41 protein-coding genes and 1 tRNA gene (1 of these 42 running past the window's edge) are annotated in these 57,671 nt (G+C 72.1%); 17 read left to right on the plus strand and 25 right to left on the minus strand.

Translation table 11 applies throughout. The annotated features are described in order from the left end of the window. The first annotated feature begins 180 nt into the window (after positions 1-180). The gene (locus L6E10_RS26710) at positions 181-672 is read left to right on the plus strand and encodes a metallophosphoesterase family protein (protein WP_236222543.1); all 492 of its coding nucleotides are present in this window, start codon (positions 181-183) and stop codon (positions 670-672) included. Here the strand turns inward: L6E10_RS26710 and L6E10_RS26715 are convergent. The 5 genes from L6E10_RS26715 to L6E10_RS26735 form a co-directional block, all read right to left on the minus strand. Further along, complete coding sequence (locus L6E10_RS26715; RefSeq protein ID WP_308102886.1) at positions 594-1,337, minus strand: alpha/beta fold hydrolase; 744 nt, start codon at positions 1,335-1,337, stop codon at positions 594-596. The genes L6E10_RS26710 and L6E10_RS26715 overlap by 79 nt on opposite strands. Before the next feature lie 84 nt (positions 1,338-1,421). Next, positions 1,422-2,738: a DUF2185 domain-containing protein gene (locus L6E10_RS26720; protein WP_236222547.1), complete on the minus strand. Its 1,317-nt coding sequence runs from the start codon at positions 2,736-2,738 to the stop codon at positions 1,422-1,424. Between the two features lie 4 nt (positions 2,739-2,742). Next, positions 2,743-5,625, minus strand: a complete 2,883-nt coding sequence (locus L6E10_RS26725) for a discoidin domain-containing protein (RefSeq protein WP_236222549.1) — start codon at positions 5,623-5,625, stop codon at positions 2,743-2,745. Further along, positions 5,619-8,171 carry a glycoside hydrolase family 97 catalytic domain-containing protein gene (locus L6E10_RS26730; protein ID WP_236222551.1) on the minus strand — a complete coding sequence of 851 codons (2,553 nt, stop codon included), beginning with the start codon at positions 8,169-8,171 and terminating at the stop codon, positions 5,619-5,621. The genes L6E10_RS26725 and L6E10_RS26730 overlap by 7 nt, the downstream gene beginning before the upstream one ends. A gap of 99 nt (positions 8,172-8,270) precedes the next feature. Then, positions 8,271-8,885: a hypothetical protein gene (locus L6E10_RS26735; RefSeq protein ID WP_236222553.1), complete on the minus strand. Its 615-nt coding sequence runs from the start codon at positions 8,883-8,885 to the stop codon at positions 8,271-8,273. Between the two features lie 19 nt (positions 8,886-8,904). On the opposite strand from L6E10_RS26735, the gene L6E10_RS26740 reads away from it, so the two are divergent. Next, positions 8,905-9,063, plus strand: a complete 159-nt coding sequence (locus L6E10_RS26740) for a hypothetical protein (RefSeq protein ID WP_176959810.1) — start codon at positions 8,905-8,907, stop codon at positions 9,061-9,063. Here L6E10_RS26740 and L6E10_RS41275 read toward each other — a convergent pair. Together L6E10_RS41275 and L6E10_RS26750 are read right to left on the minus strand one after the other, a co-directional pair. After that, complete coding sequence (locus L6E10_RS41275; RefSeq protein ID WP_374237563.1) at positions 8,997-9,782, minus strand: MFS transporter; 786 nt, start codon at positions 9,780-9,782, stop codon at positions 8,997-8,999. The two genes, L6E10_RS26740 and L6E10_RS41275, sit on opposite strands and share 67 nt — an antisense overlap. A gap of 28 nt (positions 9,783-9,810) precedes the next feature. Further along, positions 9,811-10,254, minus strand: coding sequence for an MFS transporter (locus L6E10_RS26750; protein ID WP_236222557.1), 444 nt, complete (start codon positions 10,252-10,254; stop codon positions 9,811-9,813). 125 nt (positions 10,255-10,379) lie between these two features. Here L6E10_RS26750 and L6E10_RS26755 point away from each other — a divergent pair, with 125 nt between their 5' ends. The 3 genes from L6E10_RS26755 to L6E10_RS26765 all read left to right on the plus strand — a co-directional run bounded on the left by L6E10_RS26755 (position 10,380) and on the right by L6E10_RS26765 (position 13,195). Next, entirely contained in the window at positions 10,380-10,895 is a 516-nt protein-coding gene (locus L6E10_RS26755) for a TetR/AcrR family transcriptional regulator (RefSeq protein ID WP_236222559.1), read from the plus strand. A 96-nt stretch (positions 10,896-10,991) separates the two neighbouring features. Next, positions 10,992-11,909, plus strand: coding sequence for a helix-turn-helix transcriptional regulator (locus tag L6E10_RS26760; RefSeq protein ID WP_236222561.1), 918 nt, complete (start codon positions 10,992-10,994; stop codon positions 11,907-11,909). 14 nt (positions 11,910-11,923) lie between these two features. Next, entirely contained in the window at positions 11,924-13,195 is a 1,272-nt protein-coding gene (locus tag L6E10_RS26765; protein WP_236222562.1) for a tetratricopeptide repeat protein, read from the plus strand. A gap of 10 nt (positions 13,196-13,205) precedes the next feature. Here L6E10_RS26765 and L6E10_RS26770 read toward each other — a convergent pair whose 3' ends face one another. The 8 genes from L6E10_RS26770 to L6E10_RS26805 form a co-directional block, all read right to left on the minus strand. After that, complete coding sequence (locus L6E10_RS26770) at positions 13,206-15,011, minus strand: hypothetical protein (protein ID WP_236222564.1); 1,806 nt, start codon at positions 15,009-15,011, stop codon at positions 13,206-13,208. Continuing rightward, the gene (locus tag L6E10_RS26775) at positions 15,008-16,111 is read right to left on the minus strand and encodes a VWA domain-containing protein (RefSeq protein ID WP_236222566.1); all 1,104 of its coding nucleotides are present in this window, start codon (positions 16,109-16,111) and stop codon (positions 15,008-15,010) included. The genes L6E10_RS26770 and L6E10_RS26775 overlap by 4 nt, the downstream gene beginning before the upstream one ends. Next, positions 16,108-18,309 carry a DUF5682 family protein gene (locus L6E10_RS26780; RefSeq protein WP_236222567.1) on the minus strand — a complete coding sequence of 734 codons (2,202 nt, stop codon included), beginning with the start codon at positions 18,307-18,309 and terminating at the stop codon, positions 16,108-16,110. The genes L6E10_RS26775 and L6E10_RS26780 overlap by 4 nt, the downstream gene beginning before the upstream one ends. After that, positions 18,309-19,379, minus strand: a complete 1,071-nt coding sequence (locus tag L6E10_RS26785; protein WP_236222569.1) for an AAA family ATPase — start codon at positions 19,377-19,379, stop codon at positions 18,309-18,311. The genes L6E10_RS26780 and L6E10_RS26785 overlap by 1 nt, the downstream gene beginning before the upstream one ends. Further along, the gene (locus L6E10_RS26790; RefSeq protein WP_236222571.1) at positions 19,376-23,317 is read right to left on the minus strand and encodes a WGR and DUF4132 domain-containing protein; all 3,942 of its coding nucleotides are present in this window, start codon (positions 23,315-23,317) and stop codon (positions 19,376-19,378) included. Before L6E10_RS26790 ends, L6E10_RS26785 begins: the two co-directional genes overlap by 4 nt. A 120-nt stretch (positions 23,318-23,437) precedes the next feature. Next, positions 23,438-27,163: a DUF4132 domain-containing protein gene (locus L6E10_RS26795; protein WP_236222573.1), complete on the minus strand. Its 3,726-nt coding sequence runs from the start codon at positions 27,161-27,163 to the stop codon at positions 23,438-23,440. Between the two features lie 80 nt (positions 27,164-27,243). Then, positions 27,244-30,702, minus strand: coding sequence for a DUF4132 domain-containing protein (locus L6E10_RS26800; protein WP_236222575.1), 3,459 nt, complete (start codon positions 30,700-30,702; stop codon positions 27,244-27,246). Positions 30,703-30,793: 91 nt separating this feature from the next. Continuing rightward, positions 30,794-32,335 (minus strand): glycoside hydrolase family 13 protein, encoded by a 1,542-nt coding sequence (locus tag L6E10_RS26805; protein WP_236222709.1) that lies wholly within the window; start codon positions 32,333-32,335, stop codon positions 30,794-30,796. A gap of 296 nt (positions 32,336-32,631) precedes the next feature. Here L6E10_RS26805 and L6E10_RS26810 point away from each other — a divergent pair. Beyond that, positions 32,632-32,704: transfer RNA gene (locus L6E10_RS26810), tRNA-Gln, on the plus strand. A gap of 108 nt (positions 32,705-32,812) precedes the next feature. On the opposite strand, the gene L6E10_RS26815 is transcribed toward L6E10_RS26810, so the two are convergent. Then, positions 32,813-33,553: an inositol monophosphatase family protein gene (locus tag L6E10_RS26815; RefSeq protein WP_236222576.1), complete on the minus strand. Its 741-nt coding sequence runs from the start codon at positions 33,551-33,553 to the stop codon at positions 32,813-32,815. Positions 33,554-33,611: 58 nt separating this feature from the next. Between L6E10_RS26815 and L6E10_RS26820 the strand changes: the two genes are divergently transcribed. Together L6E10_RS26820 and L6E10_RS26825 are read left to right on the plus strand one after the other, a co-directional pair. Further along, positions 33,612-34,583, plus strand: coding sequence for a DUF5937 family protein (locus L6E10_RS26820; RefSeq protein WP_236222577.1), 972 nt, complete (start codon positions 33,612-33,614; stop codon positions 34,581-34,583). Continuing rightward, positions 34,580-35,320 carry a DUF1684 domain-containing protein gene (locus L6E10_RS26825; protein ID WP_236222579.1) on the plus strand — a complete coding sequence of 247 codons (741 nt, stop codon included), beginning with the start codon at positions 34,580-34,582 and terminating at the stop codon, positions 35,318-35,320. Before L6E10_RS26820 ends, L6E10_RS26825 begins: the two co-directional genes overlap by 4 nt. 126 nt (positions 35,321-35,446) lie before the next feature. Here L6E10_RS26825 and L6E10_RS26830 read toward each other — a convergent pair whose 3' ends face one another. Together L6E10_RS26830 and L6E10_RS26835 are read right to left on the minus strand one after the other, a co-directional pair. After that, a complete protein-coding gene (locus L6E10_RS26830) occupies positions 35,447-36,346 on the minus strand; it encodes a hypothetical protein (protein WP_236222581.1) in 900 nt (299 codons plus the stop codon). A 158-nt stretch (positions 36,347-36,504) separates the two neighbouring features. Then, entirely contained in the window at positions 36,505-37,521 is a 1,017-nt protein-coding gene (locus tag L6E10_RS26835; protein WP_236222582.1) for a LacI family DNA-binding transcriptional regulator, read from the minus strand. 156 nt (positions 37,522-37,677) lie between these two features. Here L6E10_RS26835 and L6E10_RS26840 point away from each other — a divergent pair, with 156 nt between their 5' ends. Then, on the plus strand, positions 37,678-40,395 hold the full coding sequence (locus L6E10_RS26840) for a BTAD domain-containing putative transcriptional regulator (RefSeq protein ID WP_308102888.1): 2,718 nt from the start codon (positions 37,678-37,680) through the stop codon (positions 40,393-40,395). Between the two features lie 171 nt (positions 40,396-40,566). Here L6E10_RS26840 and L6E10_RS26845 read toward each other — a convergent pair whose 3' ends face one another. Then, the gene (locus L6E10_RS26845) at positions 40,567-40,986 is read right to left on the minus strand and encodes a MerR family transcriptional regulator (RefSeq protein WP_236222584.1); all 420 of its coding nucleotides are present in this window, start codon (positions 40,984-40,986) and stop codon (positions 40,567-40,569) included. A 71-nt stretch (positions 40,987-41,057) separates the two neighbouring features. Here L6E10_RS26845 and L6E10_RS26850 point away from each other — a divergent pair, with 71 nt between their 5' ends. Next, positions 41,058-41,786, plus strand: coding sequence for an SDR family oxidoreductase (locus L6E10_RS26850; RefSeq protein WP_236222586.1), 729 nt, complete (start codon positions 41,058-41,060; stop codon positions 41,784-41,786). A 166-nt stretch (positions 41,787-41,952) separates the two neighbouring features. On the opposite strand, the gene L6E10_RS26855 is transcribed toward L6E10_RS26850, so the two are convergent. From L6E10_RS26855 to L6E10_RS26870, 4 genes are all read right to left on the minus strand, one after another. Beyond that, entirely contained in the window at positions 41,953-42,129 is a 177-nt protein-coding gene (locus L6E10_RS26855; RefSeq protein WP_236222588.1) for a hypothetical protein, read from the minus strand. 52 nt (positions 42,130-42,181) lie between these two features. Next, positions 42,182-43,660: a sigma-70 family RNA polymerase sigma factor gene (locus L6E10_RS26860; protein WP_236222590.1), complete on the minus strand. Its 1,479-nt coding sequence runs from the start codon at positions 43,658-43,660 to the stop codon at positions 42,182-42,184. A 323-nt stretch (positions 43,661-43,983) separates the two neighbouring features. After that, entirely contained in the window at positions 43,984-45,198 is a 1,215-nt protein-coding gene (locus L6E10_RS26865; RefSeq protein ID WP_236222592.1) for a sensor histidine kinase KdpD, read from the minus strand. Then, the gene (locus L6E10_RS26870) at positions 45,195-45,881 is read right to left on the minus strand and encodes a response regulator transcription factor (protein WP_236222594.1); all 687 of its coding nucleotides are present in this window, start codon (positions 45,879-45,881) and stop codon (positions 45,195-45,197) included. The genes L6E10_RS26865 and L6E10_RS26870 overlap by 4 nt, the downstream gene beginning before the upstream one ends. A 134-nt stretch (positions 45,882-46,015) precedes the next feature. On the opposite strand from L6E10_RS26870, the gene L6E10_RS26875 reads away from it, so the two are divergent. From L6E10_RS26875 to L6E10_RS26890, 4 genes are read left to right on the plus strand one after another with little or no spacing between them, the layout of a single operon-like run. Then, positions 46,016-47,206, plus strand: coding sequence for an ABC transporter ATP-binding protein (locus L6E10_RS26875; protein ID WP_236222596.1), 1,191 nt, complete (start codon positions 46,016-46,018; stop codon positions 47,204-47,206). Positions 47,207-47,218: 12 nt separating this feature from the next. Continuing rightward, entirely contained in the window at positions 47,219-48,493 is a 1,275-nt protein-coding gene (locus L6E10_RS26880) for an ABC transporter substrate-binding protein (protein WP_236222597.1), read from the plus strand. A gap of 8 nt (positions 48,494-48,501) precedes the next feature. Then, positions 48,502-49,785, plus strand: a complete 1,284-nt coding sequence (locus L6E10_RS26885) for an ABC transporter permease subunit (RefSeq protein ID WP_236222599.1) — start codon at positions 48,502-48,504, stop codon at positions 49,783-49,785. Continuing rightward, a complete protein-coding gene (locus L6E10_RS26890; protein ID WP_236222601.1) occupies positions 49,782-50,687 on the plus strand; it encodes a carbohydrate ABC transporter permease in 906 nt (301 codons plus the stop codon). Before L6E10_RS26885 ends, L6E10_RS26890 begins: the two co-directional genes overlap by 4 nt. An 81-nt stretch (positions 50,688-50,768) precedes the next feature. Here the strand turns inward: L6E10_RS26890 and L6E10_RS26895 are convergent, their stop codons facing one another. Next, positions 50,769-53,105, minus strand: a complete 2,337-nt coding sequence (locus L6E10_RS26895; RefSeq protein WP_236222603.1) for a tetratricopeptide repeat protein — start codon at positions 53,103-53,105, stop codon at positions 50,769-50,771. A gap of 212 nt (positions 53,106-53,317) precedes the next feature. Here L6E10_RS26895 and L6E10_RS26900 point away from each other — a divergent pair, with 212 nt between their 5' ends. Genes L6E10_RS26900 through L6E10_RS26910 form a run of 3 tightly spaced genes read left to right on the plus strand, consistent with a single transcriptional unit; the run spans position 53,318 to position 56,859 of the window. Then, on the plus strand, positions 53,318-54,391 hold the full coding sequence (locus L6E10_RS26900; RefSeq protein WP_236222605.1) for a glycosyltransferase 87 family protein: 1,074 nt from the start codon (positions 53,318-53,320) through the stop codon (positions 54,389-54,391). Then, positions 54,384-55,610, plus strand: coding sequence for a mannosyltransferase (locus tag L6E10_RS26905; RefSeq protein ID WP_275677107.1), 1,227 nt, complete (start codon positions 54,384-54,386; stop codon positions 55,608-55,610). Before L6E10_RS26900 ends, L6E10_RS26905 begins: the two co-directional genes overlap by 8 nt. Then, positions 55,600-56,859 carry a glycosyltransferase 87 family protein gene (locus tag L6E10_RS26910; RefSeq protein WP_236222607.1) on the plus strand — a complete coding sequence of 420 codons (1,260 nt, stop codon included), beginning with the start codon at positions 55,600-55,602 and terminating at the stop codon, positions 56,857-56,859. Before L6E10_RS26905 ends, L6E10_RS26910 begins: the two co-directional genes overlap by 11 nt. 14 nt (positions 56,860-56,873) lie before the next feature. On the opposite strand, the gene mrf is transcribed toward L6E10_RS26910, so the two are convergent. Continuing rightward, positions 56,874-57,671, minus strand: the 3' portion of a protein-coding gene (gene mrf / locus L6E10_RS26915; RefSeq protein ID WP_236222608.1) for a ribosome hibernation factor-recruiting GTPase MRF. The gene runs 291 nt beyond the window's last position; the window shows 798 of its 1,089 coding nt (coding positions 292-1,089); its start codon lies beyond the right edge, outside the window; its stop codon occupies positions 56,874-56,876.

Here is a 57,671-nt window from a genome sequence, read left to right on the forward strand (position 1 = left end):
GCTCGGCCGATCCGGGCAACGGTAGCATCTCGCACCCGAAGTCAAGCCCCGATCGCCGTCGTGGTTGCGTCATCACCGCTGCTCAGAGCCGTACAGTTCGGACAGTTCGGCTCGCTTCACCGCTACGCGCGGATGCTGCCTTGTCCGGTGAGCGCGCAGCCTGGTTGTTACGGTCGCGGAGTGAGAGTCGTTGTGCTGTCGGACACCCACGCGCCCCGGTTCTGGAAGCGGTGCCCACCTGCCGTGGCGCGGCACCTGCGCTCGGCTGAGCTGATCCTGCACGCCGGGGACGTCTGCGTTGCGCCGGTGCTGGAGGAGTTGGCGCAGTACGCGCCGGTGGTTGCCGTGTGCGGCAACAACGACGGGCCCGACGTGGTGGCCTGGGGTGCGCCCGAGACCGTCGAGGGTGAGATCGCGGGGTTGCCGTTCGCGATGGTCCACGACAGCGGGCAGAAGGCCGGGCGGATGGCGCGGATGCGGCGCAGGTTTCCCGGGGCGCGGCTGGTCGTGTTCGGACACTCGCACATCCCGTGGGACGAGGAGGAGGACGGCGTGCGGGTGTTCAACCCCGGGTCGCCGACCGACAAGCGCCGTCAGCCGCAGGGCACGCTCGGGCTGCTCGACGTCGAGGACGGGGTGGTGCTCGACGCGCGGATCGTGCCCGTCTCCTGAGCCCAGGAGGCGAGGACCGGGCCCAGCACCTCGTACACGGCCGGGTCGAAGCCCATACCGGTGTGCGTGCTGTACACCTCGACGCAGTCCGCGCACGGGTCCTGGCACAGCTGCCACGGCACCACGCCGTCCCTGCGCGAGAAGATCGAGATCGCGGGCACCCGCAGGGGGTCGGTGAGGTCCTTGATGTGCTCGTCGAAGCAGGGACCGCTCAGGCAGTCGTCGTCCAGCAGGCCGGGCACGCCCGCCGAGGCCAGGCGGGTCAGGAACCGGGCGACGCGCATGACGCTCGGGTGCGCGCCCATCGGGTCCAGGACCGGGCTGCCCATCATCACCAGTCCGCAGACGAGGTCTGGCCGCCGGGCGGCGGCCAGGCGCGCGATGCCGCCGCCGCGGCTCTGGCCGAGCAGCACCACCGGACGACCGGTGCGCTCGGCGTGCTCTTCGGTGCTGTGCAGGAGTTTCGCCAGCAGGTCGGCGGTGCAGCCCACGGTGAGGCCCACGCCCGCGTTCGTCGGTGTGTAGCCGCGGGCGCGCAGCCACGATGCGGCCGGCAGCAGGCTCGTGGCGCCTGCCCCGAAGCCGGGGACGAGCACCACGCCCAGGCCGCCACCCTGGTCGGGATCGGCCTCGCGCCACACGGGGTGCCGCATCAGCCGCGGCACGTCCCAGAGTGAACGAAGGACGCTTTCCCGTGCAGTGGAACGCAATCCGTCGAACATGCCTCTGGTTTGCCAGACGGCCGGCGGCTAAACACGCCTCACCGGGACGAAACCGGTCTCCGCCCGTTCGAAGGCGGCGCCGTGCGGTTCGTCGAACAAGGGCTCCAGTTCGCCGTCGAGCCGGAGCAGCTCGCGCAACGGCATGAGCTCGGCGTTGCGCGAGTCGTCCGCGTACTCCTGCGACTCGTCGCCCGCGAACACCCGCCAGCCGCTGTCCTGCTCGCGCTCGGCGTGCTCCCGGTACAGCCACCGCACCGGTTCGCCGTCCTGCGCCACCCGCGCCGAGACGATCGCCATCTTCGCGAGGTCGCCGAACCAGAGCCGTTCGAACCGGCGCTGCCGCACGACGATCTCCGGCGCGCCGAGCTCCACCCTGACCCGCAGCAGCGTGCCGTCCGCGGCGAGGTCGCGGTACACGGGGAACGCCCCGTCGCCCCAGGTGGTGAACCAGCCGGTCATCGGCGCGCCGCCCACCTCGACCGTGCCCGACCCGGCCGGGCTGGACCGCATCCGGCGCAGCACCGGGAAGTGGTCGTCGTGCGGCCGGAGGTCGAGCGCGAACTCCAGACCGCCGTCCCGGAGCGCCTCGAGCTCCTCGTGGCGGGCCCGCACCTCCTCGGAGGAGAGGTCGGTCCAGTGGCGCTCGTCGTCCGCTGTGGACGGTGGCACCGGGACGCGGGCCGCCACCTCGTCGGCGTCACGGCCCCAGAACGCGAGGTCGAAGAGCCCGTCGGCGGGGTCGTCGGTGCGCCAGGCCGTCAACGCCGCGGCGTCGGCGAAGAGCAGGCGGGCCTCGTCGACCAGCACGTAGCCGCACTCGACCGACTCGGCCACGACGCCGTCCGCGCACCCCACCCACACCGAGTGCCACCTGCCCCGGTCCGGGCCGTCCGGATCCATCCGCTCGCCCAGCACCCGCAGCGGTCCTCCCGGCACGCCGCGCACCGCCACCGCCCACGCGCCGTGGAACGGCACCTCGGCGCCGGGCTGGTCGTCGAGCAGGGCCCGCACGCGGGTCAGGTGCGGCATGCGCCCGACCCGGCGGACCGACGCGTCGAACCCGGTGCGGGCCACGGCCGAGGCCAGGAGCTCGCCGTCGGCGGGAAGGTCGAAGCCGTAGCGGCCCTTGACCGCCGCCAGGTCCACCGCCCGCGCGGCCTCGGCGGCCTGGGGACCGACGACCTCGAAGTCCGCGGCGGCGTTCGCCCACTCGACGACGTGCCGCGGCGCGTGGCCTTCCTCCACCAGCGGCGGCCGGTCACCCGACCAGGTCCTGAGCAGCCCGAAGTCGATCAGCAGCAGGTCGCCCGACGGGAAGGACGCGGTCCCCAGCAGTTCCGGCACGCCGTCATCGTCGCACCGAGACGCTCCTCAGCGACGCGTGCCCCGGCCGCCACCCGGTCGAGACGGCCACGTACCGGGCGGTCCCGCCGGTCCCGTAGGACCTGCCGTCGAGGCTGTAGGTGACGGTGTGCGGCGGCGGCGTGCCGTCCGTCCACTTCAGACTCACGCTGCCGATCGGCTGGACGGACCCGAGATCGACGACCATGCGGCCGTCACGGCCGGGGTTCCACGCCGTGTCCTGCTCACCGTCGACCGCGTTCGCCGGATCGCTCATCCCCGGCGGCAGCACGGAGTGGGGGAACGTGACGCGCCCGAGCGCGAGGTCGTCGAACGGGAACGGCTTCGCCCGCGGGACGGTCACCGTGCGTTCGGAGGGGCCGAGGACGACCGGCAGGCGGAACCCGTCCCGGTGGACCAGCGTGAACCTCGCCGGGCCACCGCTGAACGTGACGCGCCTGCCGTCGTGCACGACGGCCTTGACGCCGGGCGGCATGTCCTGCGCGGTGAACCACGGGGTCTCGACCCTCGCCGTGGCGGCGGGCAGGGTGAGGGCGTAGTCCGTGCCCGTCCGCGTCGTGGTCTGGGTGCCCCGGTACAGCCGGGAGCCGTGCAGGCGGACGGATCCGGTGACGTCCGCGTCCGAGAGGTTGAACAGGCAGAGGAACCCGTCGGCGGTGCTCGCCCGGACGTTCGCGGGGCACACCGGGGCGGGTTCCGCCGCGATCGCGCGGAGGTCGGCCTCCACGTACCCCTCGACGATCCCGGACGGCACGGTGATCGAGTCGCCCTGGACCGTGAACGGGTCGGCCGAGCGCGCCACGAACCCGGCCCTGCCGTCCACGTCGAGCCAGCCGGTGGTGCTGAGGTCCGGCCTCGGGTACTCGGCCACCGTCGTCCACGAGGCACCGTCCGGGGACGTCTGGACGCGGTAGGCGACCGCGGCCGCCGTCTCCCACCGCAGGCGCACCCGCTGCACGGTCCTGGCGGTACCGAGGTCGACGGAGAGCCAGCTGCCGGCGCGGCCGCGTTCGGCACGGGCGACGGCCCAGCGCGTGCCCGGATCGCCGTCCACCGCCTTGGAGGGCTCGTAGCCGGGGTCCGCGGACGACGCCGTCGCCGTGCCCCCGGCCTGGTCCACCTCGAACTCGAAGAGGGAGTAGCCGTAGGTGGCGTGGGGCGTCACGCCGAGCATCCGGACGTGACGTGCCGTCGTCGCGGGGAACGACAGCTCGTCGACGCGGAACCCTTCACGCGCCTTCACGGTCACGCGGCCGGCGGCCCCGGTGTACGTCCGCGAGCCGGTGAGTCCGGGCATCCCCGCCATGGCGAGGTTGTGCACGTCCACGCGGCCGGGCCGGGGCAACGCGCACACGACCGTGCCGGTCGGGAGCGTGGCGGTGCCCGCGAACCCGCCGGCGAACCGCAGCAGGCTCGCCGTGGCGTCGAAACCGTCGCGCACCCGTTGGTAGGCAACGGTGTTGCGTCCCGTCACGGTCTCCCGGGGAAGCAGCATCGGGGTGGAGCCGCTGATCTTGAACAGCCAGTCGTCGTGCGCGGGCTGCCAGGCGAGCTTCGTGAACCCGGGCTTCGTCACCGTGCCCGCCCACGCGGCCGCCGACTGGTGGGTCAGCAGACCGGGGTCGGAGCCGTGGTCGATCGTGATCGACGCGCGGGCGAAGAAGTCCTCCTCGGACACGGGTTCCGCGGGCGGCCGCAGTTCGTGCAGCAGGTAGCTGATGGCGAGTTCGGCGCGTGCCTCCGGTTCGTACTTCGCCTCACCGGAGAACTTCGCGAGCCGGTGGACCGGCGGGTGGGCCTGGTAGGCGAGCAGCCGCGACGCGAGCGCGGCCTCGGCGCGGGCGGCCATCGGGTCGGCCAGCACGGTGGAGCGGAAGGCGAGCGGGATGACGTCACGGCCGTAGAGGTGCTCCCGGTCGTTGACCATCGGCATCAACGGCTCGCCGGCGTCGCTCATCGTGGCGAGGATGGTGCGCCACAACAGCTCCCCGTTCGGCTGCTTCGTCAGCACCTCGGGCAGCGGCCTGCCCGCCAGCAGGAAGTGCACGGCGTTGCGGCCGGAGGTGCGCCAGAGCTCCTCCTGGTAGTGCGGGCCGAACGAGCCGTGGTTCTCGACGATGAACGTGTCGTGCAGGTTCGTGGCGGTGTTGGCCGAGATCGCCCCACCGTCCACTGTGGAAGGATTGGCGAGGTCGGCGGCGGGCAGCCCCGCCTCGTTGCGGCTCCACCGGCCGAACGCCTCCCGCCAGCCGGGGCCGTCGCCGTGCCAGGCCAGTCCGGGCGCGAGGGCCTGGGCGTAGACGCCCATCTCCTCCAGCTTGGTGTCGCCGCGGTGGCCGCCGACGAGGCCGTTGGGCGTCCAGCTGCCCGAGCGCGGGTCGTCGGCCGTGCCGAGCGACGTCGTGTAGTCGGCCTGGCCGCGTGCGATGGCCTCGACGTTCGCCCGGGTCGCCGCGTCGAGGTCGGGCCACAGCAGCCGGGCCGCGAGCACGAAGTAGGACTGGAAGGTGGTGTCCCAGAACAGGGTCTTGCCCCACTCGGCGCCACCGGCGAGCACGTTGCTCGCCGCGAAGTGCTTGATCGTGGCGAGGGTGTGCTCGCGCAGCACTTCCTTCCCGATGCCCGCGAGCGCGGCGTCGTAGGCGCCCCGCGTCAGCAGCACGGCGTTGCCCAGCACGACGGCGAACCCGAAGTCCGTGCGCCGGTAGCGCTTCGCCGTGCTGTCGTACTGGGTCTCCGCCCACCTCGTGTGCCGGAGCAGCACCTCGTGGTAGGTGTCCTTGATCTGCGCGGCTCGAGCGAGCGCGATGCCCGGTGTGAGCGTCAGCAGTCCCGAGGCGGCCAGGAACGTTCTGCGGTTGATCAGCATGTCAGGGCGGCCTCCACCCAGTCGGCGTGGTCGAAGTTGCGGCCGTCGCCGCCGTCGGTGACGCGCAGGCCGAGCATCCGCACGCCGGTGACGTCCACGTCGACCGGCAGCGCGGCACCCTTCCCGCGCACGATCCCGCTGTCGTACAGCGGCTTCCCGTCGTCGCCCGTGAGCTGGAAGACGACCGAACCCGGTTCGGTGGTCTCGTCGTCGAGGCCGATCTTCGCGGTGAAGCGCTCGCAGGCACGGCCGAGGTAGACCGAGACCTCGGACGGCGCGTGCACCCCGATGCCCTTGGCGTAGGTGACCCCGCCGACGGACAACGGGCCGCCGTCACCGCCGGAGTTCTCGCCGTTGGACCTGTCGCGTTCGACCGGGCCCCAGCCGTTGGTCTCGCTCGTGAACGGCAGGTCGCTGACCTGCGCGCCGTTGCGGGGTGGCGGCGGCGGGACGAACGCCTTGACAGCCTGCTCGACGTGGACCTCCCCGAACGTCGCGACGACCGGCAGGTCGACCGCGCCGGTCCGCGTGCCGGCCCGCAGCTGCCACCGGCCGCTGATCGACTCACCCGGTGCCATCCGGGCGCGCCGCACGACCGGGCCGGTGACGGACCACCCCTCGGGCGCGGTGGCGGCCAGCCGGACGTCGCGGATCTCCTGGTCGCCGTTGGTGAACGTGCCCGACACCTCGATCGACGAGCCGGGCGGGGTGTCGGTGGTGCCGGCGGGGGAGACGGTGAGCGTGGTCCTCGGGACCTGGCGGATCGGCTGGTCGCACGTCCGCAGGCCGGGCCGGTAGCGGCAGAGGACGGCCGCGAAGCCGCCGTGGCGCCGCGCCGGGACGGACAGGGTGTCGCCGCCGCGCAGGACCTGCGTGTCGCGGACGACGTCGGCCCTGGTGGCGGGGTCGCGGACGGTCTCGACGAGCCACTGGCCGCCACCGAGGAAGCCGAGCGGTGCCTGGAGGGTGCGGTCCTCGGCGGTGATGCCGCCGACGAACCAGCGGTCGCCGTGGCGGCGGGCGACGACGGCGTGCGTGTCGGGGTCGCCGTCGAGCAGGTGGGTCTCGTCCCAGGTGGTCGGGACCTGGTTGAGGTAGCGCAACGCCTGCGGGTGCCGTTCGTAGGCCTCGGGCTTGTCCGCGAAGTGCGTCCAGCCCGACTCGTAGACGACCGGCAGCGCGACCTCGTGCGCGATCGACGCCTCCTTCGTGCCGACCTCCAGCGACACGGGCGTGTAGTCCATGGAGCCGACAACGTTGCGGGTGAAGAACTGCACGGGGTTGTTGGCGGCGGGCGGGTGGTTCTCGGCGCCGCGCACGGCCTCCATCGTGAGCACGTGCGGCCAGGTGCGGGCGAGGCCGTGCGGGATGGTGGAGCCGTGGAAGTTGACCATCAGCTCCAGGTCGGCCGTCTTCTGCAGCACCGCGTCGTACCAGCGGTAGCGGTCCTGCGAGTCGGACTCCATGAAGTCGAGCTTCACGCCCTTGGCGCCCCACTGCTTGATCCTGGGCAGCACGGTGTCGCGTTCCTGCGGCGTGTCGAGGTCGCTCCAGCGCAGCCACAGCAGGATCTCGACGCCCCGGGCGCGGGCGTGGCGGATCAGCTCCGGCACCCACTCGGAGCTCCAGCCCTCGTCGACCAGCGCGTACTCCCAGCCGTTGCGGGCGGCGAAGTCGACGTACTGCTTCTGCCGCGCGAAGTCGCTCGGGCTGGCGTGCTCGCTCAGCCACGACCACGCGACCTTGCCCGGCTCGATCCACGTCTGGTCGGCGAGCTTCGACGGGGTGGCGAGGTCGTCGACGAGCGTGGAGGTGCTGACGGTCTTCAGGTCGCCGACGATCGCGGTGCGCCACGGCGTCGTGCCGGTCGAGTCGACCCGGTCGTCGGCGAGCACGACCTGGAAGCCGTCGCCCTGCTTGCGCAGCCTGCTGCCCGCGTACCTGCCGTCCACATCGGACTCGGTGAGCAGCGCGAAGTCCTGGCCGTTCTGGAACAGCGACGGGTAGCCGAAGTCGCCGGTGGCCTCGCCCGCCGTGGTGCGCACGCGGTTGGCCTCGTACCAGGCGTTGTAGGGCAGTAGCCACGCCTTCGACCCGGCCGGCGGCGAGAAGCTCGACGCCTCCCCGGTGACGGTCGCGGCGGCCGGCAGCACGTACCGGTAGGCGACGCCGTCCGGTGCGGCGCGGACGACGAGGTCGAAACCGCCGGAGGCGGCGCGGAAGCCGAGGCGCGTCTCGGTCATCCTGGTCGCGCGCTGCGCCCGCTTGCCGTGCGGCATCGAGTAGCGCTCGATGACAACGCGGTCAGCGCGGCCGGTGAACGTCAGCCCGGAGGTGAGGTCGGCTGTCGTCGTCGTGAGCCCCACGCGGGCGGGCTGGAGCACCGTCCGGCCCTGCCTGCGCACTGCGAGTGTCAGATTTCCACTGTTCAGGGCTACTTCTGCGGTGACCTGGCCCGGTCCGGTGACGGTCCAGGAGGTCGGTGCGGCGTGGGCGGGGACGGCGGGCAACAGCAGGGCGAGCACGAGGACGAGCAGTCGTGACATCGTTGTCAGCTCCCAGGGTGAGACCGCTGCCATGGTGTGGCGGTCCCACTTTCCCGGTCAAGGGGCTGATGATTATCAGTCCTGGAGCGGACAGGGTTTTCACAGCACGACGATCTCGATCTCCTTGCCGAGCTTCGCGCCGTCGAGCAGGTCGAGGTCGTCGCCGCTCCAGAAGCGGCCCGGGTCGTACCAGTTGGGCCTGCGCCGGGGCAGCAACCCCATCTCCTCGTAGGTCACGGCCACGATCTCCGCGCAGAACGCGCTCTCGATGCTCGCGTCGTTCCCGGGCCGCAACGGAACCCGCCCGCGCAGCCAGCGCGACGCGAGCCTGGCGGTCGACGGGAACGGCGTGCCGTCCAGGCGCGCGACCGTCCGCAGCGCCGCGTCCTCCATCTCCCGCGTCACCTCGTGGTCGAGCTGCCGCAACCATGCCCGCTGCCCGTACTTGTCGTGCCACGTCACCACGGCGTCGCGCAGGTCGTGCAGCTGCGCCCCGCGCTGGTGCGTGCCGCTCCACATGTCCTCGAGCGACTTGCCGAGCTCGGCGTGCCACAGCAACGGCGGCAGGTCGTCCAGCACGATCGCCATGCCGACGTGGTTCACCGGGCTGTTCGTCATCGCCTGGATCGCGCGGTCAGCCGCACTGCGCCCGCGGAACACCCACACGTCCCCGGTGCGGGTCATCTCCACGGCTTGGTCCAGTGTTGTCGCCATGGCCCAGTAGCCTAGGCACATGAAGCTGTGGAAGGTGATCGGTCTGGCCGCGTTCGCGGGTGTCGCGGCCAGCGGCGTGGTCGCGGCCCGCAACCAGCGCCGCCGCGCCGCCTACACCCCGGAGCAGATCAGGGAGCGCCTGCACCAACGGCTGGCCGAGGCGAACCGCCCGGAATGATCCGGTGGGCCACAAAGGACGCCACGGCCGCCACCAGTGAGGTTCCCCGCACCGCCTCGGTGAGGGTGCCGGCGCGCGCCCACGCCGACAGCACGGTCCCGAGCACGGCGATGCCCAGTGCCGCACCGAATTCGTAGGTGGTCTCCGACACCGCCGACGCCGCGCCGGCCTTGTCCGCGGGCACGGGCGGACACCACGGCGTCGGTGGTGAGCGTGAGCCCCACGCCGGTGCCGAGGAGCACGAGCGCCACCGCGATCGGGCCGTAGCTCGACCAGAAGCCGGCGATCGTCAGCCCTCCCGTGCCGACCGGCAGACCGAGGGCGATCGCCCGGCCACGTCCGAGCAGCCGTACCACCGGCCCGATCGCCGCGACGACGAGCACCCCGGCGAGACCGGGCGGCAGTTCCCGCAACCCCGCCTCGAGCGGCGAGTAGCCCAACACGTTCTGGAAGTGCTGCGACAGGAAGAACACCAGCCCGGTCAGCGCGAAGATCGCGATCACGCCGGCGCCCACGGCACCGCTGAACGCGGGCTGGGACCGGCCGGCGCGACCTCCTTCACCGCGTACACCAGTGGCGCCACGCCGACCGCGGACAGCGTCGCGGACACGAGGTCGAAGGGGCCGGGGCCGGGGTCCCGCGACTCGGGCAGCCACCACGCGCCGAACACGATCAGCGCCGCCATCACCGGCAGGGTGAGGATGAACACCGAGCCCCACCGGAAGTGCTCCAGCAGCGCCCTGCCGATCAAGTGGCGGAGCGCGGCACCGGCCGTCGCGGTCGCCGCCCGGACCGCCACCGCCTTCGCGCGCTCGGCGGGTCGGTGAACAGGTTGCGGATGATCGACAGCGTCGACGGCATGATCGTCGCGCCGGCGACGCCGAGCAGGGCGCGGGCCACGACCAGCCACTCCGCGGACGGGGCGAACGCCGTCGGCAGCGACGTGAGCTCGAAGCCGAACGCGCCCGTGAGCAGCAGCTTCTTGCGGCCGATCCGGTCGCCGAGCGTGCCCATCGCGTTGAGCAGGTCGCCCAGCGCGAACGAGTGGACGTCGCCGATCCACAGCGCCTGCGCGTCCGTCGGCGCCAGGTCCTGGCGCAGAGCGGGCAGTGCGGGAGCCGGCACCGTGCCGTCCACGGCGATCAACAGCAACGCGAGTGCGAGCACACCCAGCGCGGCCCGCCTCCGCATGACAGCCCCCTTTAGCCGACCACTCGGTCTGCAAATCGACGTACCGTCTGGACGGTTGGTTCGGCGAACGTTAGGTTGATCGGATGCCCGGAGAGCAGCGCAACGCACCCCGCACCCGTCGTGAGGTGCTCGCGGCCGCCGCGCGCGCGTTGATCGCGCAAGGCCCGAACGTCAGCCTTGACGCCGTGGCGAAGGAGGCGGGCGTCTCCAAGGGCGGCCTGCTGCACCACTTCCGGTCCAAGCAGGCGTTGATCGTCGGCCTGATCGAGGAGTGGTTCGACCACTACGACGCGACGGTGGAGAGCCTGCTCGAACCGGAGGACGTGCCGGGCCGGTGGACCCGCGCGCACATCAGGGCGACCTTCGCGCCGCACGACGACCTCTGGTCGCACCCGTCCGTCGTGACGGCCTTGCTGGGCGTTCCGGAACTGCAGCAGCGGCTCGACGTCGCGGCGGACCGCTGGCGCCGGCAAACCGATTCAGACGGCCTGCACCCGCACCGCGCGGACATCATTTCCCGTGCACTCGACGGGGTGACTTTGGCTGATCTTCTGTGGCGTGGCCAGGAGACGGGCGAAAAACGCGAACACACCCGTGACCTGCTGCTCAAGCTCACGGAACAGACTGGACCGCTCGTCTGAGTTTGTCCGCTGAACGTTGTCAACCCCGGAAAACCCCGACACCGGACAACGATTTCTGCGTACCGTCGGAAGTGGTTGCACTCCGGGGGGAAGCAAATGCCGATCATGCTGTCCGAAACCGCGGCGAAGGGCCGCGGTCTGACGATTCTGTTCGAGTTGGAAGACCTGGCACGCACCAGGTTCGCGCCGGCCCCGCTGCCGATGTACGAGCTCGTCTTCACGGTCCACGGCGGTGACTGGGACCGCCTGCTGCTGCCGAGGATCCGCCCGCTCGTCGAACTGGTCAGGCCCGGCCGGTTCATCCCCGACTTCCTGGGCTCCGCGCGTCCCGACTTCGACGAGGCCGTGCGGCAGGTGCTCGGCGCGCCCTGCGCGAGGGTCCGCGACCAGGTCGCGAGCGTGGGCACGACCTCGCCGTGGCTCAGATCGCTCGCGTCCGGCACGCAGACCTCCCGCCGCGACCTGTGCTCGGCGCTGACCACCGGCTTCCACGACCTGCTCGGGCCGCACTGGTCGCAGACGCGCCAGGCGTTCGACGCCGAGGTGCGCCTGAGGTCGTCGCAGGCGGTGTCGCGCGGACTCGGAGACCTGCTCGGCCACCTGCACCCGTCGATCTCGTGGACCTCACCCGCCCTGCACGTCGAGCTCGGCTGGGACACCGAGATCTCCCTGCGCGGCACCGGAATACTGATCGTTCCGGTGCTGAACGGGCTGACCCGCCCGGCGGTGTCGATGTTCACCGAACCCCAGCCGCTGCTCTTCTACCCGGTCACCGCACCGCAGCCGAGCGGCGCCAGCCTCGAACCGGCCCTCGGCCGCACCCGCACCCTCGTGCTGCGGGCGCTCACGTCCGAACGCACCACCACCGAGCTGGCGAGGCACGTGGGCATCAGCCTGCCCACGGCGTCGCAACACGCCACCGCCCTGCGCACCGCCGGCTTCGTCTCGACCCACCGCAACGGCAGGTCGGTCCGCCACCGCCTGACCCGGCGCGGCTGGGAACTGCTGAACTGACCAGGGAGGCCAGCATGACCGCGATGCCGCGGTACCGCACCGACCCGAGCCCGCCCGCACTGGCCACCCGCCTGCGCGCCCTGCGCACCGCCGGGGTTCCCGTGGCCTGCCGCGTCTACGGGGGCCTGTCCGCTCCCGTCGCGACCTCGGCCCTGCACGCCCGGATCACCCACGCCCAGGCCCGCGCGTTCGTCGCGGGGGAGTCGGCGGCCGTCCCGCGCTTCGAACCGCCGCCGTCCGCCCGGCAGCGCCTGCTGACGGTCGCGAGCTGGGGCCGGCTCGACGGCGCCGGCCCCGACATGACGACGTTCCCGGTGGACCTCGCCTCCGAGCTGTGGTGGCGCGTGCACGAACGCGCCCGCGGCCCGCTGCGCGTCCCCGAACGGCGCCTGGCCTGCGACCTGCTGCTGCGCCTCGGTTATCCGCAGCAGGCGGCGTCCGTGATCGGCCTGGCGGTGATCGACCCGCGCCGCCACGTGCTCTCGCCCGGTCTCGCGGTGGAGGAGCTCGCCGTCCTGCGCTGCCACCTGCCGTCCTCCGCCGTCGAGGCGATGGCCCTGCGCGGCGCGCGGTCCGGCCTGCCCGCCGAGGCGCGCCGCGACCTGGCCCTGTTCGTGCTCTTCCGCACCGCCGCCCGCGGAGCCGACTCCACCTCGATGCGGGCCGCCGCCGCGCTGGCGACGAAAGCCTCGGCCGAACTGCCGCGGAACGGCTTCGCGGCCGCCCTGCAGCGCGCCCGGCTGCACCGGGCGATCGCCGCGGTTCCGTTCGTGCGGCGCGACATCAGCGAGACGCACCGGCTGCTCGGGCGTGCCCTGGAGTCGCTGCACACGACCACGCCGGGTTCCGCCGAGGTCGACGGCCTGGCGTGGGCCGACGAGGCCTACGCCCTGCACTGCTTCCTCGTGCGGACCCACCTCGCCGTGGGTCTCGGCCAGCGCGCGATCGGCTACGCGGCCGAACTCGCCGAACTCAGTCCCGGCGACGACCGGACGTGGGCGCTGCAGGGCGACGCCTTCGCCGCGTGCGGGCAGCTGGAGGCGGCCCTGGAGGCCTACGGCAAGGGCGTCGCGCTGGGCGGCTGGGGCGCCGCCCGGGCCGCCTACCTGCGCGGTTTCGTGCTCGACCAGCTCGGCCGGGTGGCCGAGGCCGCCGAGGACTACGTCCTGTCGCAGCGCATCGACCCGACCTCGTCCGTCGTGCCCGGACCGGAGATCCCGGCGGACGCCGGCCGCGATCGGTGGTCCCGGCGACGGGCCGACCTCGTGGGCGTCCGCCGGAGGTGAGGTGCGGGCCTCAGCGGGCGTCGGCGGTCACCAGGAGCCGCAGGTTCGCCGCGAGCCACGTCGGTGCCGACGGGGACTCGGCGAACGCGGTGACGGTGGCCGCCGCCGTGCGCAGACCCGCGGTCCGCAGGTGTGCGCCCACTTCCCGCACGCGGGCCAGCAGGCTGCCCGTCAGGTGGTCGAGGCCCCGGTGTGACGCCTCGGCCAGGACGGTCAGCGCGCTGTCCACGGCGGCGCTCAGCGGATCGGCCGTCGCCGAGCCCGGCGGCAGCGGCTGCGGGGTCGTGCCCGTCGCCACGTCCAGCACGACCACGCCCGCCTCGGTCCGCACGGCCAGCGGGTCGACCACCAGCGTGCCGCGGTGCCGCCGGACGCTGCCGGTGATCATCGTCGGGCCGGCGCGCAGTGCCGCCGCCAACGCGTCCAGCGAGTGCGGTGCGGTGGCCCGGTGCGTTGCTTCGAGCAGGCACGTCGCACCGGTGGGGCCGTGGAGCGTGGCGGTGAGGCGTTGCGCGGCCGGGTCGTAGGCCACGCCGGACACCTCCGTGATGCGGACCGCGCGGACCAGTTCCGCCTCGACCCTCGCGCGGACCTGGCGCGGCGGCAGGGCGGCCAGGTGCGCGGCCGTCGCCTCGTAGTCGTCGACCACCAGGGCCTGCGGGAGGTCGTTCCACGCCGTGCCGACCGGCGTGAGGGAGGTCTTGGCCACGCGGCTCGTCTTCAACGCCACCGCCCGGCTCGCGCTGCGCGTCGCCGACTCGGACACGACGTTCGACGCCGCCAGCCGCTGACCGGTGCGCAGGGCCGTGTCGCGCTGCACCAGCACCACGTCACCCGAGGCGAAGTAGACGTCCATCGTGGACTCCGAGCGCATCCGGGCGCCCAGCGCCGTGAGGCGGACGCGGCGCAGCGGCGTCTCCGCCGGTTCGTCCGGGCCGAGCACCTCGGCGCGCGGACCGACGGCGGTGGTGCGGGCGTGCAGCTCGGTGAGCAGGGCCGCGAAGCGTTCCGCCTCGTAGTCGGCACTGCGCCCGCGGTAGGCCGTCAGCTGCGCGAGCACGTCGGTGATCACGGCGGCCGGCCAGTGCAGCCGTTGCGCGGTCAGGTCGCGGTGCAGGCGCTGCCACGCCACGTCCAGCACCTCGCTCGCGTTGGTGGCGCCGTCCAGCAGCAGCTGGTCGAGCAGGTCGGTGACGGCGGTCAGGTCCGTCGCGGTGGTGGGAGATCCGCCCACGTCGACGGTGTCGGTGCCCTGGGCGTCGGCTTCCCGGAACGCCCACACGGCCAGTGCCAGCGCCTCGTCGCGGTTCACCGCGTCGGTGTGGACGTAGGAGAGGTCGCCGGGCACGAGGAACGTGACCGTGCACGTCGGCAGTTCCGCCTGCGCCGTCTGGTCTTCCGCGGTCGGGCGGCGCAGCTTGGCGCGGTAGCCCGCCTGGTGCGCCCGGCGGGCCCGGCGCAGCGTGCGTTCGCCCATCAACGCCACCAGGTCGTCGTCCGTCACCACGCCCGGCGACCACAGCTCGGTGGGCGCGGTGGCCTCCTGCGTGCGCTGGTAGGCGAGGACCACGGCGATGCGGTGCCGGCAGACGCCCGTGGCGCCGCAGCTGCACCGGGCGGCGTCCAGGGCGGTGTTCGGCGGCAGCGTCGTCGTGGTGCCGTCGGGGAACTCGCCCTGGACGGCACCGGCCGGATCGGTGGCGAGCGCCGGGACGACGCCGGCGTCCAGCTCCTTGGCGGCGCGTTTCACGAGGCCGCGGTTGGCGAGGGCGGCCAGCGCGTCCGGGGTGAGGGCCAGCAGGTCGGGTCGGGTCACCTGAGCTTCTCCGCAACGAACTCCGCGAGTTCTCCGGGGGTCATCGCGCCGACGTGGGCGCCGACGTTCGCGAGGCGCTGGCCCAGCACCCGGTCGTAGTCCGGGTTCGCCTCCTCGTCGAGCGCCGCCAGGCAGAGCACGTGGGTGCCCTGCTCGCACAGGCCCTTGACGGTGCGCACCAGCTGCGCGTCGTCGCCGCCCTCGTAGAAGTCGCTGATGATGGCGACGATCGACCGGCGGGGGTTGTCGACGAGCCCGGCTCCGTAGGTCACCGCCCTGGCGATGTCCGTGCCGCCACCGAGCTGCACCTTCATCAGCAGCTCGACCGGGTCGGTCACGTCGGACGTCAGGTCGACGACGTTGGTGTCGAACGCGACGAGGTGCGTCTTGAGGCCCGGCAGACCCCACAGGCAAGCCGCTGTGACCGCCGAGTGGATCACCGAGCTCGTCATCGAGCCCGACTGGTCCACCAGCAGCACGACCTGCCACTGCTCCAGGTTCCTCTTGGTGCGCGAGACGAACTTCGCGTGCTCGATGGAGAGCCTGCGCTCCTCCGGCTGGTAGCGCTGGAGGTTCGCCCTGATCGTCGACCGGAAGTCGAAGTTGCGCGAGTTGCGGTGGATGCTCGGCCGCCGCGACCTCGTGCCGCTGAACGCCGTGCGCACCTCGGTCTTCAGCTTCTCCATCAGCTGCCGGACCACCGCCTCGACGATCTTGCGCGCCATCGCGAGGACGGCAGGGTTCATCAGGTGCTTGGTCCGCAGCACCGCGCGCAGCAGCGCCGGGTTCGGCTCGATCCGTTGCAGCACTTCGGGATCCGTGACCACGTCGGTGATCTCGTAGCGCTCGACGGCGTCGCGCTCCAGCCGTTCGATCGTCTCCCGCGGGAAGAGGGTGTGCACCTCGTCCAGCCAGTCGACGGTCTGCAGCACCGAGTCCTCGCTGCCGCCCTTGCGCACGCCGCGTTCGGCCAGCTCGGGATCGCGGCCGTAGAGCCACTGCAGCGCGGCGTCGCGGCGTGCCGCCTCCGCCTGCAACCCTCCGGTGCAGCGCGAGGCGGGCTCGCCGAGGATCAGCCGCCAGCGTTCCAGGTCCGTCATGCCAGGCCGCCCTTCACCAGCAACGCGTCCACGCGCTTCTCCACCGCCATCGCCTCCGCCACGAGCACCGGATCGGCGGTGAGGCGGGTGACGTCTCTCGCGTTGCCCCTGACACCGCGGTGCGCGAGGACCGTCGCCGCGATGGTCTCCCTTTCCCTGGGCGGGAAGTAGCTGAACGCGAGCCGCAACGCGGGCAGCGCCACCAGGAACTCGTCCTCGGTCATCGCGCTGACCAGTTCGTCGAGGACCCCGACCAGGTCGGGGCTCGCGAGCACCTCCTCGCGCGCGACCGCGAACAGCCCGGCGAGCCAGTCGCCGAGCGCCTCGACGCCGCGGATCTTGCGCACGTCCGGCTGCGTGCCCAGCGCCCAGGCGAGGCCGAGCGCCGCACCCCTCAGGTCCGGTGGTGCCTGCACGTCGTTGCTCACGCGCGTCGCCACGCCCGTGACGTCCGCCGGGTCCAGCGACAGCGCGGCCCCGGCGTGCAGCACCGCGTCCCTGGTCGCCGCCATCGCCTTGAGCCGCTGCGGATCCGCCGGCGCCGGGCCGCCGTGCAGGCCCTCGACCAGCCACAGCACCCGCGCGGTGCCGGCGTCGATCACCGAGCCCAGCAGGGCGTCCTTCCTCGTGCCGAACAGCCTGTCGTGCCGCCACAGCCCCAGCACGCCGCCGAGCACCTGGCCCAGCGCCGCCAGGTCGCCGGTTTCCCGCACGCCCTCGTTGAGCGAGGCCTTGACCTTGCCGGACAACGTCGAGATGCCGCACAGCACGGCGTCGAACAGGATCGAGGCCAGGCCGTCGAGCCGCGCGTCCCGCGACCGGCGTTCCAGCGCCACCCCGGCCGCCTCCTCCAGCGTGGCACCGTTCTCGGCCGCTTCGATCAGCGCTGCCAGCCGTTCCTCGACGGGCCGCAGCGTCCACTGCTCGTCCAGTTGCGGCTGGGCGCCCTCGGACGGGCCGCTCGTGCGTTCGAAGCCGGGGATCCGCAGCACTCTCAGCCGGTGCAGGATCCTGCTGCGCTCCAGCGCCGCCGCGTCGGTGAGGTCGAGCGCGATCTTGCCCTCGTGGTCGAGCCCGTGCGTGCTCAGCAGTTCCTGCACCGCGTGGACCAGGGGAGGGGCCGGTGTGCTCGGGTGCAGCCGCCCTGCCTTGTCGCCCCGCAGCGCGCCGAGCATCTCGACCAGGGCCGGGTGCGCGCCGGGCTGCAGCGTGCCGCGCCGCGTCCACGGTGGCGGCTGCGTCAGGTCCTCGGAGATCAACGCGCTGGTCAGGCCGTCGAGGACGTCCGTGCGCGCCAGGTTCCGGTGTCCGCGCAACCGCGCCAGCGCACCGGCCTGGGTGTGGGCCGCGATGAGGTCCGCGGTCGACACCGGCTGCTGCCGCTTGCGCAGCCTCGTGGCCACGGACTCGACGAGCCAGTCCGCTGCCCGCCGTGCCCCGGTCTCCCACACCTGCTGGTAGTAGCCGGGGGACGGCATGCCCGACTGGTAGCCGGTGAACGCGTCCAGCCGTGCGTGCGAATACGGCACGAGATAGCTCGCACCTCTCTCACGCTCGGGCACGTCCGGCCATTCCGTGCTGCCGTCGAGCTTCGCCTTGAGCGCCGCGGTGTGGAAGCCACCGGTGACCACGACGACGGGTCTGTCACCCGCGTCGCGCACCGCCGCCCGCACCCAGCGCGCCATGTACTCCTCGCGCGCCGAGTCGCCCTCGTCCGCCGTCGCCGTGCCGCGCAGCAGGTCGAAGTACTCGGCCATGCCCTCCGGCTCGTCCTGGGACTCGAAGAGGTGGTCCCAGAGCACGTCGACGTTGTCGACGGAGAACTCCGCGCACAACCTCTCGACGACCTCGGTGTAGCGCAGCTCGGCGTCGGCGTACCTGTTGCTCACGTCCCGGAACGCCTCGTGCCACGCGGGCAGGTCGATGAACCTGACCTCCGCGCCGCAGCGGCGGCCCTCGGTGATCGCCACCCACTCCGGCGAGTAGTCGCAGAACGGCGACCACGACGCGTGCTGGTCGGAGTAGCTGAACAGCGCGACGGGCAGCTCGTGCCCCAGCAGCAGCTCGTCGATGCGCTCGTTGAAGTCGGCGGGACCCTCGATGAGCACGTACGCGGGCTGCTGCTCGGCGATGGTGGCGGCGACCAGCCGGGCACAGGCGGGGCTGTGGTGCCGGACGCCGACGAACACGGCCCCCATCAGCCGGGCAGCAGGTGACGGGCGCGGTGCAGCTCCTGCCACTGCTTGCCCTTGCGCCGCGACGCGTGCTGCTCCAGGTACCGCCGCAGCCGCGCCAGGTCCTCCGCGTTGTCCTTCGCCGCCGTGCCCGCCAGGCACTCGACGACGTCTGCGGCCGAACCGACCTCGCCGCGCAGGAACCAGCCCCGCAGGCCGACGGCGTGCGCCACGGACACCGCCTCGGCCGTGCTCATGACGGTGGTCAGCCGGTCGGTGCCTTCGCGCAGGTCGCGGAACGTCTGCACCAGCACCTCGAGCACGTCCCGCTTCGGCGCGAGCTCCACGCCGGACTTCGCCAGCAGCTTCGCCGCCTCCTGCTCGACGAGCGCGAGCTCGGTGTCGAAGTCGGCGATCGGGAACACCGTCTCGAAGTTGAAGCGCCGCTTGAGCGCCGCGCTCATCTCGTTCACACCGCGGTCCCTCGTGTTCGCCGTGGCGATCACGTTGAACCCGTCCTGCGCGAACACCATGCCGTCCGGGCCGTTCAGCTCACCGATCGCCATCACGCGGTCGGACAGCATCGACAGCATGCAGTCCTGGACCTCCAGCGGGCAGCGCGTGATCTCCTCGAACCGCACGATCTTGCCCTCGGCCATGCCCCGCAGCATCGGCGCCGGCACGAGCGAACGCGGTGACGGGCCCTCCGAGACCAGCAGCGCGTAGTTCCACGAGTACTTGATCTGGTCCTCGGTGGTGGCCGCGCCGCCCTGGATGGTCAGCGTCGACTCGCCGCAGACCGCCGCCGCGATCATCTCGGACAGCAACGACTTCGCCGTGCCGGGCTCACCGACGAGCATCAGGCCGCGGCTCGTCGCGAGCGTGACCAGCGCCCTGTCCACGAGGGACGGATCGCCCACGAACTTCTTGCTGATGCCCCGGCTCTCGTCGCCCACGACGAACCGGCGCGCGGCGTCGAGGCTGAGCGCCCAGCCCGGCGGCCTGGGCGCGGTGTCGGTGTCGCGCAGCCGCGCGAGCTCGTCGGCGAAGCGCACCTCGGCGGGTGGGCGCTGCATCGTCTGGGTGCTGGTCATGACCGCAGGGACTCCAGTTCGGAGAGGAGCTCGGAGAGCGTGATCGGGTCGATCGGGTGGGTGGTGGGGGCGTTCGCGGGCGCGGACCACGTGCCGTGACCGTTGGGGGAGAACCACATGTCGCTGAACCCGACCTCGGGGAAGACGTCCACGGCACCCACCGCGATGCCGGGGTCGAGCGAGGCGACGAGCGCACCGCCGGTGGGGAACGGCCGGGTGATCCAGCACTCGACGCCCGCGTCCTGCGGTGCGCCGCGCACCCAGCCCTTCTTGGTCAGGCCGAGGATCTTGCCGATCGGGTACGGGGTGCCGCAGTACTTCTTCAGCCGGGGCAGCGGATCCTCGCCCGGCGCCGGGAGGTGGACCGGGCGGCCCGTCTGCGGGAACGGCTGGAGGATCTCGTAGTCGGCGAAGATCTCGCCCCACGCCGCCGCCGTCTCCCGGAGGTCGACCGGGTGCGCCACGCGCACGACCGCGTCCTCGGGCAGCGTGAACGCGTCGTCCTCGGCGTTGGCGAGCGTGCGGTCTTCGGCCAGGCGGAACGACTCGCCCTCGTCGGTGACCCAGACCAGACGGCGGACCACGTGCCACAGCAGCGGATGTGCCACGAGAACCGTGTGGAACTCCTCGGCGCTCCACGTCCGCTGGTTGACCATGGCGCGTTCGAGCCGCTGGATCTGGTCGGACGCGATGGTGCGCACGTCCTTTTTCAACGCCATGAACCTCTTGTGCTCCAACGGTGCCAGGTCCTGGTCGTCCTTGGCGCCCGGCTTGGGGAGGTCCTTGCGGCGCTTGCCGTCGGGGTCGAGGACGTACGGCTTGAGCTGCTCGTCGAAGCCGACCGTGAACCGGCGGGAGCCGTAGTCGATGACGAGCGTCGCGGCGTCGTCGAGGCCCAGACGCGGCACCAGCCGGTCCGACAGCTGGTCGCGCGAGAGCCCGAGCTCGGCCGCGATCTGGGCGACCTTCTCCTGCGCCTTGGTCTTGAGGCCCTTGAAGGGCACCTTCTCCGCGATGCTGTTGAGGTGCGACAGGGCGACCTCGGTGCCGATGTCGGCGAGCACGTCGAGCCCGGCGACCGCCCTGGCGTGCTGGCTCTGCCCCGGCCAGACGCGGATCAGCGGCGACAGCGCCCGCACCGTCGAGTCGTCGCCGAACCAGCCGAGCGCGCTCAGCGCCCAGCTCTCCTTCGACGGCGCACCGGCCCGCTCCCACGCCTGGAAGACCGCCCACGCGAACGCCGCCAGCGAGTGCCTGTCGAGCGCCTCGCGCACGATCGGCAGCCCCGCGTAGAGCTCACCCGGCTTGGACAGCGCGGCCGTCATCAGCAGGTGCGCGGCGGTCGCGGCGGGCAGCGCGTGCCTGCGGTCGCGCAGCAGGACCTGCGGCAGCAACCGGGTGTCCGCCCACAGGCCGATGGCCGGCAGCTTCGCGGGCAGCACGTCGACCGGGTCGACCGACAGCACGAGGTCGATCGCGGCCTCGGCCCCGCACTCCCGTGCGATCGCCGCCACGTCGACACCGACGTTGTTGTGCAGGTGCCGCAAGGCCGCCTCGGCGTTGCGGCGGGGAACGCCGGTCTTGCCCGCCGCCGCGGGGATCAGCAGCCGGGCGGCCTGCTCGCGGTGCCGGGCCATCCACTCGACGCCCCAGCGGCGCGGCTGCTTGGTGCGCGCGAACCAGTCGGCCATCTGCGCCGCCACCTCGGCGGTCGCGAACGGCAGCAGCACCACACCCGTCCCCGCCGGAGCCGACTGCACGTGCCGGAGCAACGCGCGCACGGCATCCAGACCGAACCGCGCGGCGATGTTCCTGCCCCACTCCTCGACGCCGTAGCTGTAGCGCGGTTCCCAGTCCGCGAGCAGGTGCCGCACCGCGTCGTCGGGGGCGAGGAGGAACAGGTCGTTGTCGTAGTAGCCGATCCGGCCGGCCTCGTAGTCCTTGAGCAGCCGGCGCCAATCCTGGTGGCCATCCCGCCAGGCCGCGCCCGCCTCCAGCCACTCCTCGCGCTCGCCGGGCAACCAGCTGACATCGGGCGCCGGCACCGGGAGGTCCGCGAGCACCACGGGCTTCACCGGCTTCTTGCGGTTCAGCCACGGCGGCGAGGCCAGCAACGGCGGCAACTGCTCCGGGCTCGCGTCCGGCACGATCACCAGCCCGGACTCGGCGAGCACCGCCGCGACCTCGTCCGACACGGAGACCTGCGGGTTGGACAGCAGATGTGCGTGCAACAGCTGACGCGCGCTCTCGCTCGCCGACACCCGCTCGGACAGCAACCGCGCCGCCCGCGACGGGAACGCCGCCATCGCCGCCACGACGGCGGGCTGCACGTACTTCTCGTCCACGCGGTCGAGCAGGATGGTGAACGCCTCGTCGGTCGGCAACGCCGCGAGAACGTTCAACGCCTGCTTGCGCCCACCGGTCCGCTGGTGGTAGCTGTCGAAGTCGAGCTCTTCGGCGAGCAACGGCGCGATGTCCGGCCCCAGCGCGTACACGGCTGTGTAGAGCACGAACGCCGACGTCGTGAGCGCCTCGTCGGCCTTCCGGAAGTCCTCGACCGACCGCGCGCTGCTCGGCAGCATCCACCACCGGCTCTGCGTGAAGTTCTGCCGGCAGGTCTCGTCGAACCAGTCCGCCCGCTCCGGCAGCAGGAACGACCGGACCTCGACCTCGATGTCCGACCCGCCGAGCTCCTCCAGCGCACTCTCGGCAGCCGCGCGCTCCTCGGGGCTCGCCACGGCGATCGCGTACCGGACGGCCGTCAGCATCAGGCCCTCCGGGTCGCCGATCGACGTGCGGAAGCTCTTGACGCGTTGCAGGCAGACGCCGGTCCAGTTGCCGCGCTTCTGGTGCCACTGGTCGGAGTGCGTGAGGCCCATGAGCTCGACCACCGCCGTGGCCGCGAACGCGAGGCCGTGGTCGGCGATCCAGGCGTGCACCGCCGGGACGCCCTGCTCCGTGACCGCCGCGATCGCCGCCGCGCCGACGGGCGTCGGCCTGCCTTCGAGGAAGGCGCGGGCGGCGCCCACCAGTTCGGGATCCGAGCCCTTGGCCTGGAAGGCGGTCTCGAGGGCTTCCGCCTTCTCGGTGATCCGGCGGCGGGCCTGGTCGGCCTTCGCGGGGTCGAGGGTGAAGTCCGGGGCCGGGTCGAAGCCGCGCTGGCGCACGGCGTCGCGGGCCCAGGCCTTGGGGATCACCCAGGTGTCCTCGTCGACCGGGGCGGGCGCGGGAGCGACGGGGGTGGCGGGAGCGGGGGTGGCGAGGGTGGGGGTGGCGGCAGGCTGGGTGGTGGCCGCGGTGGCGGCCCCCTGCCGACTGAGGGAGGCGGCGGCGGGCTGCATGGTGGTGGAAGCGGCGGCCTTCTGCCCGGCGAGGTGGGCTGCGGCGGGCTGCTCGGTGGTGCCCGGCTGCGGGGTGGCGGTGCCGGTGGCGGTGGCCTGCCGGTCGGCGAAATCGGCGGGCTGCCGGTCGGCGGATTGGGCGACGCCGGGCTGCCAGTCAGCGGAGTGCACGACGCCGGGCTGCCGGTCAGTGGGCTCGGCGGTGGCGGGCTGCCGGTCGGCGGAGTGCACGACGCCCGACTGCCGGTTGGCGGGCTCGGCGGTGCCAGACTGCCGTAAGTCCGTTGCCGGTACGGCGGTTCCGGCGCCGGGTCCCTGCGCGGCACCGGGTCCCGCGGCGGCGATTCCCTGGGCGGAGGTGGCGGCGGACGTCGCCCCCGCCGGCTCGGCGGTGCCCTCCGGCTGGTAGCCCTTCTTCTCCTTCTCCGCCACCAGCTTCGCGACGTGCGCGGTGGCGGCCTCGACCGAGGCCAGCTCCTTCGACTTGACCTGGCCGGCAGTGCCCAGCCGTCCGAACCGGACGGTCACCGCCGCGCCGTCCTGCTCGATCTCCCAGAACTTCGCGGAGCCGTCCGCGACGAGTTCCCACCTGCGCACTGCTGTACCTCCTGCTGGGGCCACACAAGGGAGTTGGTCTGGAACGGACGCTACCCAGGGGGTCTGACAATTTCTTGAGGCCGCCGGGCGGCGCAGCTCAGACCCCCTGGGTTCGCGGTGTCACGAGTGCAGCGACTCCAGTTCGGACACGAGCTCCGAGGCCGTGATCGAGTCCGCGAGGAGGGTGGTCCGCGCGTCGTGCTGGGACGACCAGTAGCCCTGACCGCTGGCGGAGAACCACAGCTCGGTGAACTTGACCTCGGGGAAGATGTCGATCGCGCCCGCCGCGATGCCGGGGTCCAGCGAGGCGACCAGGGCGCCGCCGGAGGGCAGCGGGCGGGTCATCCAGCACTCGACGCCGCCGTCCTGCGGTTCGCCGCGGTTCCAGCCCTTCTTGGTGAGGCTGAGGAGCTTGCCGACCGGGAGCATGACCTCGAGGTACTTCTCCAGGTGCGGCAGGAGGTCCTCGCCCTGCGGCACGACGTGCAGCGGGCGGCCCAGCTGCGGGAACGGCTGGAGGATCTCGTAGTCCGCGAACACCTCACCCCAGGCCTCCAGTTCGGCCCGGATGTCCACCGGGTGCGCCACGCGGACGGTGGCGGACTCGGGCAGGGTGAACTCGTCGTCGTTCGCGTCGGCGAGCGTGCGGTCTTCCGCCAGGCGGAAGGAGGCGCCCTCGTTCGTGATCCACACGAGCCGGCGGACGATGTGCCAGAGCAGCGGGTGGCCCGCGAGCACCGTGTGGAACTCCTCGGCCGTCCAGGTGCGCTGGTCGACCATGGCGCGTTCGAGGCGGTGGATCTGGTCGGACGCGATGGTGCGCACGTCCTTCTTCAACGCCATGAAACGCTTGTGCTCCAACGGTGCCAGGTCCTGGTCGTCCTTGGCTCCGGGCTTGGGGAGGTCCTTGCGGCGCTTGCCGTCGGGGTCGAGCACGTACGGCTTGAGCTGTTCGTCGAAGCCGACGGTGAACTTCCGCTCGCCGTAGTCGATCACCAGGCTCGCCGCGTCGTCGAGACCGAGGCGGGGGACCAAGCGATCGGCCAGCTGGTCGCGCGAGAGGCCGAGCTCGGCGGCGATCTGGGCGACCTTCTCCTGCGCCTTCGTCTTGAGGCCCTTGAACTTCACCTTCTCGGCGATGCTGTTGAGGTGCGACAGCGCGACCTCCGAGCCGATGTCCGCGAGGACATCCAGGGCCGAGACCGCCCTGGCGTGCTGGCTCTCGCCGGGCCACACGCGGATCAGCGGCGACAGCGCGCGGACCGTCGAGTCGTCGCCGAACCAGCCGAGCGCGTTGAGGGCCCAGCTCTCCTTCGACGGTGCGCCGATCTCCTGCCAGCGCTGGAAGACCGCCCACGCGAACTCCGCCAGCGAAGCCCGGTCGAGCGACTCGCGGACCAGCGACAGGCCGGCGTAGACGTCGCCCGGCTTCGACAGCGCGGCGGTCATCAGCAGGTGCTTCGCCGCCTCCGCCGAGAGGGCGTGCCTTCGGTCGGCGAGCAGGACCTGCGGCAGCAAGCGGGTGTCCGCCCAGTCGCCGACGGCGGGCAGCCTGGCGGGGAGGACCTCGACGGGGTCGACGGCGAGGAACGTCCGCAGTGCCGCGGCAGCCTCGGGGGTCGGGGCGAGCGCGGGCACGTCGACACCGAGACCGTGCAGGTGCCGCAGGGCGGCCTCCGCGTTGCGCCGCGGAGCGCCGGGCTTGCCCAGCGCGGCCGGGATGAGCAGGCGTGCGGCCGTCTCGCGGTGCCGGCCGAGCCACGCCAGCGCGACCTTGCGCACCTGCTTGAGCCGGACTAGCCAGTCCGCCATCGCCGCGGCCACCTCGGGCGTGGCGAACGGCAGCAGGATCGCCGCGGAGTTCGAGCTCAAGTCGACGATGCGCAGCAGCAACGGCAGCGCGTCGAACCCGAACCGCGCGGCCAGCATCTTGCCCGTCGACTCGAAGCTCCAGCCCAGTTGCCTCGCGTCCCAGCTCGCGAACAGCGGCCGCGCCACCTCCTCGGGCGCGAGCGCGAGCAGGTACCGCATGCGCCACCCGATCCGGCCCGCCCGGTGCTCCTCCAGGAGTTCCTGCCACGTCTGGCGGATGTCCCACTGCCCGGGCTGCAGCCAGTCCTCCCGCTCGCCCGGCTCCCACACGAGCGACGACGGGGGCGGGGGCAGGTCCGGTACCACCACGGCCTTCACCGGCGGCTTGCGGTGGACCCACGGCGGCGCGACCAGCAGCGGCGGCAGCGCCTCGGCGGGAGCCTCCGGCGCCTCGGCGGTCTCGACCTCGACGAAGCCCTCGGGTGTCTCCAGGTGCGGGTACGTCTTGAGGTGCACGCTGAGCAGCTGCCGCAGCTCCGGGTTGTCACCGGCGCGTTCGCCGAGCAACCTCGCCGCCCGCGCCGGGAACGCCGCCATCATGCTCAGCAGCGTCGGACGCACGTACTTGGCGTCGAGCCGGTCGAGCGCCACGGTGAACGCCTCGTCCGTGGGGATCGCGGCGAGCACCTTGAGCACCTGCTTGCGGCGGTCCGCGAGCTGGTAGTCGCGGTCGAGCGCGTCCGCGAGCAACGGCACGATGGACGGCCCCAGCACGTAGAGCGCCGTGTTGAGGAGGAAGCCCTTGTTGGGCAGCGACGACTGCACTGCCCGGAACTCGTCGAGCGTGCTGGCGCTGCACGGGAGGATCCACCAGCGCGTGCGCGAGTTCGACGTCGCGCTGGCGTCCTCGAACCAGTCGGGCCGGCCCGGCATCAGGAACGCCCGCACCAGTTTCGCGTTGGCGTCCTGCAGCGCGTCCAGCTCCGTCAGCGAGGCTTCCGCCGCAGCGCGCTCGGCGTCGCCGGCCACGGCCAGCGCGTAGCGGACCGCCTTGAGCATCTTGCCCTCGACGTTGTCGAGGGTGATGTGGAAGTAGCCGACGCGGCTTTCCAGCATCCTGTTGCCGTACCTGCTCTCGCGCGGGAACCACTCCGGTGCGCAGACCAGCCTGGTGAACCCGATCGCGGCCTCCATCGCGAACACCACGCCGTGGTCGGCGATCCAGGCGTGCACGGACTGCTCGCCGCACTCGGTGATCGCCGCGACCGCCGCCGCACCGACGGGACTGGTCCGGCCGGCGAGGTGCTCGCGCGCCGCCCGCACCAGGTCCGGGTCGGACGACGGCTCGGACAGGACGGCCTCGACGGTGGTGCCGAGCTCGGCCGTTCGGCGCCGGGCCTCCTCGGCCGAGGCTTCGTCGACGGAGAACTCCGGGGCGGGGTGGAAGCCGCGCTGCCGGATGACGTCGCGCAGCCAGGCCTTGGGCATGACCCAGGTGTCTTCGTCGACGGGGGTGGGCGCGGGTTTCGCGGTGGGGGAGGCGGGGACCGGGATGGCGGCGGCAGCAGCCGGAGAGGTCGTGGCCGCGGAGGTCGCGAGGGAGGTGGCAGCGGCCGAGGAGGTGGAGGAGGTGGTGAGGGGGGAGGTTTCGGAGGAGGCCGCAGCCGTGGAGGACGCCGCGGGAGCGGAGGGTGCGGCCGGGGAGGCCGCGGAAGGGGGAGCGGCCGGGTGCGGGGCGGAACCCGCCGCCTGCGGGTCGCCGGCTGCGGTCGCCGTGGCAGCGGCGGTGGAGGCAGCGGCTGAACCGGTGGAGGCCGCCTCCGAGCCGTTGGTGACGGGGCGGTAGCCCTTCTTCTCCTTCTCAGCCACCAGCTTCGCCACGTGCGCCCGCGCGGCCTCTGCGGAGGCGAGGTCCTTGGTCTTGGTCTGGCCGTGGGTGTCGAGCCGTCCGAAGCGGACGGTCACCGCGACGCCGTCCTGCTCGATCTCCCAGAACTTCGCCGAGCCGCCCGAGACGAGCTCCCACCTGCGCACTGACTGCTCCCTGCTCCGGTACTGACGTTGTTGATCGTGCTTGCCGGTCTGACGCGCTCCGCGCGTCAGCCGTTCCCGCGTCACGCGTGCAGTGACTCGAGTTCCGAGAGGAGTTCGGAGGCGGTCACCGGGTCCACTTCGAACGTGGTCGGTCCGCCGTCACGCGGAGCGACCCAGGCGCCACGGCCGGTGGCGGAGAACCACAGGGAGCTGAACGCGATCTCGGGGAAGACGTCCACGGCGCCCACCGCGATGCCGGGGTCGAGGCAGGCGACCAGGGCACCACCGGCGGGGAGCGGGCGGGTCATCCAGCACTCCACGCCGGCGTCCTGCGGTTCGCCCCGGACCCAGCCGCGCTGGGTGAGACCGAGGAGCCTGCCGACGGGGGCTTTGCGGCCCACGTACCCCTGCAGCTGCGGGACGAGGTCCTCGCCCGGTGCGAAGGCGTGGACCGGGCGGCCGAGCTGGGGGAAGGACTGCAGGATCTCGTAGTCCGCGAACACCTGGCCCCAGGCGGTCAGTTCGCCGGCCAGGTCGACCGGGTGGGCGACGCGGACGGTGGCGGAGCCGGGCAGCGTGAACTCGTCGTCGTTCGCGTCGGCGAGGGTCAGGTCTTCGGCCAGGCGGAAGGACCTGCCCGCGTCGGTGATCCACACCAGGCGCCGGACCACGTGCCTGAGCAGGGGGTGGGACACCAGGACCTCGTGGAACTCCGCGGCGGTCCAGGTGCGCTGGGTGATCATCGCCGCTTCCAGCCGGTGGATCTGGTCGGACGCGATGGTGCGGACGGCCTTCTTCAAGTCCGCGAAGCGCTTGTGCTCGGCCGGTGCCAGGACCGGGTCGTCCTTGGCGCCGGGCTTGGGGAGGTCTTTGCGGCGCTTGCCGTCCGGGTCGAGGACGTACGGCTTGAGCTGCTCGTCGAAGCCGACCGTGAACCGGCGGGGGCCGTAGTCGACCACCAGGGTGGCGGCGTCGTCGAGGCCGAGGCGGGGAACCAGGCGGTCGGACAGCTGGTCGCGGGACAGGCTCAGGGTCGCGGCGATCGCGGCGACCTTCTCCTGCGCGCGGGCCTTGAGAGCCTTGAACTTCACGCGTTCCGCGATGCCGTTGAGGTGGGTGAGCGCGGTCCCGGTGCCGATCTGGGCGAGCACGTCGAGGCCCGTCACCGCCTTGGCGTGCGCGTTCTCGCCCGGCCAGGCCCGGATGAGCGGTGCGAGGCGGCGCACGGTCTCGTCGTCGCCGAACCGGCCGAGGGCCGTCAGCGCCCAGCCGTCGCCGGCCGGGGCTCCCACGGACTGCCAGCGCTCGAAGACCGCCCAGGCGAACTCCGCGAGCGAGACCGGGTCGCACGCCCGCGCGGCGACCGGCAGGCCCGCGTAAACGGTGTCCGGTTTGGACAGTGCGGCGGTCGTGAGGAGGTTCGTCGCGGCTCGGGCCGACAGGGCGGTGGCCCGGTCCTCGAGCAGCACCTGGGGCAGCAGGCGCGTGTCCGCCCAACTGCCGATCTCCGGCAGCTTCGCGGGCAGCACGTCGAGCGGGTCGACCTCGACCAGCGTGCGGACCGCGGCGCCCGCCTTCTCGCTGACGGAGGTCGCGACGGCGACGACGTCGACACCGAGCTCCAGGTGCAGGTGGCGCAGAGCGGCTTCGGCGTTGTGGCGCTCGGGACCGGCCACGCCCAGCGCCGCGGGCAGCAGGAGGCGGGCGGCGGTCTCGCGGTGGCGCTCCAGCCAGGACAGCGCGGTCGAGCGGGCCGCCTTGAGGCGCACCAGCCAGTCCGCCATCAACGCCGCCACCTCGGTCGTGGCGTACGGGAGGAGGACGAAGCCGGACCCGTGCGGACTGCTCGCGGCCAGGTGCAGCAGCGGCGCGACGGCGTCCAGCCCGAACCGGGCGCTGACGCGCCTGCCCCAGCGCTCACCGTCCCAGCTGTCGTCCGGCACCCACTTCGCGATCACCGACCGCGCGAGGTCCTCGGGCCCCGCCTCGAACAGGGCGTGGCCGCAGGGGCGGCCGGTGGAGCTGATCCACTCGGCCAGGTCGGCCCAGTACTCGGGCGTGTCGGTCCCGTTGTGGTACGACGGGAGTGCCAGCCACTCCTCGCGCTCGCCCGGCAGCCAGGACTCGCCCGGCGCCGGCACGGGCAGGCCCTCCAGCACGACCGGCTCGGGCCGGGGGCCGCTGCGCGTCCACGGCGGGTCGGCCAGGACGCCGGGCAGCGCGGAGGCCGGTGCTTCCGGAACGCGCCGGGAGTTCGCCCCGGCGACCAGTGCCGCCGCTTCCGGCGGCACCACCAGGTCGGGATGCGCCTCCAGGTGCGCCCGGAGCAGCGACAGCGCCTGCGGCTCGGCGGCGCGGGCGGCCAGCAGCCGGGCCGCCCGCCGCGGGAACGCCTCCATCGCGGACAGCAGCGGAGGCAGCACGTACTTCTCCCGCGCGCGGTCCAGCAGGAGCGTGAACGCCTCGTCCGTCGGCAGGGCGGCGAGCACCGCCAGCCCGGACCTGCGGCGGTCGGCGTCGAGCCCCGCCTCGTCGAGCTCCTCGGCGAGGAACGGCGCGATCGCGGGCCCCAGCGCGTGCAGCGCGGTGTGCAGGGCGACCGGCGACCAGGTCACCCCGCGGTGCTCGAGGCGGGCGAACTGGTCCAGCGTGCTCACCGCGCACAGGGTGAGCCAGTTCTCGCCCCTGGCGCGCGAGTGGGCCTGCGCCTCCTCGAACCAGTCGTGCCTCGAAGGTGCGAGGAAGGCGCGGGCCATCTGGCCGGCCTGGGTGGCGCCGGCCTCCTCCAGAGCCTCGACGGCGGCGGCGTGGGTCTCGGCGTCCGCGACGGCGAGGGCCGATCGGACCAGGACCAGGTTCGCGGCGTCCGCGTGGTCGAGGTACACGCGGTGGTCGGGGAACGGCTGCAGGTAGGCCTTCTGGACCCAGCTGCCCGGGTCGGGCCGCGCGCGGCCGAGGAACAGGGCGGTGCGGTGTGCGACCGCCGCGGCCGCGAACGGCAGACCGTGTTCCGCGATCAACCAGTGGACCGTCGCCTTGTGCAGGGAAGCCACGCTCGTGAGCGCCGCCGCACCGAGCGGGCTCGGTCCGCTCGCGAGCTGATCGCGCAAGGCCTGCGCGAGGCCGCGATCGGTCCTCGGGTTCTCCAGCACCTCGGCGATCACCGGGTGGTCCGAGGCCACCCAGTCGCGCAACTCCCGTGCACGACGGGAATCGAGCTTGAACTTGGGCAACGGCTCGAGGCCGCGGCGGCGCACCACGTCTCTCAGCCAGGCCGCGGGCATCACCCACGTGTCCTCGTCGCGAGGAGTCCCGGCGGGAGGGGCCTCGGAGGCGGCGACGGGGCGGTAGCCCTCCTTCTCCTTCTCCGCCACCAGTTTCGCGACGTGCGCCTCGGCGGCGGCATCGGACGCCAGCTGCTCGACCCGGGTCTGGCCGGCCGCCCCCAGCCGTCCGAACCGGACGGTGGCCACGGCGCCGGTCAGGCCGACCTCCCAGAACTTGGCCGAGCCAGCGGCGACGAGCTCCCACCTGCGCACTGCGAAACCCCCTGAGTCCGGTCCGGAGCTGATGTCCACGGACGGTACCCAGGGGGTCCGACAGTTTTGGTCGATCAAGCGAAACCGCAGGTCACAGTTTCCACCACAGCGCGGTGTCCGGCGGGAGGAGCAGCTGCCCGTCGCGCACCCCGTAGTACGACGACGCCAGCAGCACCGACCCGGGATCCGGCAGCTCGACGACCGAGCCCGACAGGTTCACCGCGCACGCGACGCCGTCCCGCTCGAACCACAGCACGTCCGCCGGACCGTCGACCCACGTGATGTCCACGCCCGTGGCCGGGTTCTCGCGGCGCACGCGCAAAGCGGTGCGGTAGAAGGACAACATCGAGTCCTGGTCGCTCGACTGCGTCTCCACGCTGAGCTTCGCCCAGTCCGCGGGCTGCGGCAGCCACGACCCGCCCGTGCCGAACCCGAGCGACGGCCCGGTAGCGGTCCACGGCAGCGGCACGCGGCAGCCGTCACGACCGCGCTCGGTGTGCCCGGACCGCTCCCACATCGGGTCCTGCAGCACCTCGTCCGGCAGGTCCAGCACCTCGGGCAGACCGAGTTCCTCGCCCTGGTACAGGTACACCGAGCCAGGCAGCGCCAGCATCAACGCCAGCGCGGCGCGCGCACGCCGCACACCGGTCTCGCCGCCGCCGTAGCGCGTCACGTGCCGTTGCACGTCGTGGTTCGACAGCACCCACGTGGTCGGTGCTCCGACAGGAGCCACCGCCGCGAGCGACGCGTCGATGACCGACCGCAACGCCCCGGACTCCCACTCCGCCGTGAGGTAGTGGAAGTTGAACGCCTGGTGCATCTCGTCGGGACGCAGGTACATGGCCGTCCGTTCGGCAGAAGGCGTCCACGCCTCCGCCACGAGCACACGCTGCCCCTCGTACGAGTCGACGATTTCGCGCCACTCGCGGTGGATCTCGTGCACACCGTCCTGGTCGAAGAACGGCAGCGGCTCGGTGCCCAGCAGCTTGAGCTGGTCGGCGTGCCCGATGTCGGGCAGCCCCGGCGCCTTGACCATCCCGTGCGCCACGTCCACCCGGAACCCGTCGACACCCAGGTCGAGCCAGAACCGCAGCACGTCGCGGAACTCCGCGCGCACCTCCGGGAGCTCCCAGTTGAGGTCGGGCTGCTCCGGCGCGAACAGGTGCAGGTACCAGGACCCGTCCTCCACCCGCGTCCAGGCGGGCCCGCCGAAGACCGACTCCCAGTCGTTCGGCGGCTGGTCGCCGACACCCTCCCGGAAGACGTAGCGCTCGCGGTTGCGGCCGGCCAGCGCCTCCTGGAACCAGACGTGCTGGTCGGAGCTGTGGTTCGGCACGATGTCGACGATCACGCGGATGCCGAGCGAGTGCGCGTCGTCGACCAACGCGCGCACGTCGTCCAAGTCGCCGAACTGGGGGTCCACGGCGCGGTAGTCCGCGACGTCGTAGCCGCCGTCCGCCATCGGCGACGCGTAGAACGGGGTGATCCAGACCGCGTCGACGCCCAGGTCGCGCAGGTGGGGCAGGCGCGAGCGGATGCCGGGCAGGTCACCGACGCCGTCGCCGTTCGAGTCGGCGAAGCTGCGCACGTAGACCTGGTAGATGACGGCGTGTCGCCACCAGTCCTGGGACATGTCCATGCCTTCCGATGGGGTGTGTCAGCGGTCCAGGAAAGACGTTGCAAAAGTTTTCCGCAAGTCCGCTTGAAGATTCCTGGAGCAGACCACCTTAGCCTGCAAACTTTTGCAAGGGTCGAAATTGCGTTGCGCCGCCCGGACACCATCCGTCAGAGTGATCGCGACGAACCGGAGGAAGGAGCCAGCCGTGATGCAACAGATGCGCCATCAGCACGACTGGTGCTCCTCGGCATGAGGTGAACTCATGTCCCGGGAGCCGTCCCGTCGCCATCGCGACGAGGCGGCTTTTTTGATGCCCGTTGGTCCAATTGGCACGGACACCGCGCTCTGAACGCGGAGATCGAGGTTCGAACCCTCGACGGGCAGCCGTGACCGAAGCCGAAGCAGTCGAGGCGCCAGGTTGTGGTCCTGGTCGAAGCCGGTGCGAGTCCGGTCGGTCACTCCAGCGCGCGGGATCCGGCGATCACCTGGGCCTCATGAGCCCGGGGTGCCTGGTTCGACACCAGGACGCGCGACCAGCAACGGGAGGAGGACGTCGTGCAGGGCACCGTTGGTGGCCAGCACGACGTCCTCCTCCACCACGGTCACCCGGCCGCCCGCCTCCTCCACGAGCACCGGCAGGCACGCCAGGTCGAACTCGTCCAGTCCGGCGCCCGCCGCCATGACGGCGTCCACCTCGCCGCTGATCAGCCTGAGCACCGGGACTCTGCTGCCGACGACGACGCACTGCGGCAGCAAGGGTTTCTTCTTGCCGTGCAAGCACACACGCGCACCGTTCACTTCGTCCCTTGTGGATACTCGGGCGATCTCTTCTCGGCCACCGCGGAAGATCCGGCACCCGATCCCCCGGCCGGCGGCCATCGTGACGCCCAGCGACGGAAGGGCGGAGACGGCCAGCGCTCCTTCCAGCGCCAGGTCCACCGAGTACTCCGGCCGCCCGGCCACGAAGCCCGCCGTGCCGCTGATCGGGTCGACCAGCCACCGGCGGCCCGAGGTGCCCGCGCGCTCGGGACGTTCCTCTCCCGCGACACCGTCCTCGGGCACCGCCTCCGCGAGCAACCGCCGCACCAGGTCCTCCACCGCGAGGTCGGCCGAGGTGACCTCGCTGCCGTCTGCCTTGCGCCACACCCGGAAGCGGCGCCCGGCGAACTCCCGCTCCGCCACCCGGGCCGCCTCGCGGACGATCCCCAACGCCAGTCGCATGTCGGTCCACATGGGTGCCCAGCCTGCGGGCCGGCCCGGCGGGTGCGGAACTGATGTAGCGTTGTGCTACATGATCGAGTTCGTGCTGGACGAGGCCGACCTGGTCGGCCTGCGGTTCGCCGTCTCGCCGCTCAGCGAGCTCACCCTCAGCCTGCGCGTGCTCAAGGACCCCGCCAAGTACCCGCTGCACCTGCCGTGGGTGCGCGGGATCCGCGACGTGGACGCCGAGGTCCTGCTGGCGCTGTCCACCTCCCGCGGCTGGACGCCGGACTTCCTCAGTCCGCGCCCGCTGACGCCGTTCACCCGGATCGAGGACGAGTTCGCCGCACTCCGCGAGATCTCCACGCGAGCGATGAGGCGCGACTTCCGCGCGTTGTTCGGAGACGTGCCCGCCGTCCTGCGTGACCGTGAACGGGTGTTCGGCGCGCTGGAGACCTATTGGGAGGTCGCGCTGGCCGGCCACTGGGACCGGGTGCGCGCGGTGCTGGAAGCCGACATCGCCCACCGAGGCCGTGAGATGGCCCGGCACGGACTCGCCACGATGCTCGGCGGCATCTCCGACCGGATCAGCTTCCCGGGCCCCGCCGTGGAGGTGCGGATCGCCGGTGTCGACCGGGTCGTGCGGGCCGGGGGACGGGGACTCACCCTCGTGCCCAGCGCGTTCGCCCGGCGCACGGCGGTGCCCGTCGACCCCGGAGCGCCCCCGTTGCTGATCTACGCCGCCCGCGGGGCCGGCACGCTCTGGGAGACCGGGCGGCGCGCGGGCCCCGCCGCGCTCGCCGCGGTGCTCGGCCAGGTGCGCGCGGACCTGCTGACCGCGCTGGCGCGACCGCACTCGTCCACCGGTCTCGCGCGCCTCCACGGCGTCACGACCTCGGCGGTGAACCAGCACCTGCGGGCGTTGCGCGACGCCGGTCTGCTGGCCTCGCAACGCCACGGCCGCAGCGTCGTGTACGCGAGGACGGAACTCGGCCACGCCCTCGTCTCCCACTCCGTGGAACGGGGAAGCGATGCGGCGCGCCGTCCGTTGACGAGGACATGAGCTTCGCAGAGGACTGGCAGACCTGGAAGACGGAACGGGAGAAGAGCCTGGCCGACCCGTACGGGTGGCTCGCGCTGGTCTCTCTCGACTGGCTGGAGACGACTCCACGCGCCTATGACGGCCTACCGGGCGAGTGGTGGCAAGACGACGACGCCGCCTACTGGCGCCACGACGGCGAGACCCAGCGCTTCGAACTCGTCCAGAGCGGTGCCGGCACCCGCGTCGAGGCAGGCGACGTGGAGATCGAGATCGCCCGCCGCGGCGGGTACCTGATCCGCGTCCACGACCCAAAGGCCGAGGTGCTCGGGAACTTCAGGGGCGTGCCCGCCTACGAGCCGCGGGAGAAGTGGGTGCTGGAGGGCGAGTACGAGCCGTTCGACGCCCCCGTCCCGACGACGGTCGGCGCGGTGGTCGAAGGCCTCAGCCACGTCTACGAGGCGCCGGGTCGTGTGCGGTTCAGCTACAACGGCGCCGAACACACACTCACGGCGTTCAACGGCCACAACGGTGGATTGAGCATCCTGTTCACCGACGAGACCAGCGGCGTCACCACGTACGCGGCGAACCGGCAGATCGCCGCCACCCCGCGCGACGGCAAGGTGGTGCTCGACTTCAACCGCGCGACGAACCTGCCGTGCGCGTTCACCGACTTCGCCACCTGCCCGCTGCCGCCCGCGGGCAACCACCTGCCGTTCAGCGTCGAGGCGGGCGAGAAGACGCCCTACGAGCGCGCCTAGAAGAACTCGTCGAACGACCGGTACCACTCCGGCAGGCCAGGCCGTGGGCGCGGTCGAACGCGCCCACGGCCTCTTCGCCCAGCACGGGGACCCGTCGTAGGGGGTAGGTCGCGTTCGACCAAGAGGTCACTCGCAGGCGACGCCGTCCTTGTCGTGGTCCAGGCCGTAGATGTCCGAGCCGATGACGCGGATCGGGCCTGACACGTACGCGGGCCCGTTGCCGCTGCCGCCGGCGCAGTCCACGTCGGACGCGATCGGCACGCAACCGCTGTAGTTCGGGTCGCACGAGGGCTTGGGCGCGGGCTGCGGCGCCGGCTGGGGCTGGGGCTTCGGCTGGGGTTGCGGCTGCGGCTGCGGCTGGGGTTGTGGCTGGGGCTTCGGCTGGGCGACCGCGGCGGGAGTGGTGGTCGTCGTGGTCGTAGTCGTGGTGGTGGTTGTAGTCGTGGTCGTCGTCGTGGTGCTGGTCGGCACGGTGGTGGTCGTGGTCGTCGTCGGTGAGACGGTCGTCGTGAGAGTGGCCGCGCTGCCCTTGTCGGGCGAACCGCCGACCACCGCCCCGATGACGCCGATCGCGAAGAAGAACGCGAGCAGGCCGGCAGCGGTGATCGCCACCGGCGCCACCCACCTGCGCCGCGCCGCCACGGGGACGACGGCGCCCTGGGGGACCTGCCGCGGCATCCGCAGGAAGATCTGCAGCAACCCGTTGTCGCCGAGCTGGACGAACGCGGCACTGCCCGTCGACCCGCCCCCGGACTCCACGTGCATCAGCACGGGCGCGTACCGCCGCGACATCAGGGCGGTCAGCTCGCCGACGCGCTGCCCGTCGAGCCGCACCTCGATCCCGCGCTGCCCCCGGTGCTTCCCGGCGGCGATCGTGCACCACGTCAGGTGGACGGCCACGTGCCGCGTGACGCCGTCCGGGACGGCGTACCGCGCCAGGACGTCCTGGTGGTGCTGTTCGCCGGTGACGGTCACCGTCACCTCACCGGGGACCATCACCAGACCGGCAGCCGAGTTCTCGATCACTGTCGCAACTCCCTCGGAGGTGGGTGGGTACGCCTGACCATCGAGGACTCGCACGAGGTGTTACCGACAGTGCTGCCAGGTGTGCCGAAAGAGTGAAAAGTGGCCGAAGTCGGTCACGGACCGTGGGCGACCACCGATGTAAGGGAGTTGCGCCGGAGTCAGGCGCTGGCGCGGCGGACCAGCGACGTCGGCAACAGCAGCGACGGCGGCAGCCCGGCCTCACCGGCAAGCTCCGCGAGCAGTCGCCACGTCATCGTGCGGCCCAGCTCCTCGACGTCCTGCCGGATCGTCGTGAGCGGCGGCGTGGCGGTCGCGGCGAACACCGAGTCGTCGAACCCGACCACCGCGACGTCCTCGGGAATGCGCTTGCCCTGCGCGTGCAGCACCTGCAGCGCGCCGAGCGCCATGATGTCCGCGGCGACGAACACCGCGTCGAGGTCCGGTGCCTTGCGCAGCAGACGTTCCATCGCCCGTGCACCGCTCTCGGGCGTGAAATCGCCGTGCGCCACCAGGTTCGAGGACAGCCTGGCCTCGCTCAGGCCGCGCTTGAAGCCGCTCAGCCGATCCGCTCCCACGGCCATGTCCTTCGGCCCGGCGACGGTGGCGATCCGCTTGCGCCCCAACGACGCCAGGTGCCGCGCCGCCTCCAGCGCGCCGGTGAAGTTGTCGGCGTCGACGAACGGGACGGTCGCGCCGAGCGGCCGTCCACCGGAGACCACCGGCAGGCCGATCTCGGCGAGCATCGGCACCAGCGGGTCCTCGCCGTGCAGGCTGACCAGCAACGCCCCGTCGACGTGGCCGCTGCTCAGGTACGTCACCAGGTCGCTCGTGTCGGTCGGCTGGCTCATCATCAGCAGCAGCTGCATGTGCCGGCCGGCCAGTTCGGAGTGGACGCCGCGCAGGACACCGGCGAAGAACGGGTCGGCCAGCACGCGGCCGGTCGGTTCGGAGACCACGAGGGCGATCGCGTTCGCGCGGTTGCCGGCGAGGGCCCGTGCCGCCTGGTTGGGGGAGTAGCCCAGCTGCGCGATGGCGGCGTGGACGGCCTCGCGGGCCTTCGCGCTGACGTACTGCTCATCGTTGATCACGCGCGAGACGGTCGACTTCGACACCCCGGCGACCCTCGCGACCTCTTCGATCCGGGGGCCGGGACGTCGCTTCGCCGTCTCGGTCATGCGGTCATCTTAGGCTGCCTGGCCGGTCCATGATCTGCTCAGGTCCATCTTCGTCCTCCCTTGACACTCCGGGTGGGAGACAAGTTTCGAAGATCGTCCGCACAAATTCCGCACAGCGCCGGCGAGTTCTGGCACCATGCCCTGCGAGGAGGGTCAGTGCGGTATCGGCTTCTTGGGCCGCTGCAGATCTGGCGTGGGGGCGAGGAACTGCGGCTGGGCGGACCCCGGCAACGTGCACTGCTGGCAGCGCTGGCACTGCACGCGGGTGAGACGGTCAGTTTTGAACACCTGAGCGACGCGGTGTGGGAATCCCCGCCCGCTGCTCCCGAATCGAACATCCGCACGTACGTCGCGGCGTTGCGCAAGCTCGTGTCGGACGACCTCGTCACCGTTCCCGGCGGCTACCGGCTCGTGGTGCCGCCCGAGGAGGTCGACGTCGGCGTCTTCACCCGGCTCTGCGCGGCGGGTGACGAGGCGTTGAAGCAGGGGGACCACCGGACGGCGGTCACGAGGTACGAGGAGGCCCTGGCGCTGTGGCGGGGCCCGGCGCTCGACGGCCTCACGGTCGGGCCGCGCCTGGAAGCCGAGCTCGCGCTGCTGCTGGAGCGGCGGCTCACCGTCGCCGAGCAGCACGCGCGCCTGGCCATCGAGCTCGGGCAGGGTGAACGGCTGATCGCGGAACTGCGCCGCTTGACGAAGCAGTTCCCGTTGCGGGAACAGCTGTGGCTGCAGCTCATGCACGCGCTGCAGCGGGCGAACCGGCCCGCCGAGGCGTTGCAGGCGTTCGAGGACGTGCGGGTGCTGCTCGCCCACGAGCTCGGCACCGATCCCGGCAGCGACCTGCGGGAGCTGCACGCCCGGCTGCTGCGCGGCGACCAGCCCCGGCCCGCCCTGAACACGCTGCCGCGCGACGTCGCGGACTTCACCGGCCGCGCCGCCGAGATCGACAGGCTGACCAGGGCGGTCAGCGGGCGGTCGGCGGTCGTGATCTCCGCGATCGACGGCATGCCGGGCGTCGGCAAGACGACGCTCGCCGTCCACCTGGCACACCGCCTGGAGTACCCGGACGGTCAGCTGTTCATCGACCTGCACGCGCACACCGCCGGTCGTGCGCCGGTGGAACCGGCCGACGCTCTCGACGTGCTGTTGCGCGCGCTCGGCCTCGAAGAGATCCCGGTGGGCCTGGACGAGCGGGCCGCGCTCTGGCGCGCGGAGCTGTCCCGCCTCAGGTTGCTGGTGGTGCTCGACAACGCGGCGAGCGCCGACCAGGTGCGGCCGCTGCTGCCGGGCGTGCCGGGCTCGCTCGTGCTGGTGACGTCGCGGACGCGGCTGGTCGAGCTGGAGGGCACCTCCACGCTCACGCTGGACGTGCTGTCCGAGGCGGAGGCGTTGCGGCTCTTCGCCACGATCGTCGGCGACGAACGCGGCGCGGACCCCGCTGCCCGCGAGGTGGTCGAGCTGTGCGGCAGGCTGCCGCTGGCCGTGCGCCTGGCGGCCGGCCGGTTGCGCTCCCGTCCGACCTGGACCGCCGCCCACCTCGCGACGCGGTTGCGCGAGGGACGATTATCCGAACTCGACGCGGTCTTCGCGTTGTCGTTCGGCCAGCTGCCCGGAGGGCACCAGCGGCTCTTCGCACTGCTGGGCCTGCACCACGGCACGGACTTCGACGTCCACCAGGCCGCGGCGCTGGGCGAGCTCGACCTGCTGGAGTGCGACGGGATGCTCGAGGACCTCGTCGACGTGCACCTGCTGGAGGCGACGACGCTCGGCCGCTACCGGATGCACGACCTGCTGCGGCAGTACGCGCAGTCCAAGGTGGACGGTTCGCGCGAACCGCTGACCAGGTTGCTCGACCACTTCCTCGACACCTCGAACCAGGCGACGCGGCTGATGTCGCCCGCCGCCCGCCGGTACGAGGTCGACATCACCTACCGGCCGCGGGCGCGGCTGGTGCTGCGCGACTACGACCACGCGGTCGAGTGGCTGGAGACCGAACGGCAGACGCTCGTCGCCGCCGTGGCCCTGTCGCTCGACGGCGACTGGCGCACACACACGTGGCAGCTCGCGCGCGCGTTGACGTTCTTCTGCATGGTTCGTGGCTATACGCGTGACTGGGCGACGATCAACGAGCTGGCGCTGGAAGCCGCGAAGGACGAGCCGGCCGCGCTTGCGATCACCACGAAGAACTACGCGATGGTGTTCTGGCAGACCGCGCAGTATCCCAGGGCGATCCACTACAACGAACGCGCGATCGAGATGCTCCGCGAACTGGGCGACCTGCAGGGCGTCGCGGGCACGCTGAACAACCTCTCGCTGGTCTACCGCACCCTCGGCCGGCACGCCGAGGCCGCCGACCTGCTCGAACAGGCGATCACGGTGGCGCGCGAGCTCGGCGACCGGCACCTCGAGTCGCAGGCGATGAGCAACGTCAGCAACATCTACAGCGCTCTCGGCCGCTACGACGAGGCGTTGCAGGCGTGCACGTCCGCGCTGGTGTTGATGCGCGAGCTGGGCAGCCGCCGCGACGAAGCGGACACGCAGAGCGCGCTGGGCATGATCCTGCACGCCATGGGCAGGCACGACGAGGCGCTGGAGGCGCTGGACTCGGCGCTGGCGGCCGTGCGCGCGATCGGTGACGTGACGACCGAGACGGTGGTGCTGAACTACCTCGGCGAGGTGCTGACGGCCGCCGGACGGCCGCAGGAGGCCGTGGCGCCGTTGCGGGAAGCACTCGACCTCGCGGAACGGATCGACGACCGCCGTGAGGCCGCCAACGCGCACAAGCACCTGGCGAAGGCGGTGGCGGACCCCTTCGAGGCCGCCCGGCACCAGGAGGAGGCCGACGAGCGGTTCGCGGCGCTAGGGTCCGGGTGACCGCGGCCCCGGCTTCCCACCGGGGACCACCGCGTGCGTGTTCTCAGCCGAATGCCGGTGGCTTCTCGTCACCGGCATTCGCTCGCCGGACTCCGTCCTCCACGGACTGGACATCCGCGCGGAGCCGGAGTTCGGGATCGGCCCGTCGATCAGGCGCGGCCGGGAGCGACATCATCCGGCGGCGAGTGCGTCGTCACGCTGCCGGGCGAGGTGGTCCTCCGCCCCGGCCATCAGGGCGTCGAGGTGGTCGCGCGTGGTGAGCAGGGCCGAGACCTGCGCGTCGATCCGCTCACGCTCACGTCGCATCACTTCCAGCGTCTGCACGGTGATGTCTCCCGAGGGAGTGTCGACGCACGGCAGCAACGCGGCGATCGTCTCGCTCGACAGGCCGGCGTCGAACAGCCGGCGCAGCATGTGCACGCGGTCCACCGCGTCGTCCGGATAGAGCCGATGCGCTCCCGTCGTCCGGGCGGAGGTCAGCAGACCGCGCTGCTCGTAGTACCGGAGCGAGCGGACGCTGACGCCCGTGCGGGCCGACAGCTCGCCGATGCGCATCCGCTGGTCTTCTTCGCCCACTGTGACCTCCCCCACTTCTCCTTGAACCTGACACCCGTGTCAGATTCTAACCTGCGATCGGAACCACGGCAGAAAAGGACACCATCGTGGAAATCGCGGGATCGGTCGCATTGGTCACCGGGGCCAATCGCGGCCTCGGCAGGGAATTCGTCGAACAACTGAGGGAGCGGGGCGCCAAGAAGGTGTACGCCGCCGCGCGCGACACCGGCACCATCACGACGCCGGGCGTCGTGCCCGTGGCGCTGGACGTGCTCGACCCGGAAAGCGTCGAGCGGGCCGCCCGGCAGGCGGGGGATGTCACCCTGCTCGTCAACAACGCCGGGATCGCGACCGGCCAGAACCTCATCCGCGGCGACCTGGCGCAGGTCCGCCGGGAGATGGAGGTCAACTTCTTCGGCACGCTGACGGTCACCCGCGCCTTCGCCGACATCCTCGGCGGCAACGGTGGCGGGGCCATCGTCAACGTCCTGTCGGTGCTGTCCTGGTTCTCCTGGGACGGGGCCACGTCGTACTCGGCCGCGAAGGCGGCGGAGTGGAGCCTGACCGCCGGCACGCGCGTCGAACTCGCCGGGCAGGGCACGCAGGTGCTGGGCGTGCACCTCGGCTCCGCCGCCACCGACATGACGGCCGACTACGACGGGCCCAAGCTCACGCCGGGCGAGGTCATCGGGGCCACGCTCGACGGCCTGGCCGACGGCGCCGTCGAGGTCCTGGTGGACGAGTGGAGCCGGACCACGAAAGCCGGCCTCGCCCAAGACCCGGCGGAGTTCTACGCCGCCGCCGCGCGCCCGATCCAGAAGCGCACGGCCGGGTGAGCGGCCCGGACCCGGCGACCGGCCCGGCCGGTCACGGCGCGGGGTGGCATCGGCTTCGAGTGCGGCCACCCCGGAACCCGACCCGCATCTACACCGAACCGGGCGGCGGCTCGCGCCCGAGACGCGATCGATCGCGAGCAGGCGCGAACGCCGAAAGCACGAGGGCTCAGCCCACGACCGTCGCCCGCAGTTCGACCGCGTAGAAGCTGAACTCGAGCACGGTGCAGGACAGGGAGAAACCCTCCCGCTCCGGGCCGGGCACGAACCGGATCTCCTCGGTGTGGGCGTCGTTGCGCAGGTCGGCATCGCCCACCCCGGCGAGCGCCACCGTGAGCTCCTGCACGCGTTCATGGTGCGCTGTCCAGGCGTGTTCCGCCGTCCGAAGTGGACTCGCGCTACGAGATCGTGATGGGGATGCTCATCCGCAGGGGTCCCGCCACACCGGTGATGACGCCGTTCTCGGCCTTCGGGCCGGCCTGCAGCCTCGCGCGGAACGTGATCGACTCTCCGGGTGCGAGGGTCTGCCCGCCCTCGCACGTCACGGTGCCCGTGCCCGCCGGGCACCCCACCACCCCGGCCTGGACGTCGCCCGGGCCCACGGTCCTGATCTTCTCCGGCATGGTCAGCGTCAGCGCCGGCACGGTGGTGGGTGCCGAGCCGTTGTTGGTGATCTTGATGTCCATGTCGTCGGCCGGCCCCGTGGTGGCCATGGCGATGCCGCTCGGTGCGCTGCTCGCGAGCTGGACGCCGGCGGGGCCCGCGGCCGTCGTCGTGGTGGTGACCGCCGCCTGGCCGGTGTTCGCGTTCGGCTGGGCGCCCTGGGTGGGCGCGGGACCGGCGGAGCCGGCCGTGGGGGCGTTGCCCGCGTTCTGGGGGGATCCGGGCTGGTTGGCCGCGGTGGTGCCGGCCGTGGTGGTGACCGCCGTGATCGCCGGCGCGGCGCCCGGGGTGGAGTTGCCGGGGCTCTCCGAGGTGACGACGCCCGAGGCGGCGACGACCACGACCGCGGCGGCCGAGGCGGCGACGCCGAGCCACGAGGACGCCGTGAGGGTGACCGCGGCGCCCTTGGTCGCGGTCGCGGCGGCGGCCAGGTACCCGGCGGTGCCCGTGCCGAGGACGATCGGGGCGACCATGCCCCGCAGCGCGCCGTTGACGTCGGACAGCTCGCTGGCGAGCTTGCGGCACTCGGCGCAGGTGTCCATGTGCTCGTCGATGTGGACGGCGTCGCGGCCCTTCAAGCCTCCGCGCGTCCAGGCGCCCAGCTTCGTGACCGTCGGGCGGCACTGCTCCGACGGCTCCTGGTTGACGTGCGCCTGCAGGAACGCCTTGCGCAGGCCTTCGCGCGCACGGAACGCCATCGCGGAGACACCGTTCGGAGTCAAGCCCAGCAGCGGTGCGATCTCGCCGGGCGTCTGGCCCTCGATCGCGGTGTGCCACAGGACCGTCTGCCACCGCTCGGGCAGCGCCGCGAACGCCGTGGCCGCCAGCGTCTGGTCCAGGTCCTCGACGGGCTTGTCGCGGAACGGCACGCTCGTCACCTTGGTGGCGCCGGGAACCTCTTCCACGTCACCGGCCAGTTCGAGCCGCTTCTCCTTGCGGGTGCGGTCGTAGGCGGCGTGCCGCACGGCCGTCAGCAGGTACGGCCGGAACGCCGTGCCCGGACCGCCGCCGGACCGCAACGCCGCGAGCACCTTCGCGAACGCGTCCGACACGAGGTCGTCGGCGTCCGCCGGGGACGTGGACAACTGCATCGCCAGGAGGTTCGCGGAGCGCACGTGGCGTTCGTAGAGCTTGCCGTAGGCCTCGACCTGGCCGTCTCTGACGGCGTCGATCAGGTCGGAATCCGACGGCGGTCGTCCGCGCTGCCCGATCAAAGAAAGCCGCCTTACCGCGTTGCTCAGCACTGATGTCCGGACCCTATCGACATGACTCAACGCGAACAATCCACGCATCCGAACCTGATGTAATAAAAGAGGTTTTCGGACTGGTCCAAGTCTCGACCAACACGGGCCGTAAGACCCTGGCGGTCGCCCGTTCTCCTCTTCGCGACCGAGTTCCTGACCCGGCCGGTTCCGGTGTGCGCCGCGCGTGACGAGCGCGGTGGCCACCCGGTCCGCATCCGTCCACAGAGGACTTACCTGGAACCGGTCGGACCCGGTCCGCCGCACGACCGTTCGGGCTCGACGTGCCCTGACGGTCAGGGGTGGCCGCGCCACAGCCGCCACGCGCGCGGACTCGCCGGCTCGTGGTGGCTGTTGGCCTCCCCGAACCGCAGCCGCACGCGCGCCCCGCCCAGCCGGCCCTTCTCCAGGTGGATCGTGCCCCCCGTGGCCTCGGCGGCCGCACGGGCGATGTCGAGGCCCAGCCCGGTCGACCCGCCTCCGCTGCTGCCGCGGTGCAACGCGGAGGACGGGTCGGCGACACCGGTGCCGCCGTCCTCGACGACCAGCGTCACCCAGCCCGCGTGGCGCACCACCGACACCCCGACGGGAGCGGCCGGGGGAGTGTGCCGGAAGACGTTTTCCAGCAGCGCGTCGACGACGGCGCCCAGCGCGTCGGGTGACAACGCCACCCGGCACGGCTCGCCGACGTCGACCTCGCACACCCGGCCCTGGTCGGCGGCGTGCGCGGACCAGAACCCCATCCGCGCCTCGACCACCGACGCCACGTCGCACGTGCCGGGCGACTCGCCCTCGGCGGGCTGGAGCGCCTGGATGATCCGGTCGACGTCGTGGCCCAGGGTGCTGACCGCGCTGCGGATCCGGTCGGCCACGGGACCAGGCCCGATCGCGTCGGCGTCCAGCCGCAGAGCGGCCAGCGGGGTCCGCAGCCGGTGCGAGACGTCCGCGATCATCTCCCGCTCCTTCGCGAGCAGCTGGGCCGTGCGCGACGAGGCCTCGTCGATCGAGGCCGCCAGCTCCTCCAGCTCGCGAGGCCCGCGCAGCCGCACCCGCCGCCCCACCGACGAGGACAGCTCCCGCAACGCGGCCAGCACCGGCGTGAAGGGCCGGTGTCCCAGCCACACCGCCGGTCCCAGGGCGGCCAGGGCGACTCCGGCGATCAGGAACACCGCGCCGAACGGGAACGGAACGGCAGCGGGGACAACGGAAACGACAGCTCCCGACACGGACGCGGCCGGCGCGCCACCGCCCGCGCCGAGCCGTGTACCGGAGGCGAGCACCACCGACAGCCGGCCCTCCGCACCGGCCCGCGTGCGTGCGATCGTCCCCCGCACGGCGTCGGCGTCCGTGGACACCGCGAGCACACCGGCGACCACCGCCACGTCCTGGCGATCAGTCGCGGCGGCGGCCGAAGAGGCGTTCGAGTGCGCCAGGAACCCGGCGGTGACGAGGAAAACCGCTGTCACCAGCCCCGCGGCGAGCAGCAGGGCACGGGTGATGACCGATCTCATTCCGGCGCCGCCAGCTTGAACCCGACTCCTCGGACGGTGTGCAGGTAACGCGGATGCGCGGCCGTCTCGCCGAGCTTGCGCCGCAGCCACGACGCGTGGACGTCTATCGTCTTGTCGTCGCCGACGTACGGGTTGCCCCACACGGCCTGGAACAGCTCCCGCCGCGAGATCACGCGCCCCGGCCGTTGCGCGAGGTAGGTCAGCAGGTCGAACTCGCGCCTGCTCAACGCGATCGCGGCACCGCCGAGCGTGGCGGAGCGCTGGGCGAGGTCGATGCGGAGGTCGCCGAGCGAGACGATGTCCGCCGACGCGGGCGCTGAACCACCCGTGCGGCGCAGCAGCGCGTTGATCCGCGCGGCCAGGTGCTCGGACGAGAACGGCTTCACGATGTAGTCGTCCGCGCCCGCGTTGAGCGTGCTGACGACCGACGCCTCGGCGCCCCGCGCGGTGGCCACGATGACCGGCACGTTGCTCACCCCGCGCAGCATCCGCAGGGCCGAGACGCCGTCGAGGTCCGGCAGCCCCAGGTCGAGGATCACGAGGTCCAGCTCCGCCGTGCCCGCCTCGCGCAGCGCGGCCACGGCGGTGCCGACGGCCTGCACGACGTGCCCGAGGTCGGTCAGCGCGTGCACGAGCGCGGCCTGGACCACCGGGTCGTCCTCGACCACCAGCACCTTCGACATACACGCAGCGTAAGCAGCCGACCCGCCGATGGGGAGGGGTGTTGCGAGCTTATCGCGATCGTGTTTCGTCCTTAAAACTCACTTAGGGCGGGCGGTCCTACCGTCTGCAGTCACACCGAACCGGGGGAGCTGGCGTGGCAGAAGTCGTTCTGACGGGTCTGGGCAAGGCCTACGGTGACGGCACCCGTGCGGTCACCGACCTCAACCTGGAGATCCGCGACGGTGAGTTCCTGGTGCTCGTCGGCCCGTCCGGGTGTGGCAAGACGACGGCGCTGCGGATGATCGCCGGGCTCGAGCAGATCACCGAGGGCACCATCCACATCGGCGAGCAGCTCGTCAACGACGTGCCGTCGCGTGACCGCGACGTGGCCATGGTGTTCCAGTCGTACGCGCTCTACCCGCACCTGAACGTGTACGACAACATCGCGTTCGGCCTGACGCTGCGCAAGCTCCCCAAGTCCGAGATCGACCACCGCGTCCGCGAGGTCGCCGAGGTCCTCGAGCTGACCGAGCACCTCGACCGCAAGCCGCGCAACCTCTCCGGCGGTCAGCGGCAGCGCGTCGCGATGGGCAGGGCGATCGTGCGCGCCCCGCAGGCGTTCCTGATGGACGAGCCGCTGTCCAACCTGGACGCCAAGCTGCGCGTGCAGATGCGGGCGCAGATCGCGCGGATCCAGCGCGAGATCGGTGTGACGACCGTGTACGTCACGCACGACCAGACCGAGGCCATGACGCTCGGCGACCGCGTGGCCGTGATGCGGCGCGGGGTGCTGCAGCAGGTCGGGCCGCCCCAGGAGCTCTACGACCGCCCGGTCAACCTGTTCGTCGCGGGTTTCATCGGCTCGCCCGGCATGAACCTCGTGTCCGCGCGGCTCGACGAGAACGACGGCCGGTACTGGGTGTCCCTCGACTCCGACGCCCTGCTGCTGCCGGAGTCCGTTCTCCGGCGACGCCCGAGGCTCAGGCAGTACGTCGGCCGCGAGGTGGTGGTCGGCATCCGCCCGGAGGACATGGAGGACACCGCCCTCGCCGACGCCCGCGAAGGCGAGATCCTGCACTCCGTCGCCGACCTCGTCGAGGCGATGGGTTCCGACGTCCGCGTGCACTTCCCGGTCGACGTCCCGCCCGTCGTCACCGACGACACCCGCGAGCTCGCGAGGGACGCGGGCACCGACGACCTGCCCAGGACCGCCAAGGGCACCGTGCTCGTCGGCCGGTTCAGCCCGCGCACCCGCATCTACGAAGGACAACCCGTCGCCGCCTGGGTGGACACCTCCCGGCTGCACTTCTTCGACCCGGTCACCGGGTCCTCGATCTGGAAGTAGAGGAGAGCTTCGATGAGGAAGCACTGGATCGCGCTTCTCGCGCTCACCGCCGCCGCGTGCTCCGGTGGTGCCGCGGGCACCGGCGAGGACCTGAAGGGGCAGACGGTCGAGGTCGTCGGCCCCTGGACCGGGGACGAGCAGAAGAACTTCGAGCAGGTGCTGCGGGCGTTCAGCTCGAAGACGGGCGCGGAGGTGAGGTACACGCCCGCCGGTGACGAGCTCCCGACAGTGCTGCAGACGAGGATCTCGGGCGGCACACCACCGAACGTCGCGCTGATCGCCCAGCCCGGCCTCGTCGCCCAGTTCGCGAAGGCCGGGGCCCTCAAACCCGTGAACGCCGACGTCGAGAAGGCCGTCACGGACCACAACGCGGCGGTGTGGAAGCAGCTCGGCAGCGTCGACGGCAAGCTCTACGGCCTCACCTTCAAGACGGCCAACAAGTCCGCGTTCTGGTACAGCGAGAAGGCCTTCCGGCAGGTCGGCGCCACCCCGCCGGCGACGTGGGACGCCCTGGTCGAGACCAGCAGGGCGATCTCCGAGACCGGCCTCGCCGCGGTGTCGGTGGGCGGCGCGGACGGCTGGACGCTCACCGACTGGTTCGAGAACGTCTACCTGCGCACCGCGGGCCCGGAGAACTACGACAAGCTCGCCAGGCACGAGATCCCGTGGACCGACCCCTCGGTGCGCAAGGCGCTGGAGGAGCTGGCGAAGCTCTGGGGCGACCCGACGCTGATCGCGAGCGGCGCGCTGCAGACCGAGTTCCCGAAGTCCGTGATCAACGTCTTCGGCGAGCGGCCCACGGCCGCGATGGTCTTCGAGGCGGACTTCGTCGCGAGCATCATCACCACCAACACCGGGGCCGAGGTCGGCCAGGACGCCAAGTTCTTCCCGTTCCCCTCGGTCGCGGGCAGCAAGGACGCCGTCGTCGCCGGCGGTGACATGGCCGTGCAGTTCAAGGACGACAGGGTGACCACCGAGCTGATGGAGTTCCTCGCCTCGCCGGAGTCGGGCGAGGTGTGGGCAGGCCTCGGCGGATTCCTCTCGCCCAACAGGGACATCCCGGAGAGCGCCTACCCCGACGAGGTCACCCAGGACCTCGCGAAGCGCGTCGTCGACGCGGGCGACAACGTCCGGTTCGACATGTCCGACCTGGCGCCGGCCGCGTTCGGCGGCACGAAGGGCGCGGGGGAGTGGAAGGACCTGCAGGACTTCCTGGCCGACCCGAAGAACGTCGACGGGACCATGCAGCGCCTCGAAGCCAACGCGGCCAAGGCCTACGGCGAATGAGGCTCCGCGTGAACGTGGACGCCGCGCCGGGGCGCTCGCCCCGGCAGGCGATCCCGTTCCTGGTTCCCGCACTGGTGGTGCTCGCGGCGCTCGTGCTGTATCCGCTGGTGTTCTCGTTGATCCGCAGCTTCTTCGACGCCACGGGCGACGAGTTCGTCGGCCTGCGCAACTACGTCGACACGTTCACCGACCCGCGGACGCTGACCGCGTTCCGCAACAACGTGCTCTGGGTGGTCGTCGCCCCCGCGGCGGTCACCGGCATCGGCCTGGTCCTCGCCGTGCTCACCGAACGCATCAGGTGGGCCACCGCGTTCCGGCTCGTGCTGTTCATGCCGATGGCGATCTCGCTGTTCGCCTCCGGCATCATCTTCCGCCTCGTCTACGAGGAGGCGCCGAACCAGGGCGTCGTCAACGCGGTGCTGGTCGGCGTGCACGACGTCTTCAGCCCGGCCTCCCGGTACCCCGGCGCCCGGCCGCGCGGCGGTCACGCCGCGACGGAAGCGGGCTTCACCGCCCTCCGCCCGTCGAAGGCGGGCGAGACGGTCTCGTTGCCGCTCATCGGGTTCTCGCCGCAGGACGTGCCCCCGCAGGCCGTCCCGGCGTCGCAACCCACGGCCGGCACCGGCGAGCTGCGCGGCGTCGTGTGGCTCGACGTGTCGGTCGGCGGCAACGCCGGCAAGGTCGACCCGGTCGAGCGCGGCCTGCCGGGCATCGCCGTGGAGGCCGTGCGGGACGGGGAGGTCGTCGCCCGCACCACCACCGGCGACGACGGCAGGTTCACGTTCCCCGACCTCGGGCCCGCCGACGTCACCGTCCGGCTGCCACCGGAGAACTTCGCGCTGCCGTTCCGCGGTCTGACCTGGCTGGGGTCGTCGTTCATCACCCCGGTGATCATCTCGTCGTGGATCTGGATCATGACGGGCTTCGCGATCACGTTCATCGCGGCGGGCCTCTCGGCCATCCCGCGCGACGCGCTGGAGGCCGCCAGGGTCGACGGCGCGACGGAGTGGCAGGTGTTCCGCCGCGTCACCATCCCGCTGCTCTCGCCGGTGCTGCTGGTGGTGTTCGTGACACTGGTGATCAACGTGCTGAAGATCTTCGAGCTGGTGTTCGTCATCGCGCCGGGTTCGGTGCAGTCCGAGGCGAACGTGCTGGCGCTGCAGATGTGGCAGGTGTCGTTCGGCACGGGTGGCGACCAGGGGGCGGGCAGCGCGCTCGCGGTGGTCCTGTTCCTGCTCGTGGCCCCGGCCATGCTGTTCAACATCCGCCGATTCCGACGGGAGCGGTCATGACCCCGGTGGCCGACGAGGTCCGCATCGACGTGCCGGTGTCCGGCACGCCCAGACGCGGTGTGCTGACGAGGCTGGGCTCCAAGCTGGGCAACGGTTTCGTGCAGCTCCTGCTGGCGCTCATCGCGCTGTTCTGGCTGGTGCCGGTGTTCGGCCTGCTGATCGCGTCGCTGCGCGACGAGTCGGCCAACACCGCGAGCGGCTGGTGGACCGTGTTCACCAAGCCCGCGGAGCTGACGCTGTCGAACTACGCCGAGCTCGTGGCGAACAAGGCGGTGTGGCAGTCGTTCCTGAACACCTTCTACATCGCCGTCCCCGCAACCGTCCTGGTCGTGGTGATGGCGTCGCTGGCGTCGTACGCGCTGTCGTGGATCGAGTTCCCCGGCCGCGAGACCCTGACGGTGGTCGTGGTCGGCCTGCTGGTCATGCCGATCCAGGTCGCGCTGATCCCGGTGGCGAAGCTGTTCGGCGCGTTGGGCCTGTTCGGCACGATCACCGGCGTCGTGCTGTTCCACGTCGCGTTCGGCCTGCCGTTCGCCATCTTCCTGCTGCGCAACTTCTTCACCGGCATCCCGCGCGACCTGATCGAGGCCGCGCGGATGGACGGCGCCACGGAGTGGGTGATCTTCAAGCGCGTCGTGCTGCCGGTGGCCAAGCCGGCGATCGCCTCGCTGACGATCTTCCAGTTCCTGTGGGTGTGGAACGACATGCTGGTGGCGCTGGTGTTCGCGGACCAGGACTCGGCACCGATCACGGTCGCCCTGCGGGCTCAGCTGAGGCAGTTCGGGACGAACATCGACCTGCTGGCCACCGGGGCTTTCCTGTCGATGATCGTGCCGTTGGGGGTGTTCCTGTTGTTCCAGAAGTACTTCGTGCAGGGGGTGCTGGCGGGGTCGACGAAGTGACGGCCGTCAGGTGGCCGGCCGGACTGCGCATCCGTGGACAACGGTCTCTCCTGTCCTGCCTGCCGCCATCAATGCACTTCGTCAGTGCGTCAACGCCGCCACCAGCTCCGCCGCCGTCCGCCGCACCGAGGGGGTGTCGTACCGGTCGCACTCCGCCAGCGCGCGCACCCGCAGCTCCCGGGCCTGCCCCGGCTCCCCGGCGGCGTCGGCCAGCTCGGCCAGCCGGGCCATGATCTCCACCCGGTGGTCCGACAGCCGGGCCTCGGCCAGCGCCGCCCGCAGTTGCGCGCGGGCCTCGGCGAACCGGCCCGCGTCCATCAGCACCAGGCCGCGGTTGTGCTGCACCCGCGCGGTGCCGGCGGTGTTGGAGTGCCGGCGGAACAACGACTCGGCCTCGTCGAGCAGGTCCAGTGCGGCCGGCACCTCGCCCGCGGCGGCCAGGGTCGTCGCCAGGCGGATGAGCATCATCGACAGCAGTTCGTCGTCGCCGCCTGCCTTGCGGTGCCGGTCGACGCTGCGCTGCTGCACCTCGACGGCTTCGGCGAGGTGGCCCGCGGTGTGCAGCATCAGGCCCAGCAGGGACAGGGCCAGGTTCTCGCCGATCCGGTAGCCGGCTCGCTCGAACAGCTCGACGGAGCGGCGGCCGAGGCGGACCGCCTCCTCCGCTTCGCCGACGCGGCGGTGGATCGCCGAGCCGTAGTAGCAGGTCCAGGCCTCGGTGATGGTGTCGTCGGCCGCGAGAGCGGCTTTCTCGTGCACGGCCAGTGCCTCGTGGGGACGGCCGCACAACGCGTAGAGCGCCCACGAGAGGTAGTTGAGCTGTTCGGCGGCGTCCTTGGCGTTGCCGAGCATGTGGGCGGCGTTCGCGCCCGCGGTGAAGACGTCGCGCCACAGTTCGCCGACGCCGTGCATGTCCGAGTACCAGTGCATCGCCTGTGCCAGCGCGAGAACGCGGTCGTGCTCGCCCGCCTCGACGGCCCACCGCAGTGCCTCGCGCCAGTTCTCCCGCTCCAGTTCGAGCCAGCGGGAGGCGGACTCCCTGTCGTGCACGGGACCGGACCGCGTCGCCTCCCGGTCGTGGTCGAAGAAGCGGGCGGCGCCGGTGGCGACGTCCAGCAGCCAGTGCCGCAGACGCGTGCGCACGTCCGCCACGACGGCCGGGTCCTCGTCGAGTTCGAGCCGCTCCAGCGCGAACACCTGCAGCAGGTCGTGGCGCGTGTACCGGCCGGGTGTCTCGCTGATGCCCAGCAACGACGCGTCGGCCAGCTCCTCCAGCGCCTCCTCGGCGTCGTCGGTCAGGGCGGACGCCAGGGCCGCGTCGGCGCCGGGGCTCGGCACGAGGGCGAGCCTGCGGAACAACGCGGCGGCGCCGGGACCGAGCTGGTGGTAGGAGATCTCGAACGCCGCCCGCACCTGCAGGTCGCCCGCCCGCAGCACGGACAGGCGCCTGCCCTCGTCCTCCAGCTGCCCGGCGAGGTGGCTGATCGTCCACCGCGGCCTGCTGGTGAGGCGGTTGCCCGCGATCAGCAGCGCGAGCGGCATGCCCCCGCACAGCTCGGCGACGCGCTCGGCGGCCTCGGGCTCGGCCGCCACGCGGTCGGCGCCCGTCACGACGCCCAGCAGCTCGACGGAGTGGTGCGGGGGCAGCAGCTCCAGCGCGAGGCGGTGCCGGGCGTCGAGGCCGGTCAGCACGCGGCGGCTGGTCAGCAGGACGAGCGTGCCGGGACTCGACGCGAGCAACGGCCGCACCTGCGCCTCGTTCGCCGCGTTGTCGAGCACCAGCAGCACGGTCCGGTCGCGCAGCTGCGAGCGGTACAGCGACAGCTTGTCGTCCGGGTCGGACGGGATCTGGCGCTCCTCCACGCCGAACGACCGCAGCAGCCGGTGCGCGGCGCGGTCCGGTGTCAGCGGCTCGGTGTCGGTGCCGCGCAGGTCGAGGAACACGCAGCCGTCCGCGAACCGCGCGCCCAGCCGGTGGCCCGCGTCGACGGCGAGCGCGGTCTTGCCGGAGCCGGGAGCGCCGTGGACCACCGCGATCTGCAACCGTGACGACGACGAGGCGTCGGCCGCGAACCCCTCCAGGAGCAGCCGTTCGGACTCGCGGCCGGTCAGCTCGAGCAGCACCGGCGGCAGCGAGGAGGACGTCGCGGTGAACGGCGTCCCGGGCCGGTCCTGCGCCGCCACGACCCGGCTCGCGCGGGCGAGCGCCGTGAACTCCGCCGCCTCCTCGTCGCGCAGCCCGAGACCGTCGAGGAGCAGTTGGACGGTGCGGAACTGCGGGCTGAGCGTGCGGCCCCGCTCCATGTCGCTGATCGCCCGTGTGCTCAGGCCGGTGCGTTCCGCCAGTTCTTCCTGCGTCAGCGGAACTCGCGATCGGTAGAAGCGGAGAAAGTCACCGAACGCCGTCGTGCTCGCCATGCGCCCCCTTCCTCTCCAGCGCACCCGTGCTTACCACCAGACGCCCGAGTCGCCATGTCGTTGCTGGCGGGAGCGTTTCTTCCGGCGGATCTGCCGGTTGTTCAACAAGGTGGACAACCGTCTTCGTGGATAATTTCGAACAGGTGTCCACCGCTTCACCGACGCGGAATACCGATGCGGTTCCGCGCGGAATCATTCCCGGGCTCTCCGGTGTGCTCTGGCTCGCCGCGCTGGTCTGGCTGCTGTTCGCCTGGTCGGGTCACCACCCGATCGACCTGGACGTCTACCGGCTCGGAGGCCTCGCCTGGCTGGAGGGCCGCCCGCTCTACGACGGCTTCACCGGTCCGCCGCTCGACCCCGAGTTGCCCTTCACCTACCCGCCGATCGCGGCGGTGCTGTTCAGCGGTCTGGGCTTCGTGCCGGAGGGCCTGCTCGCCCCGCTGGTGGTGGCCGCGGGCTTCGTCCTGCTGACGGTGGTGTGCCTCGCCGTGACGGCCGAGGTCCAGCCGCGCCTCACCCTGGCGGTGGGCCCGCCCGCGGCGATCGGCGCGCTGGCGCTGGACCCCGTCTGGACGACGTTCGGCTACGGCCAGATCAACCTGTTCCTGCTGGCGCTGGTCGTGGTCGACGTGCTGCTCGTCACCGACCGCCGATGGCGCGGTGTGCTGGTCGGCGTCGCGGCGGCGATCAAGCTGACACCCGCGATCTTCGTGCTCTACTTCCTGGTGAAGCGCGACAGGAGGGCCGCGATCACGTCGGTCACCACGTTCGCCGGCCTCGCGGTGGTGGGGTTCCTGGCCGCACCGGCGGACTCGCTGCGGTACTGGCTGCACGCGCTGCCGGACCCCGGCCGCATCGGCGACATGTCGCTGTCCACCAACCAGTCGATCCGCGGGCTGCTGCGGGGTCTCGATCTCGCACCCGGCCTGGAAACGCCGCTGTGGGCCGCACTGGCCGCCGCCGTGGTCGCCGCCGCGGTGGTCGTGGCCCGGCGGACGCGCGACGACCTCGTCGCGCTGTTCGTCATCGCGGCCGCCGGACTGCTGGCCTCACCGGTGTCCTGGCTGCACCACTGGGTGTGGTGCGTGCCGGTCCTGCTGTTCCTCGCGCTGCGGGGCAACGCCTGGCCCGCGTTCGCCGCGGTTTTGCTGGTGTTCGTGACGCGGCTGCACGAGTTCGACACCTACGTGTCGGCCGCGCTCGCGATGCCCGCGGTGCTCCTCGCTCCACAACGGACCAGAGCGGCACCGGCCGGCTCGGCCGAGACCTCCGGCCGAACTGCCTGAAAGCGGCCGGAGCGCTCGCCGTACGGTGGTCCGTGTGATCGAGCAGCGTGTGCTGAGGTTCGCGCCGTGGGTGCTGTGCCTGTCCCTGGGCGTCTACGCCTGGACGCTCGGCCACCCCGCGGACTGGGGCATGATCGACCTCAAGGTCTACTGGAGCCTCGCGCCGAACGTGCTGAGCGACCGGCTCTACACGACCACCATGCCGTTCACGGCCGACTTCCCGCTGCCTTTCACGTATCCGCCGTTCGCGGCGGCGGTGTTCCTCCCCGTGTCGGCGTTGCCCTGGGTCGCCGCCGCGGTCTTCTGGCAGGTGCTGTCGCTGGTCTGCCTGTGGTGGCTGGTGCGGACGTCGCTGGGGTTGCTGGCGGCCGGGGCGGAGGAGCCCTGGGACGGCACCTGGCGGCGCCGCGCCCTGCTGTGGACCGCGGTCGCGCTGTGGTTCGAGCCGGTGCGCAAGACGCTCGACTTCGGACAGATCAACCTCGTCCTGGTGGCCGGGGTGTTCGCGGCGGTGGTGGCGGTCCGGCAGGGCGTGGCGGGGTTCGGCGTCGGTCTCGGCGCCGGGATGAAGCTCACGCCGGCGATCTCGGGCCTGTACTTCCTGGCCACGCGGAGGTGGAAGGCCGCCGCGTGGTCGGGGGCGGGTTTCCTGGTCACCGTCGCGCTCGGCTTCCTGGTCTCCGCCGGTGACTCCCGGCGCTACTGGTTCGAGCTGCTCGGTGCGGCCGACCGGGTCGGGCCGGTGGGCTCGGTGATCAACCAGTCGTTGCGCGGCGCGCTGTCCCGCACGCTCGGGCACGACGTGGGGATGTCGTGGCCGTGGCTGCTCGCGGTGGCGGTGTCGGCCGCGCTGACGTGGCCTGCGCTGCGTGCGGCCGTGCGCGCCGGGGACACGTTGTCCGCTGTGGTCACCGTGCAGCTGTTCGGGCTCCTGGTCTCGCCGATTTCCTGGAGCCACCACTGGCTGTGGGTGATCCCGCTGGTGCTGTGGCTGGTCCACGCGCACCGCGGCCGGGTGCTCGCCGTGGTGTGGGTGGTCGCCGTCTGCTCGGACGTGATCACGTTCCTGATCGACCGGCAGCCGTCCATCTGGGAGATCCCCAGACCCTGGCCGCTCGCGGCGCTCGGCTGGGTTTACCCGGCGCTCGCGCTGATCACCCTGGCCGTGACGCCGAAGCTGCTGCAGACGACCCGGAAAGCAGAACGTGTTGCGACCTGAGCACTTCGCACGGCTGGAACAGCGGTTGCTCGCCGTCGCGCCCTGGCTGCTGGTGGTGTCCGCCCTCGTGCGCACCCGGGTCATGGTCACCGGCTTCGGCAACGACTCGATCGACCTGCGCGTCTACTGGTCGCTCGCCCCGCACGTGCTGGAAGGCGACCTGTACCGCGTGTTCTCGCCGCACTCGCCCGCGGACTTCCCGCTGCCGTTCACCTACCCGCCGTTCGGCGCGCTGGTGTTCCTGCCGATGACGTGGCTGTTCTGGGGCGCCGCCCAATGGGGTTTCCGCGTGCTCACGGTGGTGTGCCTGTACTGGGTGGTGCGGGTGGCGCTGCGGCTGGTCGCGGGGCAGGGGTGGACGGACGACGCGAAGCTGTGGCGGCGGCGTGCGCTGCTGTGGACCGCGGTGCTGCTGTGGATGATGCCGGTCTTCCACACCTTCGAGTTCGGTCAGATCAACCTGCTGCTGGCGGGAGTCGTGCTGGCCGCGCTGGTGGCGCGGGACCACGGGGTCGCGGGCACCGGGATCGGCCTCACGGCGGGCGTGAAGCTCGTGCCCGCGATCTCCGGCCTGTACTTCCTCGCCACCGGCAGGTGGAAGGCCGCGGTGTGGTCGGTGGCCGCGTTCGCGGTGAGCGTCGGCCTCGGGTTCGCGGTGAACTTCGAGCAGGCGCGCCAGTACTGGTTCGTGCTGTTCGGCGACCCGGACCGGGTGGGCCCGGTCGCCACCGCGCACAACCAGTCGTTGCGCGGGGCGCTGTCGCGCAGCCTCGGGTACGACGTCGGCATGTCGTGGCCGTGGATCGTCGCCGCCGTGGTCTCCGCGGTGATCGCCCTGGTGGCGCTGACCGCGGCGGTGCGGGCGGGCGACGTGCTGATCGGCGTGCTGTCGGTGCAGTTCCTCGGGCTGCTGCTCTCGCCGATCTCCTGGGACCACCACTGGGTGTGGGTGGCGCCGCTGCTGATCTGGTCGGTGCACGAGAAGGTCGCGCTGTGGGCCCGCACCACCCTGCTGGCGCTCTGGGTCCCGGTGATGTTCCTGGACGTGATCGCGTTCCAGCTGGACCGGCAGCCGACGATCTGGACGGTCAGCCGGCCCGGCTGGCTGTCGCTGCTCGGCTGGGCCTACCCGGCGTTCGCGCTGGTCACGCTCGTGGTGGTCGCGTGGTCGAAGAGCGTCCGCCACACCTCACGACCCGCCGCGAGCCCGGTCGTGCCGAGGTCCGCCCCGATGAACACCGGCTCCTGACCGGCGGTGCGCACCTACAGCTCCATCTCCTCGTGCCACTCGGCGAACGGGTCGGCGAAGTCGAGCTCGGTGATCAGCGCCAGCTCCTCGTCGGTCACGAGTGCCGACCGCAGCGCCGCCTCGATCCGGTCGGCGTCGGCGGAGCAGGTGATCACCACGAACTCCTGGTTGCGGTCGCCGTAGTACGGGTCCCACAGCAGCGAGGCCGCCGCACGCCGGTCCGCGTCGGCCTCCGACCAGTCGTCGGTCGCGGCGAGCCAGGGGCCGAGGTTGCCCACGCGCAGCCCGGCGCCCGCGGACTCGAGCCACAGCGCCGCGTCGGGCTGGCTCGCCACCCACGCCCGGCCGCGCACGCGCACCACGCCGTCGAGGAGCACGTCGATGGAGTCGTGCAGTCGCATCGGGTGGAACGGGCGCCGCTCGGTGAAGTGGACGACCGCCACACCGTGCGCCGGTTCGAGAGGCGGCTGCCCGTGGAGCAGGGGAGCGAAGCCGTCGTCGATCTCGCCGCGCCGCGACTGCGCCGGGATCGCCGCGAGCAGCGCGGTGACGTCCAGGCCGTCGACGGTCTGCCGCGGGGCGTGGGGGGTGAGCCGGTCGAGCACCGCGGCGAGCACCGGATCGCACGAACCGGTCAGCACCAGCGCGTCCGCGAACTCCGCCTGCCCGACCACGACCTGCGCGACCGTCCGCTCGTCGCCCTCGGCCGCGCGCATGCCCCGGTCCGCGAGGGAGTCGGCGCCGGTCGCGTCGTCGAGCCACGTCGCCGTGTCGACGACCGTGACGACGGCCTCGACCTCGACGTCCGTCTC

Origin of the sequence: Lentzea sp. CC55, assembly GCF_021056325.1 — a bacterium.
Lineage (GTDB): Bacteria > Actinomycetota > Actinomycetes > Mycobacteriales > Pseudonocardiaceae > Lentzea > Lentzea jiangxiensis.

Bases quoted from the DNA above. Each gene is read 5' to 3' on its own strand.
- L6E10_RS26815 (WP_236222576.1), bottom strand. From the start codon at position 33,553: ATGTGGACCGACATGCGACTGGCGTTGGGGATCGTCCGCGAGGCGGCC.
- L6E10_RS26890 (WP_236222601.1), top strand. From the start codon at position 49,782: ATGACCCCGGTGGCCGACGAGGTCCGCATCGACGTGCCGGTGTCCGGC.
- L6E10_RS26735 (WP_236222553.1), bottom strand. From the start codon at position 8,885: ATGGCGACAACACTGGACCAAGCCGTGGAGATGACCCGCACCGGGGAC.
- L6E10_RS26760 (WP_236222561.1), top strand. From the start codon at position 10,992: ATGCCGATCATGCTGTCCGAAACCGCGGCGAAGGGCCGCGGTCTGACG.
- L6E10_RS26750 (WP_236222557.1), bottom strand. From the start codon at position 10,254: ATGCGGAGGCGGGCCGCGCTGGGTGTGCTCGCACTCGCGTTGCTGTTG.
- L6E10_RS26785 (WP_236222569.1), bottom strand. From the start codon at position 19,379: ATGACCAGCACCCAGACGATGCAGCGCCCACCCGCCGAGGTGCGCTTC.
- L6E10_RS26880 (WP_236222597.1), top strand. From the start codon at position 47,219: ATGAGGAAGCACTGGATCGCGCTTCTCGCGCTCACCGCCGCCGCGTGC.
- L6E10_RS26730 (WP_236222551.1), bottom strand. From the start codon at position 8,171: ATGTCACGACTGCTCGTCCTCGTGCTCGCCCTGCTGTTGCCCGCCGTC.
- L6E10_RS26805 (WP_236222709.1), bottom strand. From the start codon at position 32,335: ATGTCCCAGGACTGGTGGCGACACGCCGTCATCTACCAGGTCTACGTG.
- L6E10_RS26895 (WP_236222603.1), bottom strand. From the start codon at position 53,105: ATGGCGAGCACGACGGCGTTCGGTGACTTTCTCCGCTTCTACCGATCG.
- L6E10_RS26865 (WP_236222592.1), bottom strand. From the start codon at position 45,198: ATGAGATCGGTCATCACCCGTGCCCTGCTGCTCGCCGCGGGGCTGGTG.
- L6E10_RS26765 (WP_236222562.1), top strand. From the start codon at position 11,924: ATGACCGCGATGCCGCGGTACCGCACCGACCCGAGCCCGCCCGCACTG.
- L6E10_RS26870 (WP_236222594.1), bottom strand. From the start codon at position 45,881: ATGTCGAAGGTGCTGGTGGTCGAGGACGACCCGGTGGTCCAGGCCGCG.
- L6E10_RS26825 (WP_236222579.1), top strand. From the start codon at position 34,580: ATGAGCTTCGCAGAGGACTGGCAGACCTGGAAGACGGAACGGGAGAAG.
- L6E10_RS26725 (WP_236222549.1), bottom strand. From the start codon at position 5,625: ATGCTGATCAACCGCAGAACGTTCCTGGCCGCCTCGGGACTGCTGACG.
- L6E10_RS26775 (WP_236222566.1), bottom strand. From the start codon at position 16,111: ATGACGGACCTGGAACGCTGGCGGCTGATCCTCGGCGAGCCCGCCTCG.
- L6E10_RS26835 (WP_236222582.1), bottom strand. From the start codon at position 37,521: ATGACCGAGACGGCGAAGCGACGTCCCGGCCCCCGGATCGAAGAGGTC.
- L6E10_RS26820 (WP_236222577.1), top strand. From the start codon at position 33,612: ATGATCGAGTTCGTGCTGGACGAGGCCGACCTGGTCGGCCTGCGGTTC.
- L6E10_RS26740 (WP_176959810.1), top strand. From the start codon at position 8,905: ATGAAGCTGTGGAAGGTGATCGGTCTGGCCGCGTTCGCGGGTGTCGCG.
- L6E10_RS26780 (WP_236222567.1), bottom strand. From the start codon at position 18,309: ATGGGGGCCGTGTTCGTCGGCGTCCGGCACCACAGCCCCGCCTGTGCC.